The sequence below is a fragment of the Enterococcus sp. 1001283B150225_161107_E12 genome, assembly GCF_015556925.1.
In the GTDB taxonomy this organism is placed as follows: domain Bacteria; phylum Bacillota; class Bacilli; order Lactobacillales; family Enterococcaceae; genus Enterococcus_B; species Enterococcus_B mundtii.
This window is the reverse complement of record NZ_JADNNI010000007.1, coordinates 57,672-115,342: the sequence shown is the minus strand read 5'-3', so window position 1 is coordinate 115,342 and position 57,671 is coordinate 57,672. Positions and strand designations below refer to the sequence as shown.

Annotated in this window: 53 protein-coding genes and 2 pseudogenes (2 of these 55 cut by a window edge); 11 read left to right on the top strand and 44 right to left on the bottom strand. The window is 38.8% G+C overall.

Annotated elements, in window-relative coordinates; all coding sequences use genetic code 11:
• From I2F89_RS07565 to I2F89_RS07525, 9 genes are all read right to left on the bottom strand, one after another.
• Positions 1 to 233, bottom strand: partial view of a helix-turn-helix domain-containing protein gene (locus I2F89_RS07565; protein ID WP_195514124.1) — the start only. The gene continues 1,243 nt to the left of window position 1, outside the view; only the first 233 of its 1,476 coding nucleotides appear in the window; its start codon is at positions 231 to 233; its stop codon lies beyond the left edge, outside the window.
• 635 nt (positions 234 to 868) lie between these two features.
• Positions 869 to 1,897, bottom strand: coding sequence for a hypothetical protein (locus I2F89_RS07560; RefSeq protein ID WP_143073271.1), 1,029 nt, complete (start codon positions 1,895 to 1,897; stop codon positions 869 to 871).
• Positions 1,898 to 2,067: 170 nt separating this feature from the next.
• Positions 2,068 to 2,658, bottom strand: a complete 591-nt coding sequence (locus I2F89_RS07555; protein ID WP_195514043.1) for a hypothetical protein — start codon at positions 2,656 to 2,658, stop codon at positions 2,068 to 2,070.
• 381 nt (positions 2,659 to 3,039) lie between these two features.
• Positions 3,040 to 3,417: an LPXTG cell wall anchor domain-containing protein gene (locus I2F89_RS07550; RefSeq protein WP_195514041.1), complete on the bottom strand. Its 378-nt coding sequence runs from the start codon at positions 3,415 to 3,417 to the stop codon at positions 3,040 to 3,042.
• A gap of 38 nt (positions 3,418 to 3,455) precedes the next feature.
• Positions 3,456 to 3,956, bottom strand: a complete 501-nt coding sequence (locus I2F89_RS07545; RefSeq protein ID WP_074802040.1) for a hypothetical protein — start codon at positions 3,954 to 3,956, stop codon at positions 3,456 to 3,458.
• Between the two features lie 53 nt (positions 3,957 to 4,009).
• Positions 4,010 to 6,121, bottom strand: coding sequence for a BspA family leucine-rich repeat surface protein (locus tag I2F89_RS07540; RefSeq protein ID WP_195514039.1), 2,112 nt, complete (start codon positions 6,119 to 6,121; stop codon positions 4,010 to 4,012).
• A gap of 609 nt (positions 6,122 to 6,730) precedes the next feature.
• Positions 6,731 to 7,681, bottom strand: coding sequence for an Rgg/GadR/MutR family transcriptional regulator (locus tag I2F89_RS07535; protein WP_195514037.1), 951 nt, complete (start codon positions 7,679 to 7,681; stop codon positions 6,731 to 6,733).
• Between the two features lie 192 nt (positions 7,682 to 7,873).
• On the bottom strand, positions 7,874 to 9,706 hold the full coding sequence (locus I2F89_RS07530; RefSeq protein WP_195514035.1) for an ABC transporter ATP-binding protein: 1,833 nt from the start codon (positions 9,704 to 9,706) through the stop codon (positions 7,874 to 7,876).
• Positions 9,687 to 11,429 (bottom strand): ABC transporter ATP-binding protein, encoded by a 1,743-nt coding sequence (locus I2F89_RS07525; RefSeq protein WP_324250207.1) that lies wholly within the window; start codon positions 11,427 to 11,429, stop codon positions 9,687 to 9,689. The genes I2F89_RS07530 and I2F89_RS07525 overlap by 20 nt, the downstream gene beginning before the upstream one ends.
• A 629-nt stretch (positions 11,430 to 12,058) precedes the next feature.
• Here I2F89_RS07525 and I2F89_RS07520 point away from each other — a divergent pair.
• Positions 12,059 to 12,259 (top strand): hypothetical protein, encoded by a 201-nt coding sequence (locus I2F89_RS07520; protein ID WP_219908721.1) that lies wholly within the window; start codon positions 12,059 to 12,061, stop codon positions 12,257 to 12,259.
• A gap of 28 nt (positions 12,260 to 12,287) precedes the next feature.
• Here the strand turns inward: I2F89_RS07520 and I2F89_RS07515 are convergent, their stop codons facing one another.
• From I2F89_RS07515 to I2F89_RS07505, 3 genes are all read right to left on the bottom strand, one after another.
• Complete coding sequence (locus tag I2F89_RS07515) at positions 12,288 to 12,884, bottom strand: YitT family protein (RefSeq protein ID WP_195514030.1); 597 nt, start codon at positions 12,882 to 12,884, stop codon at positions 12,288 to 12,290.
• Between the two features lie 383 nt (positions 12,885 to 13,267).
• Entirely contained in the window at positions 13,268 to 14,110 is an 843-nt protein-coding gene (gene fghA / locus I2F89_RS07510) for an S-formylglutathione hydrolase (RefSeq protein WP_195514028.1), read from the bottom strand.
• On the bottom strand, positions 14,091 to 15,230 hold the full coding sequence (locus tag I2F89_RS07505) for an S-(hydroxymethyl)glutathione dehydrogenase/class III alcohol dehydrogenase (RefSeq protein WP_195514027.1): 1,140 nt from the start codon (positions 15,228 to 15,230) through the stop codon (positions 14,091 to 14,093). The genes fghA and I2F89_RS07505 overlap by 20 nt, the downstream gene beginning before the upstream one ends.
• 204 nt (positions 15,231 to 15,434) lie before the next feature.
• On the opposite strand from I2F89_RS07505, the gene I2F89_RS07500 reads away from it, so the two are divergent.
• Positions 15,435 to 15,791, top strand: coding sequence for a winged helix-turn-helix transcriptional regulator (locus I2F89_RS07500; RefSeq protein WP_074801552.1), 357 nt, complete (start codon positions 15,435 to 15,437; stop codon positions 15,789 to 15,791).
• Between the two features lie 275 nt (positions 15,792 to 16,066).
• On the opposite strand, the gene I2F89_RS07495 is transcribed toward I2F89_RS07500, so the two are convergent.
• The 4 genes from I2F89_RS07495 to I2F89_RS07480 all read right to left on the bottom strand — a co-directional run bounded on the left by I2F89_RS07495 (position 16,067) and on the right by I2F89_RS07480 (position 19,815).
• On the bottom strand, positions 16,067 to 16,744 hold the full coding sequence (locus tag I2F89_RS07495; protein WP_074801555.1) for a hypothetical protein: 678 nt from the start codon (positions 16,742 to 16,744) through the stop codon (positions 16,067 to 16,069).
• A gap of 64 nt (positions 16,745 to 16,808) precedes the next feature.
• A complete protein-coding gene (locus I2F89_RS07490; protein ID WP_074801558.1) occupies positions 16,809 to 17,090 on the bottom strand; it encodes a hypothetical protein in 282 nt (93 codons plus the stop codon).
• A gap of 241 nt (positions 17,091 to 17,331) precedes the next feature.
• Positions 17,332 to 17,742: a hypothetical protein gene (locus I2F89_RS07485; RefSeq protein WP_161642541.1), complete on the bottom strand. Its 411-nt coding sequence runs from the start codon at positions 17,740 to 17,742 to the stop codon at positions 17,332 to 17,334.
• A 243-nt stretch (positions 17,743 to 17,985) separates the two neighbouring features.
• Entirely contained in the window at positions 17,986 to 19,815 is a 1,830-nt protein-coding gene (locus I2F89_RS07480) for a glucose PTS transporter subunit IIA (RefSeq protein ID WP_074801562.1), read from the bottom strand.
• Positions 19,816 to 20,088: 273 nt separating this feature from the next.
• On the opposite strand from I2F89_RS07480, the gene I2F89_RS07475 reads away from it, so the two are divergent.
• The gene (locus I2F89_RS07475) at positions 20,089 to 21,288 is read left to right on the top strand and encodes an enolase C-terminal domain-like protein (protein WP_074801564.1); all 1,200 of its coding nucleotides are present in this window, start codon (positions 20,089 to 20,091) and stop codon (positions 21,286 to 21,288) included.
• Between the two features lie 126 nt (positions 21,289 to 21,414).
• Here the strand turns inward: I2F89_RS07475 and I2F89_RS15490 are convergent.
• From I2F89_RS15490 to I2F89_RS07440, 7 genes and pseudogenes are all read right to left on the bottom strand, one after another.
• Positions 21,415 to 21,654, bottom strand: a pseudogene (locus I2F89_RS15490) (type II toxin-antitoxin system PemK/MazF family toxin); the annotation flags it as partial.
• A 46-nt stretch (positions 21,655 to 21,700) separates the two neighbouring features.
• Positions 21,701 to 21,928, bottom strand: a complete 228-nt coding sequence (gene mazE / locus I2F89_RS07465; protein WP_229078064.1) for a type II toxin-antitoxin system PemI/MazE family antitoxin — start codon at positions 21,926 to 21,928, stop codon at positions 21,701 to 21,703.
• Positions 21,929 to 22,621: 693 nt separating this feature from the next.
• Positions 22,622 to 23,329 (bottom strand): GntR family transcriptional regulator, encoded by a 708-nt coding sequence (locus I2F89_RS07460; RefSeq protein WP_115357299.1) that lies wholly within the window; start codon positions 23,327 to 23,329, stop codon positions 22,622 to 22,624.
• Between the two features lie 188 nt (positions 23,330 to 23,517).
• Positions 23,518 to 24,417 (bottom strand): LysM peptidoglycan-binding domain-containing protein, encoded by a 900-nt coding sequence (locus I2F89_RS07455; protein ID WP_062805658.1) that lies wholly within the window; start codon positions 24,415 to 24,417, stop codon positions 23,518 to 23,520.
• 118 nt (positions 24,418 to 24,535) lie between these two features.
• Positions 24,536 to 24,703, bottom strand: a complete 168-nt coding sequence (locus I2F89_RS07450; RefSeq protein ID WP_176285257.1) for a hypothetical protein — start codon at positions 24,701 to 24,703, stop codon at positions 24,536 to 24,538.
• Positions 24,703 to 25,380 carry an NAD(P)H-dependent oxidoreductase gene (locus I2F89_RS07445; RefSeq protein WP_195514025.1) on the bottom strand — a complete coding sequence of 226 codons (678 nt, stop codon included), beginning with the start codon at positions 25,378 to 25,380 and terminating at the stop codon, positions 24,703 to 24,705. The genes I2F89_RS07450 and I2F89_RS07445 overlap by 1 nt, the downstream gene beginning before the upstream one ends.
• 68 nt (positions 25,381 to 25,448) lie before the next feature.
• A complete protein-coding gene (locus tag I2F89_RS07440; RefSeq protein ID WP_010736261.1) occupies positions 25,449 to 26,354 on the bottom strand; it encodes an AraC family transcriptional regulator in 906 nt (301 codons plus the stop codon).
• A gap of 227 nt (positions 26,355 to 26,581) precedes the next feature.
• Here I2F89_RS07440 and I2F89_RS07435 point away from each other — a divergent pair, with 227 nt between their 5' ends.
• Entirely contained in the window at positions 26,582 to 27,622 is a 1,041-nt protein-coding gene (locus I2F89_RS07435) for an aldose epimerase family protein (RefSeq protein WP_195514023.1), read from the top strand.
• Positions 27,619 to 28,785 carry a galactokinase gene (locus I2F89_RS07430; protein ID WP_086334325.1) on the top strand — a complete coding sequence of 389 codons (1,167 nt, stop codon included), beginning with the start codon at positions 27,619 to 27,621 and terminating at the stop codon, positions 28,783 to 28,785. Before I2F89_RS07435 ends, I2F89_RS07430 begins: the two co-directional genes overlap by 4 nt.
• 270 nt (positions 28,786 to 29,055) lie before the next feature.
• Here the strand turns inward: I2F89_RS07430 and I2F89_RS07425 are convergent, their stop codons facing one another.
• The 10 genes and pseudogenes from I2F89_RS07425 to aroF form a co-directional block, all read right to left on the bottom strand.
• On the bottom strand, positions 29,056 to 29,565 hold the full coding sequence (locus I2F89_RS07425) for a type 1 glutamine amidotransferase domain-containing protein (protein ID WP_086334324.1): 510 nt from the start codon (positions 29,563 to 29,565) through the stop codon (positions 29,056 to 29,058).
• A 124-nt stretch (positions 29,566 to 29,689) separates the two neighbouring features.
• Positions 29,690 to 30,145: a type II toxin-antitoxin system HicB family antitoxin gene (locus tag I2F89_RS07420; RefSeq protein ID WP_195514021.1), complete on the bottom strand. Its 456-nt coding sequence runs from the start codon at positions 30,143 to 30,145 to the stop codon at positions 29,690 to 29,692.
• A gap of 40 nt (positions 30,146 to 30,185) precedes the next feature.
• Positions 30,186 to 30,341 (bottom strand): annotated as a pseudogene (locus I2F89_RS15485) (type II toxin-antitoxin system HicA family toxin); the annotation flags it as partial.
• Positions 30,342 to 30,538: 197 nt separating this feature from the next.
• Positions 30,539 to 31,405: a prephenate dehydratase gene (gene pheA, locus I2F89_RS07410; protein ID WP_074801588.1), complete on the bottom strand. Its 867-nt coding sequence runs from the start codon at positions 31,403 to 31,405 to the stop codon at positions 30,539 to 30,541.
• Positions 31,402 to 31,908, bottom strand: a complete 507-nt coding sequence (locus I2F89_RS07405; protein WP_195514019.1) for a shikimate kinase — start codon at positions 31,906 to 31,908, stop codon at positions 31,402 to 31,404. The genes pheA and I2F89_RS07405 overlap by 4 nt, the downstream gene beginning before the upstream one ends.
• Positions 31,908 to 33,191, bottom strand: coding sequence for a 3-phosphoshikimate 1-carboxyvinyltransferase (aroA, locus tag I2F89_RS07400; RefSeq protein WP_195514017.1), 1,284 nt, complete (start codon positions 33,189 to 33,191; stop codon positions 31,908 to 31,910). The genes I2F89_RS07405 and aroA overlap by 1 nt, the downstream gene beginning before the upstream one ends.
• A gap of 4 nt (positions 33,192 to 33,195) precedes the next feature.
• Complete coding sequence (locus I2F89_RS07395) at positions 33,196 to 34,275, bottom strand: prephenate dehydrogenase (RefSeq protein ID WP_074801597.1); 1,080 nt, start codon at positions 34,273 to 34,275, stop codon at positions 33,196 to 33,198.
• Between the two features lie 13 nt (positions 34,276 to 34,288).
• On the bottom strand, positions 34,289 to 35,455 hold the full coding sequence (aroC, locus tag I2F89_RS07390; RefSeq protein ID WP_010736270.1) for a chorismate synthase: 1,167 nt from the start codon (positions 35,453 to 35,455) through the stop codon (positions 34,289 to 34,291).
• Entirely contained in the window at positions 35,456 to 36,520 is a 1,065-nt protein-coding gene (aroB, locus tag I2F89_RS07385) for a 3-dehydroquinate synthase (protein ID WP_195514015.1), read from the bottom strand. It lies immediately after the preceding gene.
• Positions 36,521 to 36,534: 14 nt separating this feature from the next.
• A complete protein-coding gene (aroF, locus tag I2F89_RS07380; protein ID WP_066025183.1) occupies positions 36,535 to 37,554 on the bottom strand; it encodes a 3-deoxy-7-phosphoheptulonate synthase in 1,020 nt (339 codons plus the stop codon).
• 551 nt (positions 37,555 to 38,105) lie between these two features.
• On the opposite strand from aroF, the gene I2F89_RS07375 reads away from it, so the two are divergent.
• The 3 genes from I2F89_RS07375 to I2F89_RS07365 are packed head-to-tail and all read left to right on the top strand — an operon-like array spanning position 38,106 to position 40,225.
• Entirely contained in the window at positions 38,106 to 39,497 is a 1,392-nt protein-coding gene (locus I2F89_RS07375) for a Y-family DNA polymerase (RefSeq protein ID WP_195514014.1), read from the top strand.
• Positions 39,460 to 39,969, top strand: a complete 510-nt coding sequence (locus tag I2F89_RS07370) for a hypothetical protein (RefSeq protein WP_195514011.1) — start codon at positions 39,460 to 39,462, stop codon at positions 39,967 to 39,969. The genes I2F89_RS07375 and I2F89_RS07370 overlap by 38 nt, the downstream gene beginning before the upstream one ends.
• A gap of 16 nt (positions 39,970 to 39,985) precedes the next feature.
• Positions 39,986 to 40,225, top strand: coding sequence for a hypothetical protein (locus I2F89_RS07365; protein WP_074801613.1), 240 nt, complete (start codon positions 39,986 to 39,988; stop codon positions 40,223 to 40,225).
• Between the two features lie 149 nt (positions 40,226 to 40,374).
• Here I2F89_RS07365 and I2F89_RS07360 read toward each other — a convergent pair whose 3' ends face one another.
• The 11 genes from I2F89_RS07360 to I2F89_RS07310 form a co-directional block, all read right to left on the bottom strand.
• Complete coding sequence (locus I2F89_RS07360) at positions 40,375 to 41,241, bottom strand: RsiV family protein (protein ID WP_108173525.1); 867 nt, start codon at positions 41,239 to 41,241, stop codon at positions 40,375 to 40,377.
• Positions 41,242 to 41,259: 18 nt separating this feature from the next.
• Positions 41,260 to 41,781: an RNA polymerase sigma factor gene (locus I2F89_RS07355; protein ID WP_108173526.1), complete on the bottom strand. Its 522-nt coding sequence runs from the start codon at positions 41,779 to 41,781 to the stop codon at positions 41,260 to 41,262.
• A 693-nt stretch (positions 41,782 to 42,474) separates the two neighbouring features.
• Positions 42,475 to 42,960 (bottom strand): glycosyl-4,4'-diaponeurosporenoate acyltransferase, encoded by a 486-nt coding sequence (locus I2F89_RS07350; protein ID WP_108173527.1) that lies wholly within the window; start codon positions 42,958 to 42,960, stop codon positions 42,475 to 42,477.
• A gap of 9 nt (positions 42,961 to 42,969) precedes the next feature.
• Positions 42,970 to 44,049, bottom strand: coding sequence for a glycosyltransferase (locus tag I2F89_RS07345; RefSeq protein WP_108173528.1), 1,080 nt, complete (start codon positions 44,047 to 44,049; stop codon positions 42,970 to 42,972).
• Positions 44,050 to 44,064: 15 nt separating this feature from the next.
• A complete protein-coding gene (locus I2F89_RS07340; protein WP_142433664.1) occupies positions 44,065 to 45,561 on the bottom strand; it encodes a phytoene desaturase family protein in 1,497 nt (498 codons plus the stop codon).
• Between the two features lie 260 nt (positions 45,562 to 45,821).
• Complete coding sequence (cls, locus tag I2F89_RS07335) at positions 45,822 to 47,351, bottom strand: cardiolipin synthase (protein ID WP_195514113.1); 1,530 nt, start codon at positions 47,349 to 47,351, stop codon at positions 45,822 to 45,824.
• A 357-nt stretch (positions 47,352 to 47,708) separates the two neighbouring features.
• The gene (locus I2F89_RS07330) at positions 47,709 to 51,158 is read right to left on the bottom strand and encodes a WxL domain-containing protein (RefSeq protein ID WP_229078063.1); all 3,450 of its coding nucleotides are present in this window, start codon (positions 51,156 to 51,158) and stop codon (positions 47,709 to 47,711) included.
• A gap of 5 nt (positions 51,159 to 51,163) precedes the next feature.
• The gene (locus I2F89_RS07325; RefSeq protein WP_195514006.1) at positions 51,164 to 52,231 is read right to left on the bottom strand and encodes a DUF916 and DUF3324 domain-containing protein; all 1,068 of its coding nucleotides are present in this window, start codon (positions 52,229 to 52,231) and stop codon (positions 51,164 to 51,166) included.
• A gap of 129 nt (positions 52,232 to 52,360) precedes the next feature.
• Positions 52,361 to 53,173 carry a WxL domain-containing protein gene (locus tag I2F89_RS07320; RefSeq protein WP_195514005.1) on the bottom strand — a complete coding sequence of 271 codons (813 nt, stop codon included), beginning with the start codon at positions 53,171 to 53,173 and terminating at the stop codon, positions 52,361 to 52,363.
• Positions 53,174 to 53,191: 18 nt separating this feature from the next.
• A complete protein-coding gene (locus tag I2F89_RS07315) occupies positions 53,192 to 53,545 on the bottom strand; it encodes an LPXTG cell wall anchor domain-containing protein (protein WP_074801651.1) in 354 nt (117 codons plus the stop codon).
• Positions 53,546 to 53,794: 249 nt separating this feature from the next.
• Positions 53,795 to 55,273: a helix-turn-helix domain-containing protein gene (locus I2F89_RS07310; RefSeq protein WP_074801654.1), complete on the bottom strand. Its 1,479-nt coding sequence runs from the start codon at positions 55,271 to 55,273 to the stop codon at positions 53,795 to 53,797.
• 201 nt (positions 55,274 to 55,474) lie between these two features.
• Between I2F89_RS07310 and I2F89_RS07305 the strand changes: the two genes are divergently transcribed.
• The 3 genes from I2F89_RS07305 to I2F89_RS07295 form a co-directional block, all read left to right on the top strand.
• Positions 55,475 to 55,771, top strand: a complete 297-nt coding sequence (locus I2F89_RS07305) for an ArsR/SmtB family transcription factor (protein ID WP_010736298.1) — start codon at positions 55,475 to 55,477, stop codon at positions 55,769 to 55,771.
• Positions 55,772 to 55,847: 76 nt separating this feature from the next.
• Entirely contained in the window at positions 55,848 to 57,218 is a 1,371-nt protein-coding gene (locus tag I2F89_RS07300) for an aldehyde dehydrogenase (RefSeq protein WP_195514003.1), read from the top strand.
• A gap of 12 nt (positions 57,219 to 57,230) precedes the next feature.
• Positions 57,231 to 57,671 carry the start of an NADH:flavin oxidoreductase/NADH oxidase family protein gene (locus tag I2F89_RS07295; protein ID WP_195514001.1) on the top strand. The gene runs 762 nt beyond the window's last position, so 441 of the gene's 1,203 nt are visible here — the first part of the coding sequence; the start codon lies at positions 57,231 to 57,233; the stop codon falls past the right edge of the window.

The window sequence follows — 57,671 nt, the reverse complement described above, 5'->3', positions numbered from 1 at the left end:
GAAGTTTTTTTTTCTTCAAAAAGGATTCCACTATTGCCTGACTCTAAACTGATACAATCATCAAAATAGTCTTTGATATACTTGATATCATTGGCAATCGTTCGTTGTGTCACTTGGATTTTTTCGGCCACTTCTCCAATCGTAAACAATCGTCTTCGTTCAATCATACTCAATATTCGAAACAAACGGCTAGTCGTCCGATTACTGATAAATGCCAATTGTAAGTCTTTCAAGTTTTCCACCTCATTTTTTAAATGAACACTTTTCTTCATACTTACATATAAATAACACAACCAATCGGAATGATAAACTATATTGTTTCTCCTTGAGAGAAAAAACGAATATAAAAGTGGCAGATCTTAACGTTCTATTTTGCTTCTTAAACCTTATGGTAGTTATGATTTATTCAATAGTTACACAACGCTTTCTAAATGATCATTTGTACCCATTTTTATAATTTTTTCAGGATTCCAAATGAATCCTACTGTTATAAACAGCGTTACCAACAAAGTCATTCTTTAAATAAAAAGGACTATTTTTGCCAATTGGCCAATCTTATTAGTTATTAACCATGGATGATCCAAAAAAGCTGATACCCCTTACATAAAACCAGCTTATTTATAACAATTTATTTATGTATTTTTGCTTAATATCCATACACCCAAGTTCTTGATCTCCCTCAAAATCCATTTGCTATTATCGTTTTTTGTCTTCCTTGCTCTAGTACCTTACAAAACAAATCCAATAAATAAAAAAACATGTCTTCTCCTTCGTCAGATAATACGTAGGAGAAAAACATATTGAATATTTTTTCTTATCCGAGTAAATAATTTATTGGGATCAACATGGAACGTTCTATTTCAATGAACTATTGCTCCCTTCTCGCCCAATGCCGCCAACTCATCATTTCATGGAAGGCAACATGCACATCTAATTGCTTCTCCGACGCTCCACCATTTGCCTCATCTGCCCATTTCAGCGCATACTCTGGTACCTTTGCCAATTCAGCATGCATATAGTCTCTTCCAAATCCAATAAACTGAGCGTTAGCTGCTCTATCTGGTTCCTCTCCAGATAAAAAAACTGTGCCTGAAAGAATGATTGGTTTCCCAACATTTCGTGCATATGCTAAATGTTTTTTAGAAGCCTCTGCAATTGCATTTGCTGTCGTTCTAAAAGACATCACTACTGTCGTATTGGCTTCTTCGATCATTGCTCGGTAAAGTAGCGTTTCTTTGCCGCGATACGTTACTGGATATCGTTCACGATCCCACCACATTCCAGTCGACCAGTCAAAGGTCGTGTAATCTCCATATGCATCCGTTGCATCAACTGCAAAATCAATCAACTGTTGCATCATTCTTGCTTGTACGTCATATCCTTTATCCCAATAACGATCTCCCGCTCCATCTCTTAATTGATTCGGTTCAACATTCAAATGTACACCAGCAAACTGTGCATCTTTTGCTACATTTTGATACGCTAAATACCCTTTCATCAATTGATGAAAACGATTAGGATTGTCTAGCCAAGTTCCATGATTACTAAGGAGCAAATAGACTTTAATCCCCCTGTCACTCGCCGCTTGAATAAAATTTTGTGTGGGGATAACTACATTAAGCGTTCCAGAAGGACCAAAAGTGTTACTCGGATTTACCTCGCTTAACCTGGTTTGATTCAAATAAATCTCTGTTATCCCATTGTTCTTTGCATAGTCTAAATAACTTTCACTATGCGCTAAACTCAAATTACTCGTATCCCACCACCAGACACCTACTCGGTCAGTATTTGGCTTAAAAAGTGATTCATCTGCCTGTACGACGACACTAAAAAAAGTACTGAATGTAATAGCAAATAAAATCGTTACAAAAATGTTGACGAAGCTTCTTTTTTTCATTTGATTCATTCCTCCTGTATACGTAAAAGTAGGCGATTCTTCTTTATCAATGAATAGTGACAAAAAATAAGCCCTCTCCTTAAAAATCATTCGTCAAACTTTTGAGGATGATGGCTTATCTTTTAGTCATTTATTTGAGTAAACGTTTTTTTCCTAGTTATCTATGATGATTATGGCGTCGGCACAACCGCTTGGAATTGTAACACCATATCAAACGTTGGAACGATCACATCTGACGTATTTGTATTAGGAATCGCTGTTCCTGTAAAACCAAAAGTCCCAACAGGGGCTGTTCCACCTTCAGCTGTATTTTTTGTCAATGACATGAATGCTGCTGGATTACTTAGTGCCGTTCCATTTGTCACGATTGGAATCGTCGTATTCTGACCCACTACAGCTAATTCTAACACTGATAAACTATCTAAGTTCGTTGGATTTGCTAAATCAGTGATATTGATATTCACGTCCCACGCTGAATTATTTGTTACAGTGTAGCTTGGTGATTCAACCGCGGTATGCCCGGATGCACCGGTTGTAAAAAAGATCGCCGATGTTGGCACAGTTACGTTGATCATTTCATCTGGATTTGTTGGTGGATTGACACCAGGATCGACGGTATTATCTAAACCAACACGACCTGTAACTGGAATATTTCCATCTGCCTGTCCATTAAATGTAGTGGCTGCGACAGAAGCAGCACCTGCACCTAATAACGTGCCCATCATTGCAACTGTTCCGAATAACTTCGTATACTTCTTCATCAAATTTTCTCCTCCATGTTCTATTGATTGATTGGCAAACAAGAAATCATCGTTCGCATCAGCTAGCAGCCACTTCCAATTCAGATGATCTTATCCAATACTTTCGACTTCTTCTATCCAGCTAAGGAAAAGTGATTTTATTTTGACCAACATTTACTGAGTTTTGGTATTTGTGGTGGATATAGGCTGGGCTGTTGATCCAAATAAATGTTCCAGCAAAAAAAACAAACCGTTGCGGGTGGCTACTTCACTTCGTTTATTCGCTATGATCCAGCTGGATCATACGATCTCGAATTTGATAGAAGCTGCTAGTTGATACAGACGATGATTCTTGTTCATTGTGTTCAAATTGCATGATTCTTATAAATATTCCGATGGTCTTTAAACTTGTTCCTCTTTTTTCAGTAAAAGGAATCGGCTACTTAGTAAAATCAAAAGAATTCCAGCTAACTGTATCCATAAATTTCCTTCACTGCCGGTTTTCGGTAAGTTTGCAAGTAAACCCGGCTTACTCTGTGTTCGATTCGGTAGTTTTGATGTGTCTACGACTAAAACATCTCTATTATTTCCGCTTGTTCCATTACCTGCCCCTGGTCCGGTATTTGTTCCCGTACCTGGTTCTTGTGGTGTGCGCGTACTACCGATTTGCCCTTCCACTCGCTTGAAAAATGATTGGTTTTCTGAGGCATGAACAGCGTAGCTAGCACTTGTTAGAAAGATAACTCCTACAATCAATAAAAGTTGTGTCACTTTACGCATGAATGTACCTCCTTTCTTTAGATGATCATTTAACGTTTTTAATTGTTGATCGTGATGACAATCTCTGCTTCTGTCACTCCTTGTCGTTCATTCGTTTCTGGATCATAGATATTGATGCGGGCAATGGCTTGATATTCCCCTTTTTCAAGTGGTTTCTCTAGTTTTGCACCAACAATTTGTTGATTCGGATGAATCGATCCAGAAGAATAAATCACTTCTTCTGTCTCCGCTAAAAAGAGATCGACCGCGATCGGATACACATTGGTCCCCGGATTGACGATCTCGATCGTCCCTTCTGATTCCCCATTCTCAAACACAGCAAAAGGGGCAATTTGCAAAGTGAAATAATTGGCATCTGCAATCTCTTGCGCTCGTTCCGCCATTTCAATGTCGCTTGCATCTCTCAAACCTGGTAACAACTCTGCACTGACGGTTGGTACAGGCTCGTTTTCTTGATTATTGAAATATAAAAAGACACCCCCAATGACCAAGAGAAGCAACCCCAAAGCGATCCATTTCTTTTGATTTTTCTTTGCCATTCATCTTTCTCCATTTCTCTGATAAGATTATTGCTCCATTCGCTTAATATGAACTAATGTGACAGATTTGCCCCGAATCGTAGAACTAGGTTGAAAGTTGGTGTTGCATGGCTGCTCCCTTCAGGTAATTTTTCAGCTGCACCTGTAAATGTGAAAGTATTAGCTTCTTCAATCGCTAAATCGAATAATCGAAATGCCTCCGTTTGATAGCTACTACCATGATGGATCAGTAAATTTTCTTTCCCGTCCCCCACTATATTCAATGCTTCAACGATGTCCATGTTCTCAAGCTCTGTGGGTGCGACTACATCAACTGAAATAGCAAACGGAGATTCATTCCCGATCTCATAGTCCGGTGAAATGATTTGTCGATGGTTTGATGAAGAAGTAGTGTTGAAAACGGCAGATATTGGGATTCTTACAGATAGTAACTCCCCCAAGTCTTCAAAAACTGCTACCAATTTAGTGTGCTCTTCTCCCATCATAAAAGTAGTCGTGGATTCTTTCTCATCTGCAATCGTCCCTTCGCCGCTTTCGATACGCCAATGAGAAAATCGCCAGCCAGCATCAGCTGTTGCGTTGATATCGATTATTTGACCACTCTCAACACTTGCGACATCTTGGGAAACAGTTCCTTGACCTTCCATTCCAATAGTAAGGCTTGAGAAGATCCGCGGTTGCCATACCCATGTATCAGCCATAGTCGCTCCATCATACGTTGTTGCTAAATCTGCACTCGATAACACATGCGTGCCACGCGGGCGTTCAGATGTTCCTGCACCAACATTTCGCCAGAAAGGAAAATGTGTATCTGTCTCTCCAAGTTCAGCCAGCCCATGATTGGCAGGAAATTGGAAACCCGTTCCTAACGTCAATTTTTGTAAAGGTGCATCGCGAAACATCAAGGTAGACACTGCTGTGCTTCTCGAATCAAAATTTGCTAGATCAAGTTCTCTTAAATTGGCACAACCTGAAAACATCAATTGCATATGCGTTACCTTACTCGTATCAAAATTGGATAAATCGAGTTCTGTTAGTGCCGAAGCATTCATGAACATCCCCATCATATCGGTTACATTACTCGTATCAAAATGACTAAGATCTAGTATCGATAGATTATCTAACTCACTAAACATTTGCGTCATACTTGCCACATTACTCGTATCAAAACTAGAAATATTCAAGTTCTTCAGGGACAACATGAAAATAAACATATAGCTCATATCTGTGACATTACTTGTATTAAAACTGGATAGATCTAGTTCGGTAAGTGTGTCTGTATACTGAAACATACCCGCCATGTTTACTACGTTACTCGTATCAAAGTTAGAAAAATCCAGTTGATTGACCCTTCTCATTCCAGAAAATGTGCTCATCATTGATGTAACATTACTTGTATCAAGAGAGGTGATGTCTAGTTCAGTAACTAATGATAAATAATGAAACATGTAACTCATGTCTGTCAGATTACTTGTATCAAGATGATGCATCCCCTCAACACGTTGAACTTGTTGCATCCCTTCAAAAAAACCTCGCGTACGACCACGTCCTCCGAGTTCTCCCCAACCACCTTGATCACTATAATTATTCGTTCCACGTTGAGAGCCAACTAGTTGAATGTCTCCTGTTAAAACGATGCGATTAATAAACGCAGCTAAATGGGGTGCATTAAAGTAAGCATCTTGCTCATAATTTCCTACGGGATCGTTCACTTCATCAAAAATACCAGATCCTAATGTCAGTGTCCTCGTATCATCAATCACCCAAGGAATCGTACCAACTTGACCTGTATATACCGCATTGATCCCAGGCGGGAGTGCGATTTTTCCCATTTCGCTAGGTGCATCAGCCCCCTCTTCTTCCATTTCTGGCTGATCCACTACTGGTCTTGCTTCTTGAACTGGTAAGACATCTGCTTGATTCCCTTCGTCCTCCTCCTGATTTGCTTCCAAAGTTGTTTCCTGATGACTCTCGGATGCTACTGTTGATTCTTCTATATCAATTGATTCATTAGTAGTCACTAACTGATCATTCACTAATCCATCTGATTGAACATCTGGCGTGTGAGTATCGATTGCTAGTACTTGTCCAACTGGTAAAAATAGCATCATACTCGTTGTCAATGTAATCAATGAACGTTTTTTTAAAATAGACTTATTCGTCACGATTTTTACCCTCCTCCAACTGTTACCCCAATAGTATTTGATGATTGATTAAGATGATTTATTTTTCTGTAGAAATATGTTTGGTATATTTACCAATAAAAAAAACCACAACAAAGCGCTTTGTTGATACACAAAGTGTAGCATCACATTATATTTTAATCTATTTATAATTTTAACTCGATCCAGAAAAAAATCTGTACTAATCATGTTAAAATTATCACCTTTATACTTTTTTTACCGATTAAATGTTATTTAATTTCAGTTGCTTAATTTTTAACCTGATTTTTTTTTTAGAATACTGAAAAAGAAGTTTTCGAATATTATTTTAGCAAGGATAAATGATTAAGAATAGAACGTGGAAATCCATCACAACAACCATAGAATTTTTTGATGGTTGTTTTATCTTTAGAATCATTACAAACAACATAAAATGATGTTCGTTTTTTTATTTATTTTTTTTTTGATTTTTTATCATTTATCCGAGGATTGAATCAAAAAAACCTTCCGACCAATGAATGATCTGAAGGCTTTTTCTATCGTAATATCAGCTATCTTCTAATTTAATCGAATGAATAATTTCCAAATAAAAACGTTCGAGTACACGAGATTTTAAGCGTTCATTAAGTCCTCAAACAATGGATCGATAATAATGACCGTAACGAATCCCAAGACTAACACGACTTTCTTTAATTCTGCATAATCATGTGCGATCTTTGATAAACCTAGATTCTCTAATGTCGTTAAGGTGCGATCCATCAGTTCAATTGCTTGCTCCTTGTCGTGTTTCAACTGTGCTAAGCACCCCTCATAAAATGGTAAAAGAACAGCCTGTTCAATATGTTCCTCTCTAATGACACGGCTTTTCCAAAGATCAAAAAGTTTCGTTGCATAGTCCGCTTCACCGAATAAACAAAAAACGGAAAAAATGGTGATAAACGTTTGGTACAAAATATCTTTGTTGTCTGGTACTTTTTCAAATCGTTCACTTTTATCATTTGCCATTTTTACATACTGCCATAAAAGTTCAGGTTCCATCGAAACGGCGATGCGAGAAAATAATTTTAATTCATACACTCCCCATGTAGTAGTATCAGCTAAATATTGTTTTGCTGAATCAAGAAGATGACTGTGTGTCGAACTGGCATCAAGCATCGAAACGCCATTGAAAAAAGATTTTTTTGTCTCATAATTGAAACGGATCAATTGCAAAAAGTGATCCAGCTCCAATGAATAATTATTGTGATAGTAGGTTAGTAATTCTTGGTAGTTCGTTTGTAGTTTTTCTAATTCCTTTAATGAAGTCACATTTGCTGCGCGCATATACTTACTAATTTCCACGTGCAATGGTGAATGTGGACTTTCAGAATGTAACACAATAAATTCTTCAAATTTCACTTCTAACTTTGATAATATAAGATGGAACCTTTCACAAGAAATAGATAGCCGACCATTTTCAAATTGAGATAGCAAAGAAATAGATAGTTGTTCATCCACTAATTCTTTTAGTAGCATTCCTTTCGCTTTGCGTATCGTTTTAACGGTCTCTCCATAATTTTTCATCTACACACCTCTTAAAATATTTTAATTCAAAACTCACCATAATCTCATCCTATTATATTATAAAGTTAATAGTAAGATACAGTTAATTTAGCTAAAAAACACAAATATATATGTTCTAAAGCAATGACTAGACAATAAAAAGCTATCATCTACAAAATTCAATTTTTGTAAATGACAGCTTCATTTTCATTTCTACGAGGCAAACTGGCTATTGTATAGTTCACTATACATACCGTCTTTTTGTAATAACGTTTCATGATTACCAACCTCAACAACATTTCCTTCTTTCATGACTAAAATCACATCGGCATTTTTAATTGTCGAAAGACGATGAGCAATAACGAAACTAGTCTTCCCTTTCATCAGATGATCCATCGCTTTTTGGATCTCTAATTCTGTTCTCGTATCAATACTCGATGTCGCTTCATCCAATAACAGGATTGGCGGATTGGTCAATATTGCTCGTGCAATACACAGCAGCTGTTTTTCCCCTTGAGATAAAGAGGCATTCTCATCATTCATGACTGTATCGTAGCCATTAGGTAACGTTCGAATAAAATGATCCGCTCGTGCCATTCTTGCGGCATCTACGATCTCAGATTTCGAGGCACGATGACGCCCATAAGCAATATTCTCACTGACTGTTCCTTCAAACATCCATGAATCTTGAAGAACCATTCCAAACAACGAACGTAGATAATGGCGACTCATTTTTTTTGTGTCCACGCCATCCACTTTGATCGATCCGGAAGTTGTCTCATAAAACCGCATCAACAAATTGATCAACGTTGTTTTCCCAGCACCAGTTGGGCCAACAATCGCCACCTTTTGCCCAGCTTTTACTTCAAAATCCACTCCATCCATCAATAGTTCTTTCCCATAGCCAAATTGAACATTCTCAAAAGAGATATTCCCTTTTGGTGCTTTGATCCTACTGTTTACTTGACTATCTTTTTCCATTTCCTCTTCATCGATGATCTCAAACACTCGTTCCGCGGAAGCAATAGCAGATTGTAGGGAGTTGAATAAAAATGAAGCTTCAGTCAAAGGCTCTTGGGACATCTGGATATACTGGAAAAAAGATAAGATTTGACCAATAGAGATGCGACCACGGATAACAAAGATAGCTCCTAATCCAGCAATCATGACATAACCGATTTGGTTGAATAATCGGATGATCGGCATGATTGCAAACATGATGAATTGTGCTTTCTTATCATCTCGATACAACTGATCAATCGAATTTTTTGTTTGTCCGATGACTTCATGTTCTAAATTAAATGCCTTGATTTCTACCTGTCCTGAAAAATATTCTTCAATCTTGGTATTAAAAATCCCAACAGAACGTTGACGATCTGTAAAAATCTTATTACTTTTTATCCCCACAAGCATGGTGATGACTAACCCGATCACTATTGCTCCAACGCCAATCAACGTCAACGTTCGATCAATGCGAAGCATCAAAATGACTGCTCCAACAATGGTGATTGCTGAGGTGAATAAGCGCATGATCGCATCCCTTAAAATTTCATTCACACGCTCTAAATCATTGGTGACACGACTTAAAATCTGTCCTTTTTGATTGGTATCATAGAACTTCAAAGGAACCTTTGTTAACTTTTCACTGACCTGTTCCCTCAAAGACAACACTAATTTTTGAGATACTGAAGCCATCGCATACTCTTGAAAATAGGAGAAGATCGAACTGAAAAGATAAACCCCTATCAACAGTAAAATAACTTCAGATAACCGTCCAAAATCGATCGAAATCGCTGTACCCTCGCTAAATGACAACGCCACACCTTCAAAGATGATATTGATCGCATCAGCAAATATGTTGGGTGCCCATAGATTCAGCAGCACACCTAAAGTAGCAAATAGAAAAGCAATCAGCATTAGCCATTTTTGTGGTGCCAATGCTTTGATCATGCGCCATAACGTTTTTTTACTATTTTTCGCATGATCGACCGAGATTCCTCCTCCGCCATCCATGACATCATACGTATTATTGTTCTCTGAGCTCATTTGCTAGCTCCTCCTCACTCAGCTGAGATTTTGCGATCTCAAAATAGGCACTGCAATTTTCTAATAACTCTCTGTGTATTCCTTTTCCAACAACCTTCCCTTCATCTAAAACGATGATTTGATCCGCCTCTTTTATTGAAGTGATTCGTTGTGCAATAACGACCATCACTGATTTCTTTGTGACTTCTTTCAACGAGCGTCTCAATGCAGCATCTGTTTGATAATCCAATGCAGAAAAACTATCATCGAAAACATAGATTGCTGGTTTTTTCATGATCATCCGTGCAATTGACAACCGCTGTCGTTGACCACCAGAGAAGTTTTTCCCACCTTGCACAACGTTTGATTCATATTTTTCTGGAAGCTCATTGATAAAACTTTCTGCTTGAGCAATCGTGGCTGCCTGTTCCATATCTTTTAATGAAGCTTGTGGATGACCATGCTTTAAATTATCAGCGATCGTTCCACTGAATAAGAAAGCTTTTTGTGGGACAAACCCAATTTTGCTACGCAACTCTTCTTGTGATAGGTCTTTGACATCCATACCATTTAAGATAATTTCGCCACCCGAAGCTTCTAACAACCGTGGAATCAATTTCGCCACCGTACTTTTCCCAGAGCCTGTTCCACCAATGATTGCCGTTGTCGTTCCTTTCTCACAAACAAAATCAATATTTTGCAATACTGGACTTTCCGCATCACGATAAGAAAAGCTGACATTTTTAAATTCTAAGCGTACATCATAATGACCATTCAAATGCGCCCCACCGTCAGTGATTTCAGGTCGATAATCTAAAACTTCAAGAATACGATTGGCACATACTTTTGCTCTTGGCAAATTGATTGCTGAAAAAACAGCCATCAATAGATACATCAAGATATTCATTGCATACTCAATGATCGCCATGATATCACCGATCGCCATGTTTCCTGAATCCACTCTCATCGCACCAAACCACATGATTGCCACTGTAGAAAGGGACATGACCAACATCACGATCGGCATCATCACTGCAAACAGTCGATTGATTTTGATATTTAAATTCGCAAAATCAACAAACGAAGCATCCATACGTTCCTTCTCAAGTTTTGTCCGATTGAAGGCTCTCACCACTCGAATACCTGACAAATATTGTCCGACGATCCCATTGATTTTATCCAATCCCACTTGTGTTTTCTCAAAAAGGGGAAAAATCTTCAAAGTGACCCAGCCGAAGACAATCGTGAACAGAATAGCTGTGATCAAAATGATCAACGCCATATAACCATCTCGTATGTAAGCCAATATCAATCCAACGATCATTACAAAAGGCGCAGGAATCATCGTTTCAAAAAACATGCTGATCGTCGACTGCAACTGCTCGATATCATTAGTTGCTCGTGTGATCAACGAAGAACCGCTAAAATGCTTGAAATCTTGATACGATAACTGTTGTGTATGCTTGAACAAACGATCGCGGATATTTTTAGAAAAAGTCGTCGCAATCTCAGCTGAGTAATACGTGGCTAAAATAGAAAAAATACCTGTCAGTATCGCAACCCCCAACATAATAACCCCCGTCGTTTGGACATAATCCATATCTTGCATGACCACACCTTCATTGATGATATTAGCCGTCAAGGTAGGTAAATATAATGTTCCCAACATTTGTAGTGTGATGAAAAGTAGTAATAAACCTACCTTCAATTTACTTAAATGTGCCGTTTTAAATAGTTTTAGCACGTTGATCTCTCCTTTACTTCTTTCATTTTCAAACCTTTTTTTCTTCTTGTGTAATAGTACAAAAATAAGTATACAGTCTCCCATAATAGGAGAGTCAACGGTTATTCAACATGTTTTTTCACGTGGAGAGGAAAGGGCATAGATGGGAGGTTTTTAGAAGAAAATGTTGAAATAGAAATGAAGGAATGCACAACTAGAAAACTGTTTATAGGATAAAAAGAAAAAAATGTGACAAGCTCTTATAGATACTTATTACAGCTTTTCGCTTCTATAATATCTAGTGTTGATGACAAAATAAAAATAATCGTTTTCCCTACAAATTGGCTTACTGTAAAGAAAGAAGTAGGTATTATCTCCTACGTGATTCAATTATTATCGATCCATTTACGTAAACCGATCTTAAAACTAAAAAACTCGATACTAGTTAAAATAGTCAAAAACCTAGGATAAGAACCAGAGATCACTGTGGTATCTATCCTAGGTTTTTACTGTCTTCCTTGGTCATAATCATACATATTTTTTTCTTAGAAAATACACTCATTCGTGCCGTTAAAATGGACTCCATCTCTATTTGTCTCTTTGATTTTTATATTCATTTCTCATAAGCTACTTTTGATTCAGAAATCGAAGTGATCCACGATACATTGACCTATGACTGGGGACAAAAAGTGTTTCGTTTTTACGACTACGATAAACATATCGTTGAAGTTTCAGAAAGCATTCAAGGTGTCTTCAATCGTCTATATGCGCAAGGGTTGAGCCTTCCGGAAATCGCTGAACGCTTTGGTGAGCCACTCGAAATTGTCAAAGAGCGTTACAGTATCTCCTAAACTCCAAGAATAACTAAACTATCTACCTCTAAGAAGTTTGTCTATTCTCAATAGATTTATAGGATATCTTAGAGAATAGGTTCATCGTTAGAAAAACTAGAATATTTGAAGTCAAGGCAAGTAAAAATTGATCAAAACCAAAAATACTCCAATTTAGCAGTATGACTATACCATCTATGAAAAACAAGCCTGTAGAGAGTTTTATATTGAAATATTTTTTTAAAATTATCGGTGGAATGGACGTTCCTCCACTAGAAGAATTTTGTGAATAAACAATGGACATACCTACAGAAAAAATTAGACTCCCCAAAACGATCGATAAAATTTTATTTTCAGTAAACATTATTTTAGGTACATAGGTTAACAATAACGGTAGAACTAAACTACCATATAAAACTTTCATAAATACTTGTTTACCTAAATAAATGATTGCTAGTAGCAACATAACTGAATTTAATGCTAGCACGACGAGTGAACGATCTACTCGAACAAGGTATTCAAGTAATATTCCTAGACCACTCGTTCCTCCAGCAGCAATATAATGTGGGCCAAAAAACATATTGATACTAATTGATAGTATCAACAGCCCCAAAGTAATCGTTAAATATTTGAATAGATTTTTCATATGCGCCTCCTAATCTTTTTTAATGTAAGAACACAAAAAGGGATTAGATAAGAATATTCTTATCTAATCCCTTTGGATCCTCCGAAACTTTAATTAAGTTAACACATCTATTTTAAAAAGTAAACCTGTTAATTTTATTTTTTAATTTTGACTCACAAAATTACACCGCTATAAACAGTTGAAACTAGTATCCGGCAGAACTCCTTTCACTAATTGGCTTTCGTGGCTCTGTGCACGATCTAGTCAAACTAAAGAGGTATCTCTCAAAAAAAATTTCAGGTTTCACTGCTTATTGCTTAAAGTTGCATCTTTCTGTCTTCTTCTGATTTTTCAGTTAGTTGCTCGTTCATCTGACTCATATTCCATTTCTTACAATGATCTTTTCACTGTTTCAGATAGGTTGCATGAAAAGCAATATGTTGTTCTACAAATGTAGCAATGGTGAAGTAGCTATGATCATAGCCTTCTTCTTTTTGGTAGAAAACTTCGTGTTTCGCTGATTCTGCTGCTGATAAAAAAGCTTCTTCATTGAGCTGGACTTCATAGAATGGATCAGCCGTTCCTTGTGTGATCAGGATAGGCGGTTGACTGGTTGTTTCTTTTTTGATCAGCTCAGTGGCATCCCATTCCCTCCATGTCGCTTGGTCAGCACCTAGATAAGCGGTGAATGCTTTTTGTCCCCATGGTACGTTTGAGGGGTTCGAAATTGGTGCAAAAGCAGAGATTGAAGCAAAGCGTGCTGGATTTTTCAGACCAATCACTAGCGAACCATGCCCACCCATGGAATGACCCATGATACTTTCTTTTCCAGAAAGATTTGGGATCAAGGAGTAGATGATCTCAGTCAGCTCTTTCGTAAGGTAGTCGTACATTTGGAAGTCTTTCTTCCAAGGTTCTTGTGTGGCATTCAAGTAAAAGCCGGCCCCTTGACCGAGATCCCAATCTTCACTGTCAGCAACATCTCCCCGAGGCGATGTGTCCGGCATGACGAAGGCGATTTGCTGTTCTGCTGCATAGCGTTGGAATCCCCCTTTGATACTGAAGTTATCATCTGTACTTGTTAAACCAGCTAACCACCAAATGAGTGGGATTTCTTGGTTTTCAACGGTCGTTTCTGGTAAATACACGCTGAATGTCATCTCACAATGTAGCGTTTCTGACAGGTGACGGTATTTGATTTGTTGCCCGCCAAACGACCGATGTGTTTCAATTTTCTGTAGTTCCATCCGTGTCACCTCCATAAGTAAGCATGGTGCGAATCGATTCACCACGATGCAATAATTCAAGTGATTCATTGATTTGTGTAAAATCCAAACGATGGGTGATGAATGAATCTAAATCGATTCCACCGTTCAAGTAATCTTCCACCATACCTGGCAATTGGCTTCGCCCTTTGACACCGCCAAAAGCCGAACCACGCCAGACACGACCAGTCACTAGTTGGAACGGACGCGTGTGGATTTCTTTTCCAGCTCCGGCTACACCGATAATGATACTTTCGCCCCAGCCTTTGTGACATGCTTCAAGCGCGGAACGCATCACTTCCACATTGCCAATACACTCAAAACTATAATCTACGCCACCTTGGGTCATTTCTACGATGACTTCTTGGATCGGACGATCGTGTGTTTTAGGATCAACAAAATCCGTTGCGCCCATTTTTTTAGCTAACGGCCATTTTTCAGAGTTCATATCGATTGCAATAATTCGTTTAGCATTGGCTTTTTTCAAGCCTTGGATTACTGCTAAACCAATCGCTCCTAGTCCAAAGACAGCTGTGACAGCACCTTCTTCGACTTTTGCAGTGTTTTCCACGGCGCCTAATCCTGTTGTTACACCACAGCCTAATAGAGGAACGGTATCTAGAGGAGCATCCTCTGTGATTTTCACCAAATTGATTTCATTGACGACAGTATACTCACTAAACGTACTCGTACCCATATAGTGATAAATCGGTTCGCCTTTATAAGAAAAACGGGTCGTACCATCTGGCATTAGACCTTTTCCTTGCGTTTCACGGACAGCAGAGCATAGATTGGTTTTTCCTGACAAGCAAAACTCACACTTCCCACATTCAGGTGTATACAATGGAATCACATGGTCCCCCACTTCAACAGAAGACACATCATCCCCAACTTTAACAACGATACCGGCGCCTTCATGACCTAAGACCGCAGGAAAAACACCTTCTGGATCTTCCCCTGATAAGGTAAACGCATCTGTATGACAGACAGAAGTGTACAAAATTTTTACCATGACTTCCGTCGGTTTAGGATCAGCAACATCGATTTCAACGATTTCTAACGGTTTTCCTGGTTCAAATGCTACGGCAGCTCTACTTTTCATTTTTCTTCCTTCTTTCTTATTCCGCTCGTCTGGTTCTTAGTTATTGAGCGAATCCGCAATCTTTCCACTTCATCGTATCATAGGCTGTGTTGAGAAACAAAACTGACAAACTTGTCAGTATCCTCAATTTCTTTACTTCCATTGGTGAGATTTGTATAATAGCAACTATTGCTGTCGAATAAATAAATCAAAGTGAGGTCCTTTATGTATCAATACCATGAAAAAGAGTTTACCAATACGAAAGATTTAGCCATGCACGTCCTTAGTGGAAAATACAAGATCGTCTTGATTTGGTGTTTTTTACAACAACCGATTTTACGATTAAGTGAGATTGAGAAAATGTTACCAGACATCAACCAACGCATGTTGATTCGCCAATTAAGAGAATTAGAAAGCGATCATTTACTCACACGTAAAGTCTATCCCGTAGTCCCGCCAAAAGTAGAGTATCAATTGACCGAGATCGGGCGCGAACTCTCAACGATCGTCCAACATATCTGCGATTGGGGCGATCATTATTATGAAGTCGTTGCTGATCTTTCACCTGACACAGTAGATTGATTTTCTTATTTAAATCATCAATGACTATTGATTGTTTTATCAAATCGATGAATTTTTCACTGAAAACAAAACTCCCCATAAAGCTGATATTTGGAACGAGGGAAATTCCTTATCGACTCTATGGGGAAGCTTAATAATCAAAAGTGTTGCGCCTACTTATCGTTTTATCCCAACGAGCAAAAGATAGTTAGGAAATCTCTATTCTACATGAAAAAATTTACAGAGTTATTGACAATGAATCCCTAGTTATTTATACATGTTTGTGTTTTCCCGACCTACATAAACGAAACAATATCTAGGTGATCATCGGATTCTAAACGAACATTTGCTCCTGACCCTGTATTGATATCTCCAACTGTCGCTCGATCACTCACGATTTGGATTTTTTCTTTTCTATCTGCAGATTCAATCACCATGATTTCTGCAAAAACAGTTGCTGTTGTTTCTGTTCCCATACCAACCATTGTGAACGAACCTGTGACCGTGCACTCTTCTTCTGCTTTATTAAAAATCTCTTTGACTGAATTACGAAGAACAGTGTCTTCGAGAGAAGCAGTAAATGATTTTTGATTCTGATAGTTATCATAACTATTTCCACTAGCTACCCCAAACAAGCCTAACAACCAACTAGTACGGCTTGTGTTTTGCCTTGAATGTTGTTCTAGTTCTTCATGGTGTTCCGATTTGTAGTTCCTTGTGACTTGATTAACAATTTCTTTAAAATTTTCCTGACTGATCGTATGAACTTTGATATCGACTGTTAGACTACCAGTTACACCACGTGAAATTCGTGCACCACCCTGTACCAACTTTCCTTTTCCTCGCTGAACATGGATTTCTCTTAACTCTTCCGTATGAATCGATGAATTAACTAATCGGTCTTTTACTTGAAAATTTTCTAATATTCCGTCATCCATGATATCCAACATGAGCATTTCGTTCGATTTATCCATTGTTATAGGCTCCTATTCTCAAATTTTCCATTGAAAGTATGGATTTCTTAGAAAGTACGTTTACTTAAAATTCAAATGTCACCGCTTCCAAAAGTGTCACTTCATCTTGTAAATTTTTGTTGATTTTGTAAGTCACTAATTTTTCATTCTGAGTTGGGCCTAACATGTTGACTTTGCACAAGATCCAATAGTTTGTCCCAGTAACTACTTGTGTGCCTAATAGTGCAAAAGGTATTGCTTTACTACTGTCCATTAGCGTTTTACGAGCTTCTTCTACCAGCTTCTTGTGTTCATCAGTAATTGTTGGCGATTCTGGGATAGTGATCCCTCCGTCAATTCCAGTCATACATATCTCCTCCTAAGATTATTTAAAAAGCGCTTACCGCTTCTTAAAATAAGATTAATTTATTTTTAAAAAAACATCAAATAAAACAACCTGAGATAGTTTAACAAGCGTAAATAAGCCATTCCACTCATATCCAAACTTTTATCCATTTAAAATATCACTTACCGCCAATAAAAAAATAGCAAAAAAACGTAAATAGACAAGAAATAAAGGACAAATATACGAATGATACAGACTACATTCAAATACTTATATAAATATGACCAACTTCAACTTTTTCTTTTTTTAACAAATCAATAACATTTAAAGTTATTTTAAATAACTTCGTTTCAGAAAAATATAAATTTTTCGCTTTTATTATTTTCAAAACTGTCCCTACCCATTCTTCTGAAAAATCAAAAACTAATTTTTTCGAGGATACACAAGTAAAATTATTTTTATTTTCTACATGTATGCTATTTGTTTCAGTATGTTGCTCATCGATTACCTGTACCAGATAAGTCGGATTATAATCTTCCATACGAAATACCCAGTCTGTTTCTGAATCTATTAGAAAGGTACCACATAGATGGATAGAAGTATTGGCAGTTTCTTTGTACGAAACTTCTTCTAATTGGATATTATTAGTGAACAATTTAATTCTATGTTCCATTTGTTCTCCTCTTTTCTCCTAGGAATTTTCTGCTACTCTCTCATCTCTATTGATTAAATCATTTCATCATCTGTCAAGCAAATAAAAATCATCCATCCAACTTTTGATTTCATTTAGAAATCAAAAAAACACACGCCCACCTTCAAAGGTGTAGCAACCCCCAAAAGTTAGACCAAAAAAATCTAACTTTTGAGGATCACTGCAACCTTTAAAGGCTACGTGTGTTTTTTGTTACTCGTTCATTTATCCATTCAACAAAGCGCGTTCCAAGAGCGCTCCAGCTTGGTGCTGCCCTTCTAAGTTTCGTTCACCTGAAAATTTCGACACACGATCCATGTTCGTGATCACAACGATGACCATGCTCTTTTTCCCTTGACTATGGATATACGGCAAATCCATTTGAGCAATTTTGGTGTCCACTGTCACCTGATCACCGACCTTTACAAGTACATCGAATCCTGCCCCATTCAAGTTGACAGTATCAATTCCCATATGGACTAAGACTTCTACGCCATTATTTGTTTTGATTCCTAACGCATGTTTGGAAGGGAAAATCGTAGTGACTTTTCCGCTGACCGGTGCAAAGATGGCGCCATCGATTGACTCGATTGCAAAACCATCCCCCATCATTTTCGTTGAAAAAACTTCATCTGGCACATCTTCTAAAGGAATATATTCCCCTTTAGCCACAGCGTGTAGATTCACTTCGTTCGTGTACTCAGTATCTTCTGCTTGTTCATTTGGTACTAAGAAATAAGTGATCGCAAAAGAGGAAACCAAGGCAATCACTATCCCAAGTACCGCAAACACAAAATACTGACCAATATAGGCGGGTAAGCTAAAAATACTTGATAAAATATAGCCGTAGATCCGAACACCGAAGAAACTGATAAACGCTGAAGCGATCGAGCTACCGATCGTTGCTGCCATAAACGCTTTCTTGTATTTTGATAAGATCCCGAAAAGTGCAGGTTCAGTGATTCCTAATAGACCAGAAACAGCAGAAGATAGAACCAATGATTTTTCTTCTTTTGATTTCACTTTCAAGTAAATAGCCGCTGTCGCCCCAGTGATCGCCATGTTTGCCATAAACATCATCGGCATCAACATGTCATAGCCTTGATTCGCAAAATTTTGTAAGGCAATTGGGGTCATCGCATGATGCAATCCAGTAAAGATTGCAATTGGACGGATCGCACCGACCACGATACCAGCTAACACTGGCGAGATTGAGAATAACCATGCCACACCAGCTGCTAAGAGGTTACCTAAATGAATACTGATTGGACCAATCACTGTTAGTGTCAATAATCCTGCAACAAACAGGGAAATGGTTGGTGTGAACACCGTCCGTAACACTTGTGGCAACAGCTTATCCACCCAACGATAAATGTAGCTGAGTGCTAATACCGCAAAAATGATCGGGATAACTGTTCCTGCATAATTAAAGACAGGAACTGGAATGATACCAAACAGTTGGAAAGCAGAGATCGAACCTTCAGCAACCGCTGTCGTCATGGTGGGAAATTGTAAAGTTGCAGCGATCGCAATCGCTAAATATGGATTCGTTTTGAAGATCCGAGCGGCAGAAGCAGCAACGAAAAATGGCAAGAAAGTAAATACGCCACTCGCAATCATATCAATGATCAAATACGTATCCGTCTGATTCGAAATGACATTCAATGCCACTAAACCGGCCATCAAACCCTTGATCATTCCTGCCCCAGCAATTGCTGGTACGATCGGACCAAATACACCGGAAACAGTATCCATAAATAAGGATACGACTCCTTTTTTCTCTCCTTCACTTCGTTCACTTGTTTCATCTAACCCTAATTCTTTCGCAATTGGTGCAAAATAGTCAGCGACTTCTGTACCGATCACAACTTGCAGTTGTTCGCTTTGATATTTTGTCCCCACCACTTTAGGTGTTTTTTCCAACGCAGCATAATCCACTTTTTTCTCATCTTTTAAATCAAACCGTAATCGTGTCATACAATGCCAAGCGTTGTTGATATTACTTGCTCCACCCACATGTTGTATGATTTGTTTTGCTATTTCTTCATGCTTCACTTGTTCTCCCCCTTATTCTCATCAAACAATAATTCCTGTTTCCGCTTTCACCCAAATAGTAGCATGTGGAACGCCACTTGTAAAACCAGTCCTTTTTAGTAAATAACCATAAAAAAAGCTTTAATATCAACGTTTTAAAAAATAGTGACGTAAAATTGGACTGATTTTTAGTTGGTTTAGATGTTTTTATTAGACCAAATTGACAGGATGTTCTTCCCCATGTTTCAATGAGGATGCACATGATTCATATTTATGTATATTGGAGTGAAAAAAATGACACCAACGATCATTACAAATATAAAAAGTTACGCAATCAAACCAGATCGTCACAACTTGTTAGTCGTAAAAGTTGAAACAGATAAAGGCGTGACCGGTTTTGGTTGCGGCACTTTCCAATTCCGTCCTTTGGCTGTCCAGACCGTAGTTGAAGAATACTTAAAACCTTTACTGATTGGACGCGATGCGAATCAAATCGAAGACCTTTGGCAAGTCATGAATGTCAATTCTTACTGGCGGAATGGGCCAATCACAAATAACGCCATTTCAGGTGTCGATATGGCGCTCTGGGATATCAAAGGGAAAATCGCTGATATGCCATTGTATCAGTTATTCGGCGGAAAAGCTCGAACAGCAATTCCTGCGTATACGCATGCTGTCGCAGATAATCTAGAGGACCTCGATCGTGAAATCGAAACATTTCTCGCACAAGGGTATCGCTATATTCGTTGTCAATTAGGTTTTTATGGGGGAAATCCAACGAATTTAGCAACACCTGAACAACCACTTGCTGGCTCTTATTTCGATCAAGAAGAATACATGTCTACTACGCTATCCATGTTTGAACATATCCAAAACAAATATGGCGATCGTTTCCAAATGTTACATGATGTTCACGAACGCTTGCATCCTAATCAAGCGATCCGTTTTGCAAAAAAAGCAGAAAAGTACAATCTTTTCTTTTTAGAAGATATTCTACCCCCAAACCAAAATGAATGGTTGGCTCAATTGCGAAGTCAATCAACGACTCCGATTGCTACTGGGGAATTGTTCAATAATCCAATGGAATGGAAAGAATTAGTTCGCAATCGCCAAATCGACTATATGCGTGCCCATGTCTCACAAATCGGCGGGATCACTCCTGCCTTGAAATTGGCACACTTTTGCGAAGCGATGGGGATACGAATCGCTTGGCATACGCCATCTGATATCACACCAATCGGCTTAGCAGTGAATACGCATTTGAACATCCACTTGCACAATGCGGCGATCCAAGAAAACATCGATATTCCTGAAAATACGAAACAACTTTTCGGAAATATCCCCACACCAAAAAAAGGCTTTTTCTACCCGATCGAACAAAGTGGGATCGGTGTCACATTCAATGAAGAACAGGCGGCAGAATTTCCAGTTGTCTATCGACCACACGAATGGACACAAAGCCGTACACCAGACGGCACGATCGTGACACCGTAATTCCCAAAAAAGCTATCCTTACACAAAACATGTAAGGATAGCTTTTTTTGGTTCCGCTGTATACCTATTATTACAATAATGAATACACGTGTAAACCTTAGTAGCTTTTTATGTAAAACATAATTCTCAAAAATCAATTTCTAAAGAATAATCTAAAATCTGTTTGACTTGAAGAAAATCGTCTTCTCTTATATGAATTTGTGTTGAGTTCACTCTTCCACGTATCTTGTAATCATTCAAAGAAACATACCCAGAAAAGTTGTTTCCCCCAGTCGTTACCGGACAGACAATAATATAGTTCGTTTTTTTATTGTAAGCATTTGAGGAAACAACTAAAGCTGGGTGCTTCCCTCTTATTTCCCTGCCAAAAGAAGGCGTAGAATTAAGTCAGATCAAATCACCTTGTTGAGGTTCATACATTTTTCCCAATCTCCTCTTTTGCTATTGTTTGCCATACCTCATCTTCATCCTTTTGAAATGGTTCATCCAATAAAAATGGATTTTCTATTTTTGGTGTGAATATTAATCCTCCATTCTTAGATTTATATACGACATATTCTGATCCAGCTTCAACCTGATACTGTCTAGGAATTGAAATATAGATAGAATTCCCTACTTTACGAGCTTTTACATTAAACATCATTTATCACTCCTCACAAAATAAATTTTACAACGTAAAAGATACTAATACAAAAATAAATCAATAGAGTGTCTCAGACCTTCTTAATCTTTTATTTAATGCCACATTCTCATTAAACACTTATTGAATATTGACTTAAAAAAGGCATATAATCAACTTAAATCACAATAATAATTTTAAGGAGAATGAACATCTATGTCGAATAAAACCCAAGCTGGGAGTAAACTTATTCAAGTTATTTGGTTGTTACAACTTTTAACTTTGTATACTTTTTTCCTAACAACTAACGATCAATCATATCAGCTATCGAATCTGATCATGAAGTTACTTATCATGCTCACGCTAGGTTTACAGAGTTTTTTTATACGTAGTAACAGAAACTATAAATTTGGTATTATCTTTACATACAATCAATCAACAATAGCTCAAATAGTTGAAAGACTTATTTGGTTCATACTTATTGTAAGTTATTTTTTTGTGTTTTATATTTTCTATTATAAATAATAGATATAACTTACTTCACTTATCAAGCATTTGTAAGAAAGCACTGATGATTTCGTTTTACGTTTCATCAGTGCTTTCTTCACAATTACTATCAACTAATTCGTTTTAATGTTTTCTCCCTTACCTTTCAAAAAAGCTATATTTTTACAGAAGTTTTTTCATTAAACTATTTTGATCCTACTCAACCCCTCAATCAATCCTCGACCGATGGATCTCACGGTCAAAGGGGCGGATGTAAGTCACTGAGTAGTCGATGGCAATGATACTGCTGTATTCATAGACTTGTCCATCTTCTAATATAGCTCGGTTCGTGATTTGCATGGCTGGTGTACCGCGTTTACATAGCAATATTTTTGATTGTTCTTTGGAAGTCGTGATTGGGTCATAACTCGTGATATAGTGAGAAATCCGATAGCCTTTTTGTTCCACATATTTTTGGATGGAATGCTCGATGATTTCTTGGGACAGGTCGGGAAACATTGCTACCGGCATTTTTGACATTTCTAACTGCTCGATTTTATAATCAACGATTCGAATACGTTCAAATGTCCAAACTTCGGCGCCTTCATCAAGTTGAAAGATTTTTTGCTCATCAGCTGTTGCTGGTGCTTTGTTTAAACTGATCATTTTTGAATGGATTCGATCATAAGGGGTACGTGTCAAAGAATTGAAGATCAAGGGATTTTTGACCCATTTCTCATGGATAAAGATGCCTGATCCTTGAACGACACGGACAATACCGATTTCTTCTAGGTTTTTGATCGCTTGTTGGATCGTAAAGCGAGAAACATGATAGATTTCCGCTAGTTTTCGTTGATTCGGTAATTTTCCATCTTTGAATTCTTCCTGATAGATTTTACTCAATAAATCTTGGACAATGAATTCTCGTTTTTTCATGATATTCTCCTTTACGGTTACATTCACTTCTTTATCTTAACAAAAAAACAACCAATCACAACCCACTCATGACGAGCCAGTGGAGAACGAAACGTATTTAGAACAAAAAAGCCACAAAAATTGGCAAAAAGAACCATTTTTGTGACTTCATCTAATCAATTGAAGTTGAATCTTTCTTCTTGATTATCCTAATTCAAACGTAATTCTTGACCAGGGTTAAAGAAGAAATCATCCATCGTCATGCCATTCAAGGACAAAATCGTCTCAACTGGTACACCCGTCCGTTGCGCAATTTGATTTGGACCTTCGCCTTCACGTACAACGGTTGTAGCTGCTTGATTGGCTTGATTGCTCGTATCTTCTGTGGACTGTGCCGTGTACTGATTGGCTTGTGACTCCGACGTTTCTGTTGTTTCTGGTGTCGCTTCTGTCGAAGGTGTCGTCTCTTCCGAAGAAGATTCGCTACTAGGTGTCGCTGCTTGAAGTTCCGCACTTGTTCGCAGATAAATATCGGAGATCCGAGCGACCTGTGCCGTGTAACTTGCAGATAGCTGATTGATCATGGTATCTAGGTCGATATCCTCTTTGTTGGAAGCATCTTGGTACATCCCTCTTAATTTACTGATTCCTTCATCCGATAAGGCTTGAAGTTCTCTAGCTTTTCGATTGGCAATGACCGAAAGACCATTGACACCGTCTTGATTGTTTTGGATCTCTGCCTGGTATTCTTCGATCAACACTGGGGTTTTATCTTCGATTTTTTTCGAATAATCTGCAACGACTGCTTGTAGTTGTTCAGAAATAGCTCCTGAAGGTTCTGTTGCTTCGCTACTTTCTTGTGTTGCTTCAGTTTCCGATGAAGCAGTAGTTGAAGCTGTGGACGATTGCGTCGTTTCACTCGTCTTTGCTACCGAGTTTTCACTGGCATTGTTTCTACTATGGAGATATAATCCAGTACCTGCACCAACCAGTAGTAAGACTACTGCAACAGCGGCACCGATTTTCATCATACGCATGCGTGATGCTTGTTTCTGTTGTTGTCTTCGAGCTGATCGAACATTGCCACGCTGTTCATTTTCTTCATTCATTTTATTCACCACCTGTTATTTCTGTAAAAAAAATAGCGTTACCAACTTTCTTGTAGTTCCATTGTAGCAAATAATAAGCGTTATGAACATTTTTTATTCTGTTATTACTGAAGAAAAATCACCATTTTTGATGATTCCAAGATTCTCCATCGATTTCTCCTTGCAACTGCTCGATCCGTTCATTGATTTCGACAAATAAGCGTGACATTTCATAAAGTAAGGCTTTGCCCTCATAATCCGCTTGCGTACTCAATTCGGCTAATTGTTCTGTCAACCATTGATCCATTATAAGGTCCTTCCTTTCATCTCTTGTAGTATAAATGTCAGATCTTCAATGTTTTCTTTGGCTTCTTCTAACATCGTTTCGATCATCTGCTGCTTCATCGGTGCTTTTTCCTTGATGCGTTCATTTTGCGCAAATCGTTCGATAAACCAATCGATCCGATTGATCAGTGAAGGTTTTTCGACTAATGTGAGATATTGCTGATAACTGATCAGGCGTTCAAACCGTTGTTCTTGAGTTAAGTACATGAACTGTGCTAAAACAAACGGAGGCAAAAAGGTCATCTGGAATTTATGGGCAATTCGTTGATACGGACGCAAATACTCCGAGATCGTATACTCTTCTTTCCCACCTGCTTGGTATTCTTTTTCACTCACGCCGGTTGTTAAGACGATCCCTAATTCTTTACCTGATAAGACTGCTGTTGCCGCTTCTAACACTTGGTCTTGCCACATTTTCAAATGGGCTGGCGCGCTATACCAATAGAAAGGAAATTGGAAGATGATCCGGTCATGCTCTTTCAATAAAGCAAGTTCTGCTTGAAGATCAATTTTCCCATCTGGATAACAAGCTTCTAGATGATGCCAAGTAGTCGATAGCTGGCTGGATGCTTCTTTAAAAAACTGTTGGTTCAACGATGTATCAATTGTCGGATGGCTGACAATAATCAATGTTTTCATAGCTTTTTCCTCCCGTTTTCTAGTCTAGCATATCCCAAGAAAAACCCAGTCAACAATGCCTTTATGTCTTAGGTTGCCCAAGAAATGATGGCTTGTTCTTCTAATTGCTTTTTTAATTGTTCTGCGGAAACTCCTTTGATCTTTTCGTTATTCATTCGTCTACGATAGTTTGTCGCCGTCTCACCAGTGAATTTCTTGAACATGCGGCTAAATACGACCAAACTATTGAAGCCGACTTGATAAGCGATTGCTTCAACGGATTCTTCCGTCAGAGATAAGAGAAACGCTGCCCGATTGATGCGAACACCGATCATATATTCTTTGATACTGATCCCCATGTGATTTTTGAACACACGAGAGAGATGACTTCGGTTAACGGATAATTTTTTTGCGATCTCCTCAACAGTCAAACGCTCGCTGTAATGTTCTTCGATATACTGTACCGCATCAACAGCGAGGGCTGAATAACTTTTTTGTTCTCCTAAATGAACATAGCCACCATCTTCTAATAAGAGCGCGAGCAATTGATACGTCAACGCATTTAATTGCAGCTCATCGACTAGATTTTTTGTCGAGTAATTCATACATGCCAAGATAATCTCCACATATCTAGCAATTTCTGAAGAAACCATCGTGTATTGATCATCTTTGAATAAAGAATGTTGAATGATTTTATCGGCTACTGCCCCACCGAAGGAAATCCAACAGTAGACCCAAGGATCTTCACCATCCGCCAAATAAAAAGTAGAATCACCCGGTCTAATCAAAAAAAGATCCCCTTTTTTTAATTGATATTGCTGATCTTTTACGCGATAGACTCCTTTTCCTTCCATCACGATATGCAAAATGTAATCTTGACGAATAGCTGGTCCAAATGAATGAAAGGGCAATGTTTTAGAAAAACCGCAAAAGTCAAAGTATAGTTCTTGTGAGATGGATTGATGTTCTTTTTTCAAAAAAATCGCTTTTTCCATTGACGTACCCTCTTTCGTATTTTCTTTATTCTACTATAGATGCAACAAAAAGTTAAATACTGCTCACAGAAATACATTCAAGCAAGTGCTCTTCTTTGATATGATTGAATGGTAAAAATAGTAACTACCTGATTGTAAACGCTTCATTTAATGGTATAGTTAATTTGACTAGGTATAAATTACGCCTACACCAACTACTAATCCAGCACCAAGAAAGGACTACTTAAATGGACATTACTAAAAAAACATTTGGACAATCTGCACATTTGATTACTTTAACCAATCAACAGGGTACGACCCTCGCTGTTACTGATTTAGGCGCACGGATCGTCAGTTTGACATTCATGGATAGAGAGTTGATTCTAGGTTTTGATTCAGCAGAAGAGTATCTCGAAAAAGATGCCTTTATCGGAGCAACGATCGGACGAACTGCTGGGCGGATCGATGCAGGCAAATTCACCCTCGACGGCCAGACGTATCAACTACCTGTCGATCCCGCAACTGGTCACTCCTTACATGGCAGTGCGCCAAGTTTTGAAGAAAAAATCTGGCAATACGAAATCATTGAGGGCGAACAAGAAGCCACTGTGATCTTTACCACGACTAGTCCCGACAAAGAGCGTGGTTTTCCTGGGAATTTATCCGTAGAAGTTCGCTATACCCTTACAGAAGATAATATTTGGCGTGTCACAACGAAAGCAGTCAGTGATCAATTGACACTATTCAACCCAACCAATCATGTTTATTTCAACTTGAGTGGTGATGTGACGCAACCAATCGATGACCATACTTTGTGGGTCAACAGTCAAGCCTTTGCTGCTTTACGACCAGATAGCATTCCGACAGGTGAACAAATAGAAGTGACTGGAACACCGTTTGATTTTCAAACACCAACAAAACTAACGACCGTTTTCACCAGTGACTTTCCACAAAAAGAATTATTTGATGGAATCGATCATCCGTTCTTCTTAAAGGAAACAGGCTTAGATAAAACAGCCGCTTCTCTTTTAAGTCCAGATGAAACAATCAAAGTCAGCGTCAGGACGGATGCATCGAGTATCGTCATTTTCACTGCCAACTTTGGGGAAGATACACCTGAAATGCGCGGGCAACGTTTAGCGAACCATGGCGGCATCACTTTTGAAACACAAATCGCTCCAGGAGCAGAACGTTACCCTTCTTTCGGCGACATATCTTTGGTACCGGAAACACCATTTGAGACGATTACAGAATTCAAACTTGAAGCAAGAGAGGAACAAGACAGATGAATAAAACAGCACATTTAACAACGAAATTCAATGAATTATTTGGTGAAAAACCAACAACAAACTATTTTTCACCTGGGCGAATCAACTTGATCGGTGAACACACGGACTACAACGGTGGACACGTTTTTCCTGCATCGATCACTTATGGCACTTACGGCGTTGCTGCACGTCGAGAAGACAACAAAGTATTAGTTTACTCAACAAACTTTGAGGAAATCGGCGTGATCGAATTCACGCTTGATGACCTGACATTTGATAAAAAAGACAACTGGGCAAATTATGTCAAAGGAATGATCTTGAAACTAAAAGAAGCTGGCTATACCATCGAGAGCGGTTTTGAATTGGTGATTGAAGGAACGATCCCTAATGGTGCCGGACTTTCTAGCAGTGCTTCGTTAGAATTATTAGTGGGGGTTGTTCTGGAAGATTTGTTTGATTTAGCGATCGATCGTTTGACACTCGTTCAAACTGGAAAAAAAGTAGAAAATGAATTCATTGGTGTCAATTCAGGGATCATGGATCAATTTGCGATCGGCTTTGGAGAAATCGACCATGCCATCTTGCTAGATACGAATACATTACACTATGAAATGGTCCCAGTTAAATTAGATGGCTACGCTGTGGTTATCATGAACACGAATAAGCGACGTGAATTAGCAGAATCGAAGTATAATGAACGCCGCAGTGAATGTGAAGAAGCCTTGAAACGTCTACAAACGAAGCTGGACATCAAAGCTTTAGGCGAATTAGATGAAGCGACTTTCGAAGCGCATACGGACTTGATCGGTGATGATACCTTGATCCGTCGTGCACGTCACGCAGTCACTGAAAATCAACGAACATTAAAAGCAAAAGCTGAATTAGAGCAAGGAAACTTAGAAGCATTTGGTCAATTATTGAATGACTCTCATTACTCACTCCGTCATGATTACGAAGTCACAGGCATCGAATTAGATACACTTGTAGATGCTGCACAAGCACAACCTGGTGTTTTAGGCGCACGTATGACAGGAGCAGGATTTGGCGGCTGTGCCATCGCTCTAGTCAAAGAAGAGGAAATCCCCGCCTTTAAAGAAAATGTCCATGCACGTTATTTAGAGGTTGTAGGATATGAACCAGAGTTTTATGTAGCACATATCGGAAGCGGTACGACGAAAATTTAGTTAAAAACAGAAACATGCGTCTGGGCTTGGCAAACAACCAAACTCAGGCGCATATTTTATTGAATCATGATTTTGAATCTAGTTTAAATAATTTTGAAAAAATGTAAAAATCAGCTGTTGATTAGTTGAATCTTATTTTAATTATAAATTTCTTTTTCAGTTAAAAAGACAGAAAGAATGTATTTGCATTCTTTCTGTCCCAATCATTCTAAAATTCTTTATTCCTCATATCACTATTCTGACTTGCGACTCTACAAAGTGTTCAATCGTTTAACCTAAGATCTCAACAATCGCTTTGTTGAACTCAGGCAAATCATCTGGTGTACGGCTAGTAATTAATTGATTATCGATCACCACTGCTTCATCTTTGACATTCGCGCCAGCGTAAGCCACATCTGGACGAACAGTGTCATAGGCAGTCATTGTTCTACCTTCTGTTAGACCGGTTTGGATAAACAATTGTGGGCCATGACAGATAGCAAATAACGGTTGGTCATTTTTCAAGAAGTAAGTAACGAAATCAACAAAACGTTGGTCCTTACGTAATTGATCCGGTGAGAATCCTCCAGGGATCAAGAGCGCATCGAAATCTTCAGGAGAAACTTCATCAATGCTGCGATCGATCGTGAACTCGCCACCTTTTTTGCCTTTGATCGTTTGGTTTGCTTCAAAACCAATCGTTGTCACTTCATTCCCCGCATTTTCCAATGCTTCTTTTGGTGAAGTCAACTCAATATCTTCGACTAAATCAGTTACGATTGCTGCAATTTTTTTTGCCATTTTTCCTCTTCCTTTCTTATCGCTTGATTCTAGCCTAAAGGATTTCAGAAAAGTGTGCAAATCATCTGTTTATGATTTATAACTTATTTTATTTAAAAGAAAAATGATAGTTTCTCTTTTAAAGTTAAGCACCTAGTTTTTCACGAACTATGGCTTCGGTCAATGTCTTTGAAAAATTTAGATGCATTTCTTTACCTAACTTATCTGCCCATTTTGGAATCGTTAACGTCTTTTTTATAGGTTCCTCTGAGCCTAAATATTCTGTTAGATCTACAGAGACCATTGAAATAAATGATTTTTCAGCATCATATTCTAATATGAACTCGGAGTCACTTTTAAAAGGGTTATTTTCTATAAGTGACAATGAACTGATAAGAGATGGTTCAGGTAATGTTCGGTCTTCTTCTATCTCAGCCGCCAAAAGAATACCTAAGTAATCAGAGGCATTTTCGAGCGCTTCAGGAATGCCAGATCCGCTTGTACCAGCCATCTCCGGAAAATCTGGAAAGAAAACAGAAAATCCCGAGTCATAGCCTTCACTTGTTTCTAAATAGAATAATGCCGGATATGAAACAAGCATGATTCTCCTCCTCTCTCAAGAAGCAGGAACAGAGCGATTTTAACCCTGCCTGCCTCAGTATCGCATGTTCTGTCCCTCTAGGTAGCTTGGAAGGAACAATGATTGGTCGATTTACTCCTGGTAGTTTCACTTTTATATGAGAACCTTTTCCACCTTTAACTTTTAACCCACTTATGGAAATCAAGAGTTTGACCATTTCCTGTTATGTCATTGGCATTGTTACAATACCTCCTGACATATCTATACTAACACGTGTGACACGTGAAGAAAAGAAAAAACACGTGCTATACGTGTTAACTTAATATATATCTATTTACCATCATAAAATAAACAAAGAAAAATTATCCAACAAAAAATAAACCAAAGCAGCTATCGAAGTTTGGCTGCTTTGGTTTATTTTCTTTGGAGCGACTGACTATTCTCACGGCTACGGTACACTGGATATTCTCCAATCAATTGGACTGGAAATGCTCGCTGTTCCAGTAGTTTGATTGCTTCGTTCAATTTTGTATCTGCTTGTTCAATCTCTACTTCGATCACGAAAAAGTATTCACCTAACGAGGTTTTTTGCGGTCTAGACTCGATTTTGGTCAAATTAAGTTTTTGTTCTGCAAATACCGCAAGTACTTGATATAACGCACCTGGGCGATTTTCTGGCAAGTCTACAAATAGTGTTGCTTTGTAAGTACTGACTGGTAACTTAGATGACATCGGTGAGGAACCTAGTAGCCAAAAACGGGTTTCATTGTTGCGAATCGATTGAATATCTTGCTGAACGATGGTCAAACCAAACTGTTCCGCAGCTTCTTTAGGTCCGATTGCCGCGATTTTTTGTTCAGGATGCTCGGCAACTTGTTGGGCACCTTGGGCAGTCGAACCCATTTGCTCGATTTCCACGTCAGGGAACTGTTGCTTCAAAAATACTTGCGATTGTGCCAACGCTTGCGGATGACTACAGATTTTTGTTACCTCTTGCCACGTCTGTTGATGCTCAGGATGCACCATCAATTGTTGCTTGATGGGCAAAACGATTTCTCCTTGGATCGTTGGTAAGGTTTCATAGACATGGTCTAATGTGGGCAATACGGAACCTTCGATGGAATTTTCAATCGGTACCATCGCATAATCGATCGCATCGTTGATCTGGGCATCAATCAAATTTGTTAAAGCTTGATACGGAGACCAATCGCCTTCGTTGAAATAATTCTTTACTGCACTATATGTGAAGGAACCTTTTGGGCCTAGATAACCAATTTTCATCGATTCATCACCTGCTTTATGATTTTTGAGACAACTTCTGCTGGTGATTTACCAGTTGTTTCTATCGTAAGATCTGCTAATGTTTCATAGTGTTTTTTTCGCGAAAAAAATAATTCTTTTAACTCTGTATCATCTTTATCGAGTGCCAACGGACGGGCTTGTTTGTGATCTTGGCGGATACGTTTGATTAAAAGATCGGGATCAGCTTTTAAGTAAACCACCAGATGATCTGTCAGCAGTCGTTGATTTTCTTCTTGTAGGATAACCCCACCACCTGTCGCAATGATCGCTTCTTCTTGCAACGAGTTTTTCAATAGCTTCGTTTCTTCCTGTCGAAAGGCAGCTTCGCCATGTAATTCAAAATACTGACTGATCGAACAGCCAAACTCCTCGACTAGTTTTGTATCCATATCGATCAATGGTTTCTTTAACTGCATAGAAAGCTTGCGACTGATCGTTGTTTTACCGGCGCCCATAAAACCAATCAGCACAATCGCAGCCATTAGTTTTTCTCCTTGATCAGACCAGCTAGATCAGTGAAGAAACCAGGATAAGAAATATTTACCGCTTCTGGATGGTTCAATTCAACTGGCTCATCGGTCAATAATGCGGCAATCTGTAACATCATCCCAATGCGATGATCCCCATGACTGTCAACAATTGCCCCATGTAAAGGTGTTGGACCATGAATGATCAGCCCATCATCTGTTGTTTCGATGTTTGCGCCCATTTTTATCAATTCTTCCGCTGTCGCATCGATTCGGTTAGTTTCTTTCACTTTCAATTCTTGCGCGTCCCGAATGATCGTCGTGCCTTGTGCTTGTGTCGCAGCTAATGCCAAAATTGGTAATTCATCGATCAAGCGAGGAATGATTTCTCCTTCGATCGTACACGCCTGCAAGTTGGCAGAACGTACCATTAAGTCAGCCGCTTGATTTTGTTGATCGATCTGCATTTCTTGGATCGAAGCACCCATTTCGATCAATACATCTAAAATCCCTGTTCGTGTTGGATTGATTCCTACTTGTTTCAATAAGACTTCACTATCTGGCAAAATACTTGCTGCGACTAGATAAAAAGCTGCTGACGAAATATCCCCAGGTACCGCCACGTTTTGTCCAACTAACCGTTGTCCGCCAGTAAGTGTGATCACTTTATCTTCTACTCTTATCTCTCCACCAAATTGTTTGATCATTTCTTCTGTATGATTCCGTGAGCGTTCTTTTTCGATGATCGTTGTCTCACCATCTGCTTGAAGTGCCGCGAATAAAATCGCTGATTTGACTTGCGCACTGGCAATCGGCATCTCATATTCGATTGGTTTCAAAGGCCCACCAGTCACTCGTAAAGGTGGTAGATCTGGATGTTCGATCCCTTTAAGATCCGCACCCATTTCACGTAAAGGATTCATCACTCTCCCCATCGGGCGACGATTCAACGAGTCATCTCCAGACACTTCTGCCGAAATCTTACTTCCAGCTAAAATCCCTAAAAGTAAACGGATCGTTGTACCAGAATTACCTGCATCTAAACGTTCTGTGGGTGTTTGTAATCCCTCTACGCCATGACCATAAACATGGATTTTCTCTTCTTCCTCTTCTATTCTCACACCTAATTGTTTAAATATGGACATCGTACTCAAGCAATCTTCTGCTTTTAAAAAGTTCGTTATCGTCGTTTTTCCATGACTGATTGCACCAAACATGATGCTGCGATGAGAAATCGACTTATCTGCTGGAACCGTTAGCTCACCTTTGATTCCATGTGTCGCGTTAAGTAATTTCATTGTCTCAACTCCTGATCCAACAGTGAAAATTTTCCGCTTGAATCAATGCTTGTCCTTTTTCTAAATCGGTTTGATTTTTGAAGGACAGTTCAAGGACTCCGAAAATATCTTCTCTAGTTTCTTGTATTTTTAGATTGATGATTGAAATATCGGCTTGGCTCAAAGCCGTTGTTACCTTAGCAACTGCACCGGAAATATCCGGAATATCAACGTATAGATCATAGAATGCTGGAATCGTTCCTTGTCGTTTCTTCGGCAACTGATCTCTTGTCTGCTTCGCTTGTGCAAAAAATCGATAAATGGCATCTTCATCATTTTTCGCAAGTTGTGTTTTCAATGTTTCCATGGAGGATTGCCATTCTGCTAGTAAGGAGAGCATGATTTCTTGATTTGTCAATAAAATATCTGTCCACATTTTGGGGTCGGAGGAAGCAATTCGGGTAATATCCCGAAATCCTCCGGCGGCAAGTTGGGATGCTCTTGGATGTTTCTGATTGAGTTCCTCACTGGTTTGCACTAAACCAGCAGCCACGATATGAGGCAAATGGCTTAAAACACCCACAATCTCGTCATGATTTTTGGCTTCCATCAACACAAATTTTGCTCGAGTCGGTTCTAATAGTTCCATCAGTTCAGCTACACGATCACTCTCATGATCATTGGTCAATATATAATAAGCTTCCTCGAACAAATTGGGATTGCCGGCTTTGACTCCAGATTTATGCGAGCCTGCCATTGGGTGTCCACCAATAAAAGTAAAAGGTAATTCCTTAGCCGCTGTCATGATTGCTGCTTTCGTACTGCCAGTATCACTGACCAATACAGTTTCCTTTAGCGGAAGTGTCGCTAATTGTTGCAAATAGTCCAAACTAACTTGTACAGGAACCGCTAATAAAATGACATCCATTTGACTTGCTTCTTCGATCCCAGACACCAGATGATCCACTAATTGGACTTCTTCTGCAATTTTTCTTGTTTCTGCTGAATGATCCCATCCATAAAGAGTCACATTCGATCCTTTGATGGCTCGGCAAAGCGAAGCACCAATCAGACCTAAACCTAAGACAAATACCTTTTTCTTCATATCAGTCTCCTCACTAAAAGTCTTGGATCATCTGCCGATGACTGGCAACAGATTTTTTCAGCTCACTCATGTTATCCGCTGGGAAATGTTCAAGGATCTCCACGGCAAGTGCTGTTGCAATGACGTGTTCAGCCACCACAGAAGCTGCTGGTACAGCGGTACTGTCGGAACGTTCGACACTTGCTTTATAGGCTTCTTTCGTGTCGATATCCACACTCATCAACGGCTTGTAAAGTGTAGGGATCGGTTTCATCACACCACGAACGATGATTTGTTCCCCATTTGTCATCCCACCTTCAAATCCACCTAAATGATTGGTTGTCCGGCGGTAGCCTTGTTCTTGATCCCAGGTGATTTCATCCATGACTTTAGAACCTGGTAAAGTCGCTGCATCAAAACCGATCCCAAATTCTACCCCTTTGAAGGCATTGATACTCAGCATGGCTTGTGCTAATTTTCCATCTAATTTTTTATCCCATTGGACATAACTACCCAAACCAGCCGGTACATTTTCAACCCGGACTTCGACGACACCACCTAAGGTATCACCTGCTTTTTTCGTCTCATCGATCAATGTTTTGACTTGTTCTTCGATCTCAAGGTCTACCATATTGACTTCGGAGATCGTTGTTTTTTCCTTGATCACCGCCACAGGTAGCACTTCAGGAATCGTTGCTTTGACCCCTCCAAGAACTGCTACGTGACTGGCAATTTCAATATCTAGTGCTGCTAGGATCTGTTTTGCTAAAGAGCCGATTGCTACACGCATGGTCGTTTCTCTAGCTGAAGACCGTTCTAACACATTCCTAAGATCTTGATGTTGGTATTTCATTCCACCAACTAGATCCGCATGTCCTGGACGAGGTTTGGCTACTCGACGACGTGTGACATGTTTTTCTTCGATTGGCTCGACTGACATCACCGTCTGCCAATTCTTCCAGTCTTTATTCTCCACGATCATTGTGATTGGCGAACCAAGCGTTTTACCATGTCGAATACCTGAGGTGATTTGGACACGATCTTTCTCGATCTTCATTCTGCCACCACGACCGTAACCCCCTTGTCGCCTCGCAAGATCTTCATTGATTTTTTCAAGTGAAACTTCTAAACCTGCCGGGATACCTTCAATAATGGCAGTTAACTGTGGACCATGAGATTCTCCTGCTGTTAAAAAACGCATTTAGTTCCCCTCCTTTAAATACTCTTTCACGGACTCAAGCGGAATTTCTTGGATTCTTGCTTGTCCGATTTTATCTAATAAAATAATTTTCAATGTCTTTCCACGTGCCTTTTTATCGTGGGTGATCGCATCATAAAGGGATTGCTCCTCCCAAGGTTGGTACTTGATCGGTAACTGATACTTTTCGATCATTTGGATCAATTGCGCAGTGATACCCACTGGTGATTGTCCCATCTTTTCGGCTTGTTTGGTGATTTGCACCATACCGATCGCTACGGCTTCGCCATGACTGATCTGACCATAACCCGCAGTGTTCTCGATCGCATGACCGATCGTGTGGCCAAAGTTCAGTAACAAGCGATTCCCGTTATCGAATTGATCTTCTTCCACGACCTTTTTCTTCACTCGCAAGGCTTTTTCAATGATTTTTTCGCTATTCGCTAGTAGATCGGCAACTCCTGTTAAACTTGCCAGTTCTTGCCATAGCGTTTCATCACTGATTGCGCCACACTTGATGATCTCAGCAATCCCTTCTTGGATTCTACGCTCTGATAAAGTGGTTAACGTCTCTGGATCGATCAATACCCCATCTGGTTGTGCAAATGTTCCAATCATATTTTTCGCCATGGGTGCATTGATTGCTGTTTTTCCTCCAATGCTTGAATCGACCTGTGCCAGTAGGGAAGTCGGGATCTGGACAAATGAAATCCCTCGCATATAGGTGGAAGCAACGAAGCTGGCTAAATCGCCGATCACTCCCCCTCCAAGCGCAATCACCGCATCACTACGCGTAAATTGTTCTTCTGCTAAAAACGCATAGAGGTGAGCTGCCATGTCGAATGATTTGCTGCTCTCCCCAGCTGGAACAACATAATGGACGACTTCGTAGCTTGCCCGCAACTGTTGACAAATTTTTTCGCCGTATATCGGAAAAACATTCGTATCACTGATAATCGCGATTTTTTTATTTTTCCAGATTCCTTCGATCCACTCAGACACATGATCGAGTGCATTTCGTTCAATGATGATCTCATAGCTTTTTTCTGGTAAGACAACTTCTAACATGACGCTCCTCTTTTCTATAAGGCTTTGATTTTATTCATTGCTTCAACTAAAATCTCGACTTCTTCCATCATTCTTAGGTAGTTCTTTTCATTCAATGATTGCTGTCCATCTGACCATGCGTGGATTGGATCAGGATGGATCTCTACGATCATCCCATCTGCGCCACTAGCAACACCAGCTCTTGCCATTGGTGATACGAGATCCCAAACCCCTGTACCATGACTTGGGTCAACGATGATCGGGAAATGACTTAATTTTTTGATGATCGGTACAGCACTTAGATCGAAGGTATTACGTGTCGCTGTTTCGTAAGTACGAATACCACGTTCGATAAAGATGATGTTTGGGTTGTTTTGTACCGCAATGTATTCCGCCGCATTCAACCATTCTTCGATCGTCCCTGAAATCCCGCGTTTCAAGCCAATTGGTTTTCCTGTTTTCCCAACTGCTTCTAATAGACGAAAGTTTTGCATATTTCTGGCACCGATCTGAATGATATCTGTGTATTCGCAAACGACATCGATATGGGCTTCATCCATGACTTCAGTAATGACTTTTAAGCCGTAATGATCCGCTGCTTTACGCATCATTTTCAGTCCTTCTTCTCCTAATCCTTGGAAAGCGTATGGTGACGTTCTAGGTTTGTAGGCTCCTCCACGTAGGACCGTTGCCCCACCAGCTTTCGCCATACGAGCAGTTTCCATGATTTGTTCTTCGCCTTCTACCGAACAAGGACCAGCCATCGTCACAAAACTACCATCACCGATTTTCAAACCATCCACATCAACGACTGTATCTTGCGGATGAAATTCTCGAGAAGTCAGTTTGTACGTATTAGAGATTTTTACTGCACGCTCCACCATGTCGTATCTTTCAAATGGTACACCTTGGATAATTTTTGGATCACCGATCAATCCTAAAACAAGACGATCTTTGCCATGGTTGATCTGGACGTCCAAGCCCTCTTCCTTGATACGTGAAAGTACTGGTTCTAGTTGGTTTACTTCAATTCCTGGTTTAATAATTAAAATCATAAGATAACATCCTTTTTTATTTTTATTTTTTTATCACTGTTTGAACACTTGATCGACAATGGAAAATCGTTCGTTGTTTACTTAAAATAACTCGTTGGAAAATGAACTGATGTGGTTCTCCTTTCGTTAGGTATAAAAAAAGCCCGCCGTAGACAAATCTACAGTGGGCCTTCACCAATTCTAACAAAAAAGCCACTATAGATTTTCATCTATGTGGCGGACAAGTCATCTCAAACATCCTTAGCCATCATAGATACAAACGTTGTGTTTGCACCCATGAATGTCATGAATACAAACCTATCTAAAATAGCTAAAGTAATACGTATTCAGTTGTGAATTCAATGTGATTTTCATAAGAAATCGCTCCAAACTGATTTAAGATTGGTTTAAGTATAGATTTCTTTCTGAAATAAGTCAACTACTTTTTCAAATCTTTTTCTCTTTATGCCAATGATCCTTTAGAAGACCGATGTTTTTTTAAAGTTCCTGTTGATTTTTCGTTGACAAAAAACACGAACATGTGTTCTAATCATGTAGAAGAGGTGACTGTTATGTTTAAAAATCAAAATCCTGTATTTGACTATCATAAAGAACCTTCTAGAGATATTTTATGTATTGATTGTAAGTCGTTCTATGCTTCTGTTGAATGTGTCTCACTTGGATTAGACCCTTTAACAACCAAACTAGTTGTTATGTCGTATCCCGGAAATTCATGGGAAGAACGTGGTAGCGGGTTGATCCTTGCCTCTAGTCCAGCTGCAAAAAAAGCCTACGGGATCACGAATATCAGTCGTGCGCGTGATTTGCCCTTTCCTTATCCCAGTGATTTATATATTGCCCCACCACGAATGGCTTATTATATGGAGAAGAACAAAGAAATCAATGCGATTTATAAAACCTATGCAGACGAAAGTAACCATCATGTCTATTCGGTCGACGAAAGTTTTTTGGATATCACAAATAGTTTGAATTTGTTCGATGCTCCTGATGCCCGGGCACTTGCAAAAAAGATTCGTCAAGACGTTTATGATCAAACAGGGATCTATACCACGATCGGTATCGGTGATAATCCACTATTGGCAAAATTAGCTCTGGATAATGAAGCCAAGGATACCCGAGACATGATCGCCGAATGGCGTTATGAAGACGTCCCTGAAAAACTTTGGCGGATTCCTCAGCTGACAGATTTTTGGGGGATCGGTCGAAAAACAGCGATTCGTTTAAATAAAATGAACATCCATAGCATCTATGAGCTTGCACATGCGGATTACTATCGTTTAAAAAGTGCAATGGGGGTAATTGGTACACAACTTTATGCTCATGCCTGGGGAATCGATCGAAGCTTTCTTGGTGAAGTCTACACCCCTAAATCAAAAAGCATCGGAAATAGTCAAATCCTCAATAAGGACTATACCCACCGAGAAGAGATTGAAATCGTGATCAAGGAAATGGCGGATCAAGTAGGCACACGCTTACGTCGAGAAGAAGCAAAAGCACAAGTAGTTAGTCTATGGGTCGGTTTTTCTTTAGGCTACACAGATGTTTCAGGAAAAACCGGGTTTCACCAACAGATGAAAATCGAGCCGACCAACGCCAGTCATGTCTTAGCAGAAGCACTATTGATGATTTTTGATCGACATTATCAACGGCAAGATATTCGAAGTATCGGCGTCAATTGTTCTCGTTTAGTTTATGCGACTGGCTTGCAATTGAATCTATTCGATGATCCTAAAGAGCAAGTCAATGCGGCAAAGATTGACTTTGTCGTGGATAAGATTCGACAAAAATATGGATTCAAAGCAATCGTCCATGCACATAGTTTACTGGAAGGTGGTCGAGCAATCGCCCGCAGTTCGCTTGTAGGCGGTCATGCTGGCGGAATGGCTGGTATTGAAGGTGAAGGACATGCGACGCACGAAAAAAGAATTTCTCGATTACAATGAATACCGCGATCGCCCCTTTGGCTTGAAATGGGGAACCGCTTTTGCCATGGATGAACTAGTGAAAGGGATCGAAGTAAATGCAGCAGCCGCCTTAAAAGACCTCTCTCCCCAATCGCAAATGACGAGAGAGGAAATCGACCAAGTACTATTACAGTCCTTTCTCTACCGACAAAAAGTGACCATCCAATTAAACACAAAAGATGAATTTGGTCGATATAGAGAAAATATCGAGGGCGTTTTCTTAGGTGAATGTGATGAAGAATATCTGACGATTGACCAGTACCATATTCTCTGGGAGAACATTCGTCACGTTGGGTTGAAACAAGAAATAAAATGGTTTGAGTTTAGTACCAACAAGACATATGACGAACAAATTTCCCGATCAATCGATTGGAACAAGCCAAAGCAACAAGCTGAACTGCAATTGATCAAAGATGAATTTTATCAATATTTTGAAGAGGAAAATGAATAAAAGGGAGGCGCTACCGATGACAATGGTAAAGAATCATTTCGAGACTGTCATAATCACTGCTTATATTGCCAAACAAGAAATTACGATCCAAACAAAAAAGGGAGAAAACTATCGAGGAACGATTCAAAAAAAGATGACAGAAGATGGCTTTTATGTAAACGAGGGCTTTATCGCTTGGGATGAACTTGATTCGATCGATTTAGAAGAGGAATATTTTCATTTTTGGCAAGAAATCGTCAAGCAAGCGGTTGAGTAGTTCAGCCAAGTATTGGATTCTTCGGCCACTATTGAATGTTATTTCTCTCAGCCTAAAAAGCGTCAACCGGTAAACATGTAAAAAAGATTTTACCGGTTGATGCTACTATTCTCAGCAAAGAACGATTCTATTCGTAAAGTTTGAAAGCTTTAGTTCAAATAGTTTGGGTCAGCCAATAAAGATTGGATTTTATTTGTATCAATAATGAATTCTTGTGTCCCCATAGCACCAGGTGCTACCTCGTATTTATCAAAGAAGATAACAAGCTGGTGTTCTTTATTGATATAAAAACTAGGATCTTTTTTTAATAAAAATGAGCCATTATCCTCTAGAGCAAAATAAGTTAATTCTGGATTTTTTTCCATACGATTTTTCATCTGTTCTTCAATTTCCTTTGAAAGAGCAATGAGATAATCATCATTTTTAAATAATAAAGGCAATGACACAATTACCTCATTTTGTTTATCTAACGTGTCAAATTGATTGTTCGTTTGCGTACTCGCAATTGTCTGTTCGATTGAACGATCAATCACTAAAAAACGCTCATCATTGACCAATATGCGATATCCACCTGTTGTATCAATCTGTTGCCCGTTTTTCTTGATTTCTTTCATTCCTTCCTCATAAGCTCGTTGTCCCTCTGCGAGATATTTTCGATTCAACTGGTCATGGATTTCTTCTTTCCCCATTATTTTTGGTACAGCAATCGAGACACCTGCTTTTTCTTCTTGGAATGAATAGGTTTTACCAGTAATGATCGAAACCAACTCTCCGAGAACAGGGATTTCTGTCGCCCATACGCGAAAGTCTCTATTTTGAACACTTGCGAACAAAATAAGTGCTGAACAGGCGATCCCCAAGCTGATACGACTAGCTTTTTTCACTTGTCGTTTCACTTTCACTTTTTTCTTTGCAATCACAAAACGCTTAAAAAGTTCTTCTTCTAGTTGTTCAGGGATTTCACCCGCTTGATACGCCTGATTCATCATACTTATTTTTTTCTTTGTTCCTCCCATTTCGCTATTCACTCTCCTTTATTTTAAAATTTCTTTGTAATTATCTAGCGAGCGATACATTTTTGTTTTCACGGTATTTTCATTTAAATTTAAAATATGCGCAATTTCTTTCAATGTAAATCCCTCAAAAAATTTCAAGATAATGATCTCGCGTTCTGGGCTAGGCGTTTGGCTCAATAATTCTCGTAATTCCATGTAAGAAACATCATTTTGAAAATCGATGAATTCAAGTCCTGGACCGTCTTCCAATTCAAAATTCAAAGGCATTCGTTTATTCTTACGCCAATGATCAATTGCTGTTCGGACTAAGATCTTATAAAACCAAGCTTGAAAATGATCAATCTTCTTTACCTTTGAGAAATCCATCAACGCCTTTTGAAAGCTATCTTGGATAACATCTAGTGCATCCTCCGAACTGTGTGTATAACTATAAGCGATCCGATACATTTTTTGATATTGTGTCTCAATCAACTGTTCTAACTGAGATTCATAATATTTGACTCGATGCTTTTTTGCGATCCGATTAAAAATATTAGACACCTCCCTCTCTCAGAAAAATGATTTGCATTGATTGTTTCACCTCAAATAATATATATGACCCAGTATTTTCGTAAAATCCCTGTTTGCTTCCTTACTTAGTTGCGTATCTTCCCTTCTCTTTAATTCATTTATCTCTATTTCCTTTTGTTTTTCTTCTCTGATTGAAAATGTATCCATTGAATACATCAATAAAAAGAGGCTAGTAAACAGGAACAATAAGACTAGGAAAATTAGCTCTATCGTTAAAAATGAATAGTTTTTGTCATGTTTCATACGCTCACTCCGCTTTCTTTTTTTATACTTAATTAGACGATCGTTTTCTAAGAAAAGTTTCAAAAAAATCAACTTTATTTTGAGCATTCCTACATTTTGAATCACTAACTTTGCACAAAAGACAGTTTGTGAGATTCTGATAAAAGTGTTAAGCTCCGCTAAAAAGCACCAAAACCCCACAATTATTCATCAATGGATTTTGGTGCTTGTTTATGTAGTATTCACTTCTAGAAAACCATTTATTCGTTTTTAGAAAGAGATAGACCGAATGACCAGACCTTTTCAACTTAATATGGAATAAACACTGCGAATCGAAGAAACCATTATCGACATAAAGAGGGACCCACAAAAATTTGAAAAGCAATTTTGTAGGTTCCGCCTTATTTCTCAGAGCTAAACCGATTGCGCCCCAACTAAATGCTATTTTTTTACTTTTTTTAGGACTCGTTCCAATCGTGGCCGATTATAGCGTTGAATCATAATGAATGGGACATTGACAAGAAGCGCATAAAAAACCATGACCCATCCCGCCCATTTTGGATTCCACAAAAAGAAAAGGAACGCTGGCGCGATCAATAGCCAATGCGTCAGCTCTGCTCTTTGTGTTTCGATGATGAATTTCTTCAGTGCGGCGGAATCAGTCTTACCAAGCCTAGATTTATCGAATCCTCGCTTAGCAATCACAGTACCATCTGGCAGCTTGTCTTTCCATTTTTTTATCCGAAATTTTTTCTCCCAAATCACTCCTTGCTTTTCAAAAGAAAAGGAACGAAACCAACGACGCTTTCTTTCAAAAAATGAGTCAGCGATTTGGCGGACACCGTAAGAAATACCTAAATGGAAAATAAACCAGGCAAGAATGTCAAGCATCACTAATACTCCAGTGGTCAAATGGATCAGTGGCATAAAAACCTCCTAAAGTTTGATTTTTCTTCCTTTCCAAGACACTGATTTCAAAAGATACGTTTGGATCAACGACCACAAAAACAAGAAAAGAAAGAAGATAAAAAAGAACGGAAAAACGAACAAGAAAATCGGCTTGAAATTTCCTACACGTTTGGCAAATACAATACATTGGAGCACATACAGGCAATAGATGACCAGTACAAGCGGCCATTGTGCCATACCAAAAGCCAACATCGTACCAACTCCGCCACTTATCCAGAGGATGACTCCTAACAAAATAAAGGGATTGGTTGCTCTAGAAGCTGTGGCAAAATCCTTTGTCCATCCTTGGATCAATTGCTTGAAACCTTCAGGATACATGCGAAAAGCAATCAACTCTTTCCCACCATATAAATGGATGGGAAACCCTGCCTTTTGAAAACGTTTGGCTAAAGCCATGTCATCTAAGATCCCACTAGGTATATCTTTATGCCCATCGACTTGGAAGTAATCGGTTTTCGAGCATAAGATACACGGCCCGAACGCCCCCGCTGCTTTTAATTTTTCACCTAGCACAGAAAAAGTATTCAACCCTACCAGAATGACCACATTGAAAACAAACGAGAGCTGTTCATAAAAGCGAACAGTTTGATGAAACGGTTGAAGCGACAGCAAGCCACTATTCCCTCTTTTTTCGTATTCATTCAATAGTCTTTCCAAACTATTGTCTGTCTGAAAAAATGTATCTGCATCTAAAAATAAGAAATGCTCACTTTGGGCCTTTGTTGCACCTAACCAACAAGTAGCCGCCTTTCCATGCTGTTCACGATCATTTGAGAAAACTGTTGCATCTAAGTTTTTGGCGATTTCTGCTGTACCGTCAGTGGAAGCATCATCCACGACGATGATTTCTCGTGGTTGGATCGTTTGCCTTTGGATCGATTGTAGCAATTTGGGGAGCGTATTTGCTTCGTTACGTACAGGAATAATAATTGAAACATTTGTGTCAAAACGTTTTGCAGAGGTTAGGTTTGTGATGAATGGCAGTCGATAAAAGATACACCAACCTGAAAGCCAAGCGACAAAAAGGACGATCATTATTAGTAACAAAATAAGCCTTCCTTCCTATACATCCGCTTCTCTTCGGGCAATCTTGTCACTCACTTGTTGCCCACTCAAAGTGACCATTGGCATACCTGCACCTGGATTGACTGTCCCACCTACAAAGTATAAGTTGTCATAGCGCTCACTATGTTTTGCATGTTTGAACCCATGATTTTTCTTACGATCAGATACAGTCCCATAGATTGCTCCACGATGGGATAAATAATTTTTTTGGATATCTTCCGGGGTCCAACGATTTTCATAGACAATATGTTTTCTCAAATCCGTTAACCCCATCGTTTCTAATTTGATCAAGATACGCTCCCGAAAGGCATCGTATTCTGCCTCTGTAAATGGTTGATCTTGTAAATAAGGGATGTGCGGTAAAATCTTGATGTTCTCATGTCCTTCGATGGTTTGAGAAGGATCAGTCTTATTGACATTCACAAGATAGATCGTTGGGTCGTCTGGCAACTGATGCTGATGGAAGTTTTGATCAAAGTTTTCTTTAGAAGCATTCGAAAAGAAAAAATTATGATGGGCTAATTGTGGGTATTCTTTATTAACACCTAGATGCAAGACAAAACCTGAACTTGCGGGTTCAAATTTCTTTTCTAATTTCTCTGTAAACGCTGGTTTTTCATCTAATAATTGTTCATAAGCTGGGATCACTTCCATATTCGAAACAAAATAATCTGCTTCGATCACCGTCCCATCCGCTAATCGCGCAGAACGGATCTGATCATTCTCTACATTTAATTTTTCAACATGAACGCCGGTATGGAACGCTACGCCGAGCTCTTTCCCGAGGTTGACGATTCCTTCAGCAATTTTATGCATCCCACCTGGCACATACCAGATTCCTTGCGCATGCTGCATATAACTCATCATATTTAAAACCGCTGGCGCATCATAAGGAGAGGAACCGACATATTTGCTGAAATACCCTAAGATATCTTGCATTTTTGGATGACTCACACGTTTAGCGATTCCATCATGCATCGAAGAAAAATAATCAAACCCTTTCAACGCTTTGATCACACCATGTTCTTTTAAAATCTCCATTGTCGAATCAAGCCCTTTGTCAAAATAACCGACTTCGGTGGCCGCATAGATTTCCTTCGCATAGTCTAAAAAATCTTGATACTCCATCATGTCTTTTGCAGTCAGCAAAGGATTTTCTTGGGCCATTTTCGTTAAATCACTGTATAGATCAATCGTTGTGTGATCAGGAAAAAAAGAACGCCACTGCAAATCTAACCGTTCGATCGGAATGTAATCTGCCATCTGTTTGCCACTCGTGAGAAACAGTTTTTCAAAAATTTGGGGCATCGTCAAAATCGATGGACCTAGATCAAAGCCAAACCCATTTGCTTCTAAACGGTTCAATTTCCCCCCTAAATGATCGTTCTTTTCATATAGTGATACGTCGAATCCTTCTTGGGCTAAGGAAACTGCTGCAGACAAACCACCAAGTCCACCTCCCAGAACAATGACTGATTTCTGTTTGTTTTTCACAAAATCACCTCTTACTTTCTAAGTCTCAAAGCACATTTTCACAGATGCAAACTCGTATGATCCAACTGTAAAAAAACACTTTATATCTATCTCTATAGTAGCATATCTCTAAAAAAACTTATTTTATTGCGCATTGTATTGTTATAAAACAATAAGAAAGGATAAAAGAAAAAACAGAAGAAACAAACACGTAAGAAACGCTTTGTCTATTCTGTCTTAGGCTAATGGCAACTTCTTATGCGCTGATTTCGTTGCTTCTATCAAAGTATCGGCACAAACAAGCCACTGATCTTCTCTTTGATTTTCGTCCATGCACTTCGCCGTTGCCATTCGTCTTTTTTGACCTTTTCAGCGTGGGCTAAATCTTCTGTAAAATGGACGTTCAATTCATCGATCGTTTTTGATGGACCATAAATGAACATTGACAGTTCATGATTGAGATAAAAACTGCGAATATCAAAATTAGTTGATCCAATCGTTGCGACCACATCATCAACGATCATGTATTTACAATGGATAAATGCAGTCGTATCGTAGATCGACACTTCAACTCCTGCCGATAACAAATCATCAATAAACGAGTTCGTCCCATGAAATGAAATCCCGCGATCGCCTTTTCCTGGTATGATCAATTGCACGTTGATCCCACAGCGAGCTGCTCGTCTAAGCGCCCCAAGTGTTTCTTCATCTGGAATAAAATAAGGCATAGCAATCTTGATCGAATCAACTGCTTTACCAATCAAGTCATTGAAAGAGTCTTTGATGATCCTCTCCTGATCATACGGCCCTCCGTAAACGACCTGTACGATTTCCGAACCTTTTGGTTGTTCCGTTTGTAAGGGAAAATACAGCTCTTGCTGGTTGATGAAATAAGTGATCGTTTCCGTTCCTTCATCGAGAAATAACCAATCATAAACGAAACATTCCTGCAACTCGAGTACAGAAGGCCCTTCGATTCGAACATTCGTATCTCGCCAATAAGAAAACTTTTTCCCGCGTCCACTATACTCATTCCCGATATTCATACCACCAGTGTGTGCAATTTCCCCATCGATCACAACGATTTTCCGATGATTGCGCCAATTGGCTTTATTACTCAGCCACGGTGAATTCAATAGATCATAGGTTCTTACCTCTACACCATTTTCTCGCATCGTATCTAATAATCGATTCGGGAAAGCAATTGATCCGACACTGTCATACATAAAACGTACTTTGATTCCCTGTCGAGCTTTTTCGATCAAAGCAGCAATTAGTTCTTCGCCAGTTTCATCCCCTTTTATAATATAGAAGAAAATATGGACATGATGTGTTGCCTGTTTGATATCTTGCAACAATGAAGCAAAAGCATCCGTTCCTTCTTTTAACAATGTCAATTGATTGTCTTTTGTGGGATACTTTGCGGAAAGATGGAAAATTTCTTTGGAAAGATCGTGCTTGGCATGAATGATTTCTGAATGTTCCTGAAGAATCTTGGACACCGTTTCTTGTATGTTTCGTTCGTTCTCTAGTTGCTGTTTCGATAACTTTCGTAATCGTGGCTCACGACCAATCAGATAGTACAGCATGATCCCAACGATCGGTAAAAATAATAACGCTAAGATCCAAGCGATTTTAGAGGTTGCTTCTCTTTGATCAAAAATCACTAAATAGCTACAAAGAAGAAAGGCAAACATTTCCACGATCAACCACGCATAAATGATTTGATTCAAAAAAATAATCAGTGAAACAGCTACAAGAATCAATAATATCAATAATATTTTGTATTGTTGCAATTTATTCTTTATCATATTTATCTCCATCTTCGCTCGCTTCGTTTTTTTGTTGCTTCTTTTTTCTGTACCGATCAACTTTATTGGTGACAGCACACCTTATATAGATTATATACGTTATAGTGACTCTAGTGTAAAGGGATCTCTCGTTTTCTTCGCACTTTTCACAGAAAGTTTTCTACTATTATAATGGTGCTTTTCCCCCTCAGTTTTAAGGAGATGAAAGAAGTGAGATAATATTCGTCCTCTCACACTCTCTAAAACTGAGTAATGTATTCAAAATAATGTTAGCAAAAATAAGCCAGAAACCCTAAAAATCTTGGGGTTTCTGGCTTATTTTTCGGAACAATATCTAGCTGTCACAACTCTTTTTCTTTATTGATTTTCTGGAACACTGCTTAATTCCCATGTTAACGACGTTGTATATTGCTCAGCTTCTGGATACGCTCCTTTCGGTACATAGAGACCAACACTCTTATCTGCCGATTCTTGATCACCAAACCGATAGATCCACGTGCCAGTTCCAGATTCCTTATCTGCCTGTAATAAGATTTGTTTCGTATTTGGTAAAATCCTCTGCATGGATTCTTCCTGTAGCTCAGGCGCAGTTCCGCCTTGTGCTGTCGCCAATTGTTGATTACTCAATTGGATTTCCGAACCAATCAATTCATGACCATTTTGATTACTGAATTGTCCATTCTGGGTAACCGATAATTGCCAACCACTTCGCTCATTGTCCGGTCGACGATCACTGATTTGAACATAATTTGGTCGCTCTTCGTTCTCTTTCACTGTCCCATCTTCATTCAACAATCGTTGAGGTTGGGCATAATAGGTTTGTTCATGAACAGAAATAGCTTGTGAGCCAAAATTGAAGGACGAAATAAAGTCAATACTTAGTTGCCCTTGATCTTCTGGCAATTCTGGTTTATTTTCAGGTTCCACTTCTAATTCTGGATCCAAAGGATCTACCGGTGAGAAAGGTCCTACATCCTCAACGATTAATGTCGTAGCCGGTTCAAAAGTTACATCGTGAAATGTTAAGTCAGCAGCTGGGTTGATATTTCCACGTGCGTTATTGGTTTCTGGCGGATTGATCACACCTGCGGCTTCTGCCGAGCCTTCCGCATCTCTTAGAAAGACCTGAATCTCATCGTCTTCTTTTAAAGTTAAGTCAGATAAATCCAGGATAAAGTTACCCTCGTTGTCTACCGTTACATCAGAAGTGTCAAAGATTTGTCCATTATGAGTTGCGGTTATTTCAACCTCTTTGTTTTCAACATATCCCTGAACATGTGTTGCTGTTTTTCCGATGGTATTAAAAGGAAACTCCACTGGTTTTGGTGGGATAATTGGAAAGACGACAACACTATCTATTTTGATATCGTCCGGTAAACTTGGAACTCCAACTTCACCAACACCGCGAAAAGCAGATAGAACGCTAATCCGATCTCCCTCGTTTAAAAGATCAGGTAATTTTATTTCAAATATCCCCTCTCTATCTGCTTCACCATAGATACTATCTACTTTAGTAACTGCTCTATGTGTTTCTTTTTCTCCAGTAAGTCGTTCAATTTCTATCTCTAGTTCTACCTCGCCTTCAAACGCTGATCTATAGTCACTCCCTTCCGGAATACTTACATGACCAAAAATAGACTTATCTGCATTGGTAGGAACTCTTAATTCATCTACAACAGCACGTGCGTTATTTGCACTAATTCTACTATATGCAGTCATTCCAGCCGGTCCAAAAGTACTTGTATTAAATGATTCCGGATCGCTAGTCTTTCTAATAGTATTAAAATTGCTTCCCGTTAATTCAAAATCAATCATATTCCAATACTTTTCTGCTTCAAGATCAAAATTAGAACCATTAGCCCATGCTGCAAAATTAGAATTTTTCAAATCAAATATAGAGGATGCCGATACACTGTATATATTGCCTCCGTTTGGACGTGTATTTTTAAAATCAAAAAAAAGTGGATTATCAATAGTTATATTACTAACTGAACCATTAAATATTGCACCTGATGCAGTGCTCGATCTTCCAATTGCTGTAAAACTAGTTCCTTCCCTAACATTGATTTCCATCGAACTGTTTCCACCAATAGCAGGTCCAAAATCAGAGACAATATTTACTTCTGTTCCCACGCCACTCAAATCAAACACTCCACCATCATTAGCAAATTCTATACCTTGATTCGCCGAATTATTAGGTGATCCGTTTCCACCATTGTACATTTGTAATTTACTATTTCCTTTTACAAAGAATTGACCATCCGCACGAAATCTTACTGCCGGAGCAGCTCCTTCTTCAGCCTCAATAATAACAGTACTATTATTATCTATATCAAATCGAGAACCTCGGCTTGCAGCCCCATAAAATCTAACTGTTGCATCATTTCCATTAAGAAGAGAAGAGTAAAGTTCCATTTTAGAGCCATTGTCTACCAAAATTCTTGAATTCGTAGCAGTATCATAAAGAAGCGCACTAGTTTGAGGGGCTTCTATTTTCAAAGATGCTCCATTGTTAACCTCAATAAGCGATTCATTTGAATCTAGTCTGATAACCCCTCCGTATCTACCAGAGCTTGTTGAAGTTGTATTAATAGAAACTGTAGTGTCTTCATCCGTAATTTGAACTACCGGTAATACGCCTGAAATTTGTGCTAACTTTGCTTGCAGGTCCATACTTACTTTACTTCCATTTCGAGCAAAAAAATTATTGACTCGGAAGACAGCATCATCACGCGCATTCATAGTCGACCTATAAGTATTTTCGCCACCTATATATCCTGCCTTTGCATTCGGTGCATTAACTAAACCAGATACATTCCCACTTCCTGTATGAACATTTTCAAAATTTAATGTCCATCTTTGACTGTTGGCTGCTGTACCTGTAAAAATTGCTGTAGTTCCCGGTTTTGTTATTGTTATATTTTTTAAAGTAATTGTCGTCTCTACGCTCACTGCTCCAAGTGTGAATCCAGCAGTATTATTGGCAAAATTTATCGACCATCCTTGTCCGTCAATTTCTATATTTCTGTTGATCGTTCCTGCCGCTCCAGCGTTTCTGACTATGTCGTTTTCCAAAATAATTTTTTGTACATCATCGTTACTTATGGCTTTTTGAAATTCTTCCCATGTTGAAACACTTACGAAAGGCTCTTTCTCCTTTGTTTGTTGATCCTGCGGAGCTTCTTCCTTAGGCTCATCTACTTCTTCGGATGTCTGATCATCCTCTTGATTTTCTTCTATTATATGTTCTCCCTCTTTTGATTCCTTTTGTCCGCCTAGCTCCTCATCAGGGGAATCACTTTCTTCAGCTGGAAGTTCATCACTGACCGCTTCTTGCTCACTGATTTTTAGCTGAGTCGTCGTTTCTTCCACGGACAGTTCATAGTTTCCTGTCTTGTCAAATACCAAAGGAAGGACAAACGTATTTTGCGCATGTTTTGACTGAACGATCCATTCATGAGGCTGCTCCCCTTGTTCGATTGAAATCCCTGCCGACAATTGATCTTGGATAAGCGTTGCTTCTTCTGGTAAGACCACTCGTGCCTCTGACACTTCTTGATCAGAAAAGAACGTCACTTGTAGCGGAACTTTTATCGTTCCTTGCAATTGAGATTGAGAAAAGAAAAAGTTAGGATTACTGGATAGTTCTTTTAAGGAGTTTTGGATAGCAGGGAGTTCCACTTGCTCATGTTCCACGCTGTCTATCATGGTTTCTGCGTAGACCATGCCTATCGGTATAGTTACTGTTTGTATCACTAAAATTGTCGTCCCTAAAAAAAGCATCGTTCTTCTTAATCTTGAGGGCATTGTATTCACTCCTTCTCATTACTCTTATTCGGTTGCTCTTTTTTTCTTTTATGGATTAGGTAAAGAATTATTCCAAGCAATAAAACAAGTAACATGATTGAACCAATCATCCACCAATTAATACTCGTATCGATCATAACATCTGCTCGATTCAATGCTCGTGCTTCATCCGCTTCGATCGCAAAGGTTCTTTCCCATTGCCATTCATCTTCCCCAGAACGTGCCGTCATTTTCAATACGTAGTCACCACTGCGAAAACGATCACCTTCCAAAGAAATCGGGAAATTAAAATTGGAATTTGGTGCCATTTGCATCTGTTCTTGACTGGCTTGGTATAGAATCTCTTCTTCGCCCATTTTTTGAACCGTAGCTTCGACTTCTAAGCGATTCACGAAGGTCGGGGTGAAGTTTTGTAGATTCGCACTGATCACATTGCGATAGTTGAGTTGGTCAGCAAAAACATCTAACAACTCTAAATCCGGTTGTACAGCATCTTGTTTGTTGCTCACAACCACACCGATGATATACGCAAACTCATTTTGGATGGCGACACCTTCTTCATTACTCGTTTCTTCTGTTGCTTCTTCTTTGACTTCTGACACTCGTAATCCACCCGCTAATAATCCTTCAAATTCTTCTGTAGGCATGTTCAAGTCAAGCGTAACGGTCTTTGTTTCATTTCCAGCAAGCTCAATGATTTCTGGTTGTTCAATCAACTCAGCCAACGAATGTTTGAGCGTTGGATCTGCTTCTTCCGCATCTTGTCCGTATTCTACGACCCCCATCACGTTGGTATAAGCAGTATGTGGGGTGATTTTAATTTTTTTGGCTTCTGCGTTTGCGTTTTGTAGTTTCAACGTTAGCTTTTCTGTCGTGTCTGGTGCAAGATTCAATTGAAAATAACGATCATTTCCTGATTTTTGATTTGCTGAGAACTCAGGCGTTACATAAAAATTCAACGTTCCTTCTTCCGCTCCAACCAACATGGGAGCCATCAGGCTGACAATCATGACGAGTAATACGATCCCCACTTGTTGGATTTTATTTTTTCGATATGTACTTGTCTTTTTCATAAACTTACCCCTTTCTTTAAAGGAGGTAGCGCTACAAAATTGTAACGCTACCACATTCACTTCTATAAACAAAAATCGGTTGCTTTTTAATGATTATGATTCGTTATGTTACTCATATTTTTTTTCTTGTTAATTTACACCACTAACATCAGGTGTATTGGATAATTCCCAAGTCAATGTTGATTTATATTGTGTCGCATCTTTTGCTGTAGAACCAGGAACAAACAATTGGATCGCATTATTTGTTACTACTTCAACTTCATCGTTCGCCTCTTGTGCATCTAGGTCTGCTTGGTTCCCCCAAACAACTGAAGATACCCCTGCGCCTTTTTCTTTTTCTGCTGTCATCACGGATACCGCAGAAGCATTTGGTATTAATTTCATTCCAGCTGGATGAGCTACTGGCGCATTACTAGCCGTGCTTCCTTCATACTGGATTCTTGGATCCAACAATGAAATTTCTGCACCGAGCAATGTATCATTTGTTGTATTCGTTGCTTTAAAGTCGGTCATGCGTACTTGCAGATTCCAACCAGCATTCGTTCCACGGACATCTTGTACTTGCGCAAAACTGACATATGGGACTTTGTTTTCTTCACCAGTTGTTCCCTTTTTTTGTTGTTTTTCTGCAATCATGTTGTACGTTTGATCTTGATTCGAGATGACTTGTGAACCGAAATCCATTGTGACAGCTTTCATGATCGATAAAGGTCCAGTTGTTCCTGGCACTTCAGGCTCAATCTCGACATCTGGTTCTTTTACTGGCGGAACAACGACTAGCTCTTCATCTTCATTTGGTGTAAATTCAATCGTTCCATTAGTTGTTACATTACGCACTTCTTTTGATGTGTCTGTGGAACCATCTTCTGCAAATACAGTCATACCTCCGGCAAAAACTGTTGATGATAAGGCTGCAATTGTTGCTAATCTCACTAATTTCATTTATACACGTCCTACTTTCTATGATTGTTTTTTCTTTTTGTATTTCCAAAACCAAAAACTAAGTGTCACTATCACAAGAAAAACCCCTAAAATTATCCAACTACTCATTTGTTGTGCATTCGTTTTTGGCAATCTTCTGTGACTGGCATCTCTCTCCTCTGACGGTTGTTGAGCGATTTCTTTTGGGAAATCTGGTTTGATTTCGACTTCTGGCGCTGGTACTGGATCTCCAGGCATTTCATACACGCCTGTAAAACCGACTGTCCCCTCTGTTTCAACCGATCGAACCTCTGTCCCGTATACAACCAACGGTGCATAACATTGAATAAGTAACATACTCAGGCTTAGTATGTATTTTTTTTTACGATTCATTTCCCTCCTCCTATAACCTTTCTCACATAATAGTAATTATCATTACTTTCTGCATAAATAAGATTAACGTAGCGCAAAAAGAAAAGAAATTCATATTTTTCACTAACTAGTGAAGTGGCTTGTTCCTACTTTCACTATGTGACTTTGATAGATTCGCTCTTTTAGGTGCACAACAAAATATCGATGAAGAACCGCGGAGATCAGTTAATCTCTTTAGTTACTTCATCGATCAATGTCGTTTTTTGCTTCTTACAGCATACTATTGAGTAAAGGATTCAACTGAGTAAAAATGTTGACCCAATCATTTCTATTAGGAACTCGATTGATCAACAAATAGTCCTTGTTCAACTGGTAGTCCAATAAATAAGGACGATAATTCGTTACGATCAAATCAACATGCTCAACGTTCAAACGTTCTTCTGTCAATTCATGTAACGGAACAAACAGCACATGATGCTGCTTCGACAACAGTTGATTGGCTTGGACTTTGATCAACTGAACGAGTAAATGATTACCTTCCAAAAGAAACAACACTGTTTTCTTGGGTGAATAATAAGAGAACAAGATTTCTGTATACATCGTTAAACTTGCTATGATATCTTCTAAATATTTCTCTGAGAAAGACAGCAATGATTGGTTTTCATGAATAAATTGTCGATTTTTCTCATAGGCTAAACCATAGAGATCTTTGATGATAATAATTTCTTCACTTAACAATTTATTCAGTATTGGTGCCATTTCATTATTGATTTTCCTCCCCAGAAAAAAGGCAGAAAGAAAGGTGGATAATATGGGATCAGTCTTTCGGTCGATGTTGAATAATTGGAAGTAAGATTCAATCACTGGTTCTATTTCAGGCCACTGATTATACTTCTCCAAAAAGACAGTCTCTTGCTCGATATGATCAATTGTTCGTTTGCTGATTATGATCAAAAAAAGCCAAATGATTTCATCTTGGTGGATCGAAATACCATACTCTTTTTTGATCAGTGGAATCAATTCGGACATCAATAAAAAATCTGTCTCATTGCTAAAATCGATCTCTTTTATCCTACGAGGTAAAGAGATGATATGCCCATTCTTATTTCTGATCATCGTGATATACAAACAGTAATAAAATCCTGTGACCATGATCCCTGTTCCTATCTCATACTTACCAAGACGCTCACCTAACTTATCCAAAAACATTTGGTGGATACTTTCCGGGGGATAGACCGTATACGGTGTTGGTTCTCCTTCATAAAAAAAATCAAAAAAAAACTTGCGGATATTTCCTTCTTTTCCCACAAGGTCCACTGGTTTTAAGCTAAGTGAAAGCTGATATTCTTTTAAAACCTCTTTGATTTGAGCGACTGATCGTAGCATCGTACTTTCTGAATAATTATAGCGATCAGCTAATTCTCCGACAGATACTAGTTCTCCATAAAAAATGTCACTGATAATTTCAAACCAAATCTCCGATTGTAACAATGCTTCTTTGTCTTCATGATACAGTCGTCGATTTTTTTCTTTAAAAAAATAGCCAGTGGTATTTGACTCAAAAATCGCACTCTCTTCAAAGTAATTTTTCAGTTCACTGACATCTTTTAGGATCGTCCGTTTAGAAACACCAAGTTGCTGTGACAATCCGACAATCGTAAACATATTCTGTTGTTCGATCACATTTAAAATCCGCATCCACCTTTCTGTAATCGTATTTGTAATAAATTTTAACTGTAACTCTCGCATTTTTCACACCTCTTTTGCTTTTTATATCTATTCTTAAAAAAAATAGATTGTAAACATGTATATCAAAAAATATGTGAAAATACTAATAATAAATAAGTGAATAAACTAAAAAATAACATACTTATGATGGCTTTCCATAACACGTTGACAAGTTTAAACATATCGTGTTATACTCACTTTAACAAATTGAAGGAGGTCACTATGCGAGAAACATTTTTAGCGTTATTACGCGATTCCACGCCCCTATTTACGACATTACAAGAAGAAAATCGTCAAGAAATCGTCAGTTTGCTAGTAGAAAAAGGTGGTTTAAGTGTGACAGAAATCACAGAAGAAATGTCTATTTCTCGCCCCGCTATTTCTCATCATTTAAAGTTGCTTTTACAAGCAGGGATTGTGTATGTCGAAAAACGTGGCAAAGAGCGGATCTATTATTTAGATGTTGCTTGTATCAAACGTAACTTGAAAGGATTTATGCAACTATTAGAAAAAATATAAAAAGGCTTCGGCCTTTCTTTTTAAATAAATAGGTTCATAAGTTCGAACATATAAATATATTAAAAGGAGAAAACGGATGATCAACCAACTTTTACAGGATCAACAACATTTTTTTGAAACAGGAAAAACAAAATCAATCGACTTTCGATTAGCCCAATTAATCAAACTGAAACAGGCGATGCAAGAAATAGAGATTGAATTGACACAAGCATTATTCAAAGATTTGCGAAAACCAGCACACGAAGCATATGTCACTGAAATTGGTGTTGTCTATCAAAGTATTTCTGAGATGATCAAAAAATTAAAGAAATACGCCAAGCGAAAAACCGTTCATACACCGATTTATATGTGGGGGAAAAGTTATCTTGAGTATGAACCTTATGGACAAGTGTTGATCATTGCTCCTTTTAATTACCCTTTTCATTTAGCTATTGAACCACTGATTGGGGCAATTGCCGCAGGGAATACGGTGATTTTGAAGCCAAGCGAATTAGCGCCAAATGTGGCTAAAGTTCTGACAAAGTTGATTCATTCAACTTTTGACAAAACATACATTGCCTCGGTCGAAGGTGGTGTGGACGTAACGACTGAATTACTCGCACAAAGATTCGATTATATCTTCTTTACTGGCAGTGTCCCAGTAGGAAAAATCGTAATGCAAGCTGCCGCAAAGAATTTGACACCCGTCACTTTAGAATTAGGTGGCAAGAGTCCCGCGATCGTCGATGATACTGCTAATTTAAAAGTGGCAGCAAAGCGCATCGTTTGGGGAAAATTGCAGAACAACGGACAAACTTGTATTGCGCCAGATTATGTTTTAGTGTCCCGTAAACGAAAAGACACATTGATCAAAGAAATGATTATTGCCACGAAAGAATTTTATGGTTCTGATATCCGAAATAACACAGACTATGGCAGGATCATCAATGATCGCCATTTTATCCGATTGCAACAGATGTTAGAAGCTGACCACTCCTTTGTCGTATTTGGTGGTGAAACAGATCGGGAAGATTTATATATTGAACCCACAATTTTGGATTTACCTAGTCATGATGCCGCAACGATGCAAGAAGAAATCTTTGGGCCGATCTTACCAATCTTGACTTTTGATACCATCGATGATGCGATTTCTCAAGTTAAACAGTATGAAAAACCTTTAGCACTATATCTATTTACAACATCGAATCGGAAAAAAGAACAGCTCATGACCGCTATTTCATCAGGAAATGTGACGGTCAATGATGTTCTGAAACATGTAGCCAATCCTCATTTACCTTTCGGTGGTGTAGGAGAATCTGGTATCGGTGGCTATCACGGAAAATATAGTTTTCTTACCTTTTCTCATCAAAAAGGAGTCTATGAAAATCGTTCAACCTTCAACGTTCCTGGATTATTCCCACCTTATTCAAATCGGTCGTTGAAACTTTTAAAAAAAATACTGAAATAAAAGGAGAATTCAATGCTATTATCAGAAATCACTTTACCAAATCAAACAATCTTAAAAAATAGAATCGTCAAATCTGCAATGAGTGAAACACTTGCCGACAAAGAAAATAACCCAACTGAAAAACATATTCATCTTTATCACCGTTGGGCTCAAGGCGGTAGCGGACTTTTAATTTCAGGAAATGTCATGGTCGATCGTGATCATTTAGGTGAACCTGGAAATGTTGTAATAGATGAAAATACAGATAAATCAATTTTAAAAGCCTGGGCCAAAGCCGGAACAGAAAACCATACAAAATTTATTTTACAAATCAATCATCCCGGCAAACAGTCACCCAAAACAATGAACTCACAACCGGTTGCCCCTACTGCTCAACCGATAGGTGAAGAACTTCAAGGATTTTTTAATCCTCCAAGAGAACTAACTACTAAAGAGATCAAAACACTGGTGGAA

Excerpts from the sequence above, each read along its gene's own strand:
- I2F89_RS07560 (WP_143073271.1), bottom strand. The coding sequence starts at position 1,897 with ATGAAAAAAAGAAGCTTCGTCAACATTTTTGTAACGATTTTATTTGCT.
- I2F89_RS07555 (WP_195514043.1), bottom strand. The coding sequence starts at position 2,658 with ATGAAGAAGTATACGAAGTTATTCGGAACAGTTGCAATGATGGGCACG.
- I2F89_RS07550 (WP_195514041.1), bottom strand. The coding sequence starts at position 3,417 with ATGCGTAAAGTGACACAACTTTTATTGATTGTAGGAGTTATCTTTCTA.
- I2F89_RS07545 (WP_074802040.1), bottom strand. The coding sequence starts at position 3,956 with ATGGCAAAGAAAAATCAAAAGAAATGGATCGCTTTGGGGTTGCTTCTC.
- I2F89_RS07535 (WP_195514037.1), bottom strand. The coding sequence starts at position 7,681 with ATGAAAAATTATGGAGAGACCGTTAAAACGATACGCAAAGCGAAAGGA.
- I2F89_RS07530 (WP_195514035.1), bottom strand. The coding sequence starts at position 9,706 with ATGAGCTCAGAGAACAATAATACGTATGATGTCATGGATGGCGGAGGA.
- I2F89_RS07515 (WP_195514030.1), bottom strand. The coding sequence starts at position 12,884 with ATGAAAAATCTATTCAAATATTTAACGATTACTTTGGGGCTGTTGATA.
- fghA (WP_195514028.1), bottom strand. The coding sequence starts at position 14,110 with ATGGAACTACAGAAAATTGAAACACATCGGTCGTTTGGCGGGCAACAA.
- I2F89_RS07505 (WP_195514027.1), bottom strand. The coding sequence starts at position 15,230 with ATGAAAAGTAGAGCTGCCGTAGCATTTGAACCAGGAAAACCGTTAGAA.
- I2F89_RS07500 (WP_074801552.1), top strand. The coding sequence starts at position 15,435 with ATGTATCAATACCATGAAAAAGAGTTTACCAATACGAAAGATTTAGCC.
- I2F89_RS07495 (WP_074801555.1), bottom strand. The coding sequence starts at position 16,744 with ATGGATAAATCGAACGAAATGCTCATGTTGGATATCATGGATGACGGA.
- I2F89_RS07490 (WP_074801558.1), bottom strand. The coding sequence starts at position 17,090 with ATGACTGGAATTGACGGAGGGATCACTATCCCAGAATCGCCAACAATT.
- I2F89_RS07485 (WP_161642541.1), bottom strand. The coding sequence starts at position 17,742 with ATGGAACATAGAATTAAATTGTTCACTAATAATATCCAATTAGAAGAA.
- I2F89_RS07475 (WP_074801564.1), top strand. The coding sequence starts at position 20,089 with ATGACACCAACGATCATTACAAATATAAAAAGTTACGCAATCAAACCA.
- mazE (WP_229078064.1), bottom strand. The coding sequence starts at position 21,928 with ATGTTTAATGTAAAAGCTCGTAAAGTAGGGAATTCTATCTATATTTCA.
- I2F89_RS07460 (WP_115357299.1), bottom strand. The coding sequence starts at position 23,329 with ATGAAAAAACGAGAATTCATTGTCCAAGATTTATTGAGTAAAATCTAT.
- I2F89_RS07455 (WP_062805658.1), bottom strand. The coding sequence starts at position 24,417 with ATGAATGAAGAAAATGAACAGCGTGGCAATGTTCGATCAGCTCGAAGA.
- I2F89_RS07450 (WP_176285257.1), bottom strand. The coding sequence starts at position 24,703 with ATGGATCAATGGTTGACAGAACAATTAGCCGAATTGAGTACGCAAGCG.
- I2F89_RS07445 (WP_195514025.1), bottom strand. The coding sequence starts at position 25,380 with ATGAAAACATTGATTATTGTCAGCCATCCGACAATTGATACATCGTTG.
- I2F89_RS07440 (WP_010736261.1), bottom strand. The coding sequence starts at position 26,354 with ATGGAAAAAGCGATTTTTTTGAAAAAAGAACATCAATCCATCTCACAA.
- I2F89_RS07435 (WP_195514023.1), top strand. The coding sequence starts at position 26,582 with ATGGACATTACTAAAAAAACATTTGGACAATCTGCACATTTGATTACT.
- I2F89_RS07430 (WP_086334325.1), top strand. The coding sequence starts at position 27,619 with ATGAATAAAACAGCACATTTAACAACGAAATTCAATGAATTATTTGGT.
- I2F89_RS07425 (WP_086334324.1), bottom strand. The coding sequence starts at position 29,565 with ATGGCAAAAAAAATTGCAGCAATCGTAACTGATTTAGTCGAAGATATT.
- I2F89_RS07420 (WP_195514021.1), bottom strand. The coding sequence starts at position 30,145 with ATGCTTGTTTCATATCCGGCATTATTCTATTTAGAAACAAGTGAAGGC.
- pheA (WP_074801588.1), bottom strand. The coding sequence starts at position 31,405 with ATGAAAATTGGTTATCTAGGCCCAAAAGGTTCCTTCACATATAGTGCA.
- I2F89_RS07405 (WP_195514019.1), bottom strand. The coding sequence starts at position 31,908 with ATGGCTGCGATTGTGCTGATTGGTTTTATGGGCGCCGGTAAAACAACG.
- aroA (WP_195514017.1), bottom strand. The coding sequence starts at position 33,191 with ATGAAATTACTTAACGCGACACATGGAATCAAAGGTGAGCTAACGGTT.
- I2F89_RS07395 (WP_074801597.1), bottom strand. The coding sequence starts at position 34,275 with ATGAAGAAAAAGGTATTTGTCTTAGGTTTAGGTCTGATTGGTGCTTCG.
- aroC (WP_010736270.1), bottom strand. The coding sequence starts at position 35,455 with ATGCGTTTTTTAACAGCAGGAGAATCTCATGGTCCACAGTTAACTGCC.
- aroB (WP_195514015.1), bottom strand. The coding sequence starts at position 36,520 with ATGTTAGAAGTTGTCTTACCAGAAAAAAGCTATGAGATCATCATTGAA.
- aroF (WP_066025183.1), bottom strand. The coding sequence starts at position 37,554 with ATGATTTTAATTATTAAACCAGGAATTGAAGTAAACCAACTAGAACCA.
- I2F89_RS07375 (WP_195514014.1), top strand. The coding sequence starts at position 38,106 with ATGTTTAAAAATCAAAATCCTGTATTTGACTATCATAAAGAACCTTCT.
- I2F89_RS07370 (WP_195514011.1), top strand. The coding sequence starts at position 39,460 with ATGCGACGCACGAAAAAAGAATTTCTCGATTACAATGAATACCGCGAT.
- I2F89_RS07365 (WP_074801613.1), top strand. The coding sequence starts at position 39,986 with ATGACAATGGTAAAGAATCATTTCGAGACTGTCATAATCACTGCTTAT.
- I2F89_RS07360 (WP_108173525.1), bottom strand. The coding sequence starts at position 41,241 with ATGGGAGGAACAAAGAAAAAAATAAGTATGATGAATCAGGCGTATCAA.
- I2F89_RS07350 (WP_108173527.1), bottom strand. The coding sequence starts at position 42,960 with ATGCCACTGATCCATTTGACCACTGGAGTATTAGTGATGCTTGACATT.
- cls (WP_195514113.1), bottom strand. The coding sequence starts at position 47,351 with ATGATAAAGAATAAATTGCAACAATACAAAATATTATTGATATTATTG.
- I2F89_RS07330 (WP_229078063.1), bottom strand. The coding sequence starts at position 51,158 with ATGCCCTCAAGATTAAGAAGAACGATGCTTTTTTTAGGGACGACAATT.
- I2F89_RS07325 (WP_195514006.1), bottom strand. The coding sequence starts at position 52,231 with ATGAAAAAGACAAGTACATATCGAAAAAATAAAATCCAACAAGTGGGG.
- I2F89_RS07320 (WP_195514005.1), bottom strand. The coding sequence starts at position 53,173 with ATGAAATTAGTGAGATTAGCAACAATTGCAGCCTTATCATCAACAGTT.
- I2F89_RS07315 (WP_074801651.1), bottom strand. The coding sequence starts at position 53,545 with ATGAATCGTAAAAAAAAATACATACTAAGCCTGAGTATGTTACTTATT.
- I2F89_RS07310 (WP_074801654.1), bottom strand. The coding sequence starts at position 55,273 with ATGCGAGAGTTACAGTTAAAATTTATTACAAATACGATTACAGAAAGG.
- I2F89_RS07305 (WP_010736298.1), top strand. The coding sequence starts at position 55,475 with ATGCGAGAAACATTTTTAGCGTTATTACGCGATTCCACGCCCCTATTT.
- I2F89_RS07300 (WP_195514003.1), top strand. The coding sequence starts at position 55,848 with ATGATCAACCAACTTTTACAGGATCAACAACATTTTTTTGAAACAGGA.